General features: G+C 64.5%; 58 protein-coding genes and 2 tRNA genes (2 of these 60 running past the window's edge). 28 read left to right on the forward strand and 32 right to left on the reverse strand.

Annotated elements, in window-relative coordinates; genetic code table 11:
• The 9 genes from trpA to aroA form a co-directional block, all read right to left on the reverse strand.
• Positions 1 to 151, reverse strand: partial view of a tryptophan synthase subunit alpha gene (gene trpA / locus ACVWYQ_RS22620; RefSeq protein WP_404654464.1) — the 5' end (the start) only. Its footprint begins 686 nt before the window's first position; 151 of the gene's 837 nt are visible here — the first part of the coding sequence; the start codon lies at positions 149 to 151; the stop codon falls past the left edge of the window.
• Complete coding sequence (gene trpB, locus ACVWYQ_RS22625; protein WP_157285989.1) at positions 148 to 1362, reverse strand: tryptophan synthase subunit beta; 1215 nt, start codon at positions 1360 to 1362, stop codon at positions 148 to 150. Before trpB ends, trpA begins: the two co-directional genes overlap by 4 nt.
• Positions 1359 to 2018, reverse strand: coding sequence for a phosphoribosylanthranilate isomerase (locus ACVWYQ_RS22630; RefSeq protein WP_275500484.1), 660 nt, complete (start codon positions 2016 to 2018; stop codon positions 1359 to 1361). Before ACVWYQ_RS22630 ends, trpB begins: the two co-directional genes overlap by 4 nt.
• A gap of 68 nt (positions 2019 to 2086) precedes the next feature.
• Complete coding sequence (locus ACVWYQ_RS22635; protein ID WP_157285991.1) at positions 2087 to 2479, reverse strand: lipopolysaccharide assembly protein LapA domain-containing protein; 393 nt, start codon at positions 2477 to 2479, stop codon at positions 2087 to 2089.
• An 82-nt stretch (positions 2480 to 2561) separates the two neighbouring features.
• Complete coding sequence (locus ACVWYQ_RS22640) at positions 2562 to 2867, reverse strand: integration host factor subunit beta (RefSeq protein ID WP_124162406.1); 306 nt, start codon at positions 2865 to 2867, stop codon at positions 2562 to 2564.
• Positions 2868 to 3039: 172 nt separating this feature from the next.
• Entirely contained in the window at positions 3040 to 4020 is a 981-nt protein-coding gene (gene sppA / locus ACVWYQ_RS22645) for a signal peptide peptidase SppA (protein ID WP_157285992.1), read from the reverse strand.
• A 374-nt stretch (positions 4021 to 4394) separates the two neighbouring features.
• Entirely contained in the window at positions 4395 to 6101 is a 1707-nt protein-coding gene (gene rpsA / locus ACVWYQ_RS22650) for a 30S ribosomal protein S1 (RefSeq protein WP_036009120.1), read from the reverse strand.
• A gap of 266 nt (positions 6102 to 6367) precedes the next feature.
• Entirely contained in the window at positions 6368 to 7006 is a 639-nt protein-coding gene (cmk, locus tag ACVWYQ_RS22655) for a (d)CMP kinase (protein ID WP_271543432.1), read from the reverse strand.
• On the reverse strand, positions 7003 to 8340 hold the full coding sequence (aroA, locus tag ACVWYQ_RS22660; protein WP_404544856.1) for a 3-phosphoshikimate 1-carboxyvinyltransferase: 1338 nt from the start codon (positions 8338 to 8340) through the stop codon (positions 7003 to 7005). The genes cmk and aroA overlap by 4 nt, the downstream gene beginning before the upstream one ends.
• 158 nt (positions 8341 to 8498) lie before the next feature.
• On the opposite strand from aroA, the gene ACVWYQ_RS22665 reads away from it, so the two are divergent.
• From ACVWYQ_RS22665 to ACVWYQ_RS22675, 3 genes are all read left to right on the forward strand, one after another.
• A complete protein-coding gene (locus tag ACVWYQ_RS22665; RefSeq protein ID WP_036024433.1) occupies positions 8499 to 8906 on the forward strand; it encodes a TIGR02300 family protein in 408 nt (135 codons plus the stop codon).
• A 97-nt stretch (positions 8907 to 9003) separates the two neighbouring features.
• Positions 9004 to 9079 (forward strand) — tRNA-Ala (locus ACVWYQ_RS22670).
• A 157-nt stretch (positions 9080 to 9236) separates the two neighbouring features.
• Positions 9237 to 9473, forward strand: a complete 237-nt coding sequence (locus ACVWYQ_RS22675) for a GIY-YIG nuclease family protein (RefSeq protein ID WP_271543430.1) — start codon at positions 9237 to 9239, stop codon at positions 9471 to 9473.
• 4 nt (positions 9474 to 9477) lie between these two features.
• On the opposite strand, the gene ACVWYQ_RS22680 is transcribed toward ACVWYQ_RS22675, so the two are convergent.
• Entirely contained in the window at positions 9478 to 9936 is a 459-nt protein-coding gene (locus tag ACVWYQ_RS22680; RefSeq protein ID WP_157285996.1) for a MarR family winged helix-turn-helix transcriptional regulator, read from the reverse strand.
• Between the two features lie 155 nt (positions 9937 to 10091).
• On the opposite strand from ACVWYQ_RS22680, the gene ACVWYQ_RS22685 reads away from it, so the two are divergent.
• The 11 genes from ACVWYQ_RS22685 (at position 10092) to ACVWYQ_RS22735 (ending at position 22233) form a co-directional block, all read left to right on the forward strand.
• Entirely contained in the window at positions 10092 to 10517 is a 426-nt protein-coding gene (locus tag ACVWYQ_RS22685) for an organic hydroperoxide resistance protein (protein ID WP_036009140.1), read from the forward strand.
• Between the two features lie 177 nt (positions 10518 to 10694).
• Positions 10695 to 11897, forward strand: a complete 1203-nt coding sequence (locus ACVWYQ_RS22690) for a CaiB/BaiF CoA transferase family protein (RefSeq protein WP_036009143.1) — start codon at positions 10695 to 10697, stop codon at positions 11895 to 11897.
• Between the two features lie 327 nt (positions 11898 to 12224).
• Positions 12225 to 13541 carry a sn-glycerol-3-phosphate ABC transporter substrate-binding protein UgpB gene (ugpB, locus tag ACVWYQ_RS22695; protein WP_404544859.1) on the forward strand — a complete coding sequence of 439 codons (1317 nt, stop codon included), beginning with the start codon at positions 12225 to 12227 and terminating at the stop codon, positions 13539 to 13541.
• A 49-nt stretch (positions 13542 to 13590) separates the two neighbouring features.
• Positions 13591 to 14472: a sn-glycerol-3-phosphate ABC transporter permease UgpA gene (gene ugpA, locus ACVWYQ_RS22700; protein ID WP_157285998.1), complete on the forward strand. Its 882-nt coding sequence runs from the start codon at positions 13591 to 13593 to the stop codon at positions 14470 to 14472.
• Positions 14472 to 15320: a sn-glycerol-3-phosphate ABC transporter permease UgpE gene (ugpE, locus tag ACVWYQ_RS22705; protein ID WP_157285999.1), complete on the forward strand. Its 849-nt coding sequence runs from the start codon at positions 14472 to 14474 to the stop codon at positions 15318 to 15320. Before ugpA ends, ugpE begins: the two co-directional genes overlap by 1 nt.
• A 108-nt stretch (positions 15321 to 15428) precedes the next feature.
• Positions 15429 to 16517 carry a sn-glycerol-3-phosphate import ATP-binding protein UgpC gene (locus ACVWYQ_RS22710; protein WP_404544864.1) on the forward strand — a complete coding sequence of 363 codons (1089 nt, stop codon included), beginning with the start codon at positions 15429 to 15431 and terminating at the stop codon, positions 16515 to 16517.
• A gap of 338 nt (positions 16518 to 16855) precedes the next feature.
• A complete protein-coding gene (locus ACVWYQ_RS22715) occupies positions 16856 to 17281 on the forward strand; it encodes an Hsp20 family protein (protein ID WP_025032962.1) in 426 nt (141 codons plus the stop codon).
• A gap of 50 nt (positions 17282 to 17331) precedes the next feature.
• Positions 17332 to 17604: a BQ00720 family protein gene (locus ACVWYQ_RS22720; protein WP_007598581.1), complete on the forward strand. Its 273-nt coding sequence runs from the start codon at positions 17332 to 17334 to the stop codon at positions 17602 to 17604.
• Between the two features lie 365 nt (positions 17605 to 17969).
• On the forward strand, positions 17970 to 18632 hold the full coding sequence (locus tag ACVWYQ_RS22725) for a TetR/AcrR family transcriptional regulator (protein ID WP_404544866.1): 663 nt from the start codon (positions 17970 to 17972) through the stop codon (positions 18630 to 18632).
• The gene (locus ACVWYQ_RS22730; RefSeq protein WP_404544868.1) at positions 18629 to 21316 is read left to right on the forward strand and encodes a molybdopterin-dependent oxidoreductase; all 2688 of its coding nucleotides are present in this window, start codon (positions 18629 to 18631) and stop codon (positions 21314 to 21316) included. The genes ACVWYQ_RS22725 and ACVWYQ_RS22730 overlap by 4 nt, the downstream gene beginning before the upstream one ends.
• Positions 21313 to 22233 (forward strand): FAD binding domain-containing protein, encoded by a 921-nt coding sequence (locus ACVWYQ_RS22735; protein WP_404544870.1) that lies wholly within the window; start codon positions 21313 to 21315, stop codon positions 22231 to 22233. Before ACVWYQ_RS22730 ends, ACVWYQ_RS22735 begins: the two co-directional genes overlap by 4 nt.
• A gap of 208 nt (positions 22234 to 22441) precedes the next feature.
• Here the strand turns inward: ACVWYQ_RS22735 and ACVWYQ_RS22740 are convergent, their stop codons facing one another.
• The 3 genes from ACVWYQ_RS22740 to ACVWYQ_RS22750 are packed head-to-tail and all read right to left on the reverse strand — an operon-like array spanning position 22442 to position 26010.
• Complete coding sequence (locus tag ACVWYQ_RS22740) at positions 22442 to 23980, reverse strand: AMP-binding protein (protein WP_404544873.1); 1539 nt, start codon at positions 23978 to 23980, stop codon at positions 22442 to 22444.
• A gap of 57 nt (positions 23981 to 24037) precedes the next feature.
• Positions 24038 to 25168: a DUF5938 domain-containing protein gene (locus tag ACVWYQ_RS22745; RefSeq protein ID WP_404544875.1), complete on the reverse strand. Its 1131-nt coding sequence runs from the start codon at positions 25166 to 25168 to the stop codon at positions 24038 to 24040.
• A 38-nt stretch (positions 25169 to 25206) separates the two neighbouring features.
• Positions 25207 to 26010, reverse strand: a complete 804-nt coding sequence (locus ACVWYQ_RS22750; protein ID WP_271543413.1) for an SDR family NAD(P)-dependent oxidoreductase — start codon at positions 26008 to 26010, stop codon at positions 25207 to 25209.
• A 318-nt stretch (positions 26011 to 26328) separates the two neighbouring features.
• Here ACVWYQ_RS22750 and ACVWYQ_RS22755 point away from each other — a divergent pair, with 318 nt between their 5' ends.
• Both ACVWYQ_RS22755 and ACVWYQ_RS22760 read left to right on the forward strand, forming a co-directional pair.
• Entirely contained in the window at positions 26329 to 26964 is a 636-nt protein-coding gene (locus ACVWYQ_RS22755; RefSeq protein WP_271543411.1) for a TetR/AcrR family transcriptional regulator, read from the forward strand.
• A 96-nt stretch (positions 26965 to 27060) separates the two neighbouring features.
• Positions 27061 to 27687, forward strand: a complete 627-nt coding sequence (locus tag ACVWYQ_RS22760) for a GNAT family N-acetyltransferase (RefSeq protein ID WP_157286008.1) — start codon at positions 27061 to 27063, stop codon at positions 27685 to 27687.
• Between the two features lie 36 nt (positions 27688 to 27723).
• Here ACVWYQ_RS22760 and ACVWYQ_RS22765 read toward each other — a convergent pair whose 3' ends face one another.
• From ACVWYQ_RS22765 to ACVWYQ_RS22815, 11 genes are all read right to left on the reverse strand, one after another.
• On the reverse strand, positions 27724 to 28563 hold the full coding sequence (locus tag ACVWYQ_RS22765) for an outer membrane protein (RefSeq protein WP_275500466.1): 840 nt from the start codon (positions 28561 to 28563) through the stop codon (positions 27724 to 27726).
• A gap of 225 nt (positions 28564 to 28788) precedes the next feature.
• A complete protein-coding gene (locus ACVWYQ_RS22770) occupies positions 28789 to 29811 on the reverse strand; it encodes a glycoside hydrolase family 5 protein (protein ID WP_271543407.1) in 1023 nt (340 codons plus the stop codon).
• A 13-nt stretch (positions 29812 to 29824) separates the two neighbouring features.
• Positions 29825 to 31108, reverse strand: coding sequence for an O-antigen ligase family protein (locus ACVWYQ_RS22775; protein ID WP_404544878.1), 1284 nt, complete (start codon positions 31106 to 31108; stop codon positions 29825 to 29827).
• Between the two features lie 347 nt (positions 31109 to 31455).
• Positions 31456 to 31917 carry a PTS IIA-like nitrogen regulatory protein PtsN gene (ptsN, locus tag ACVWYQ_RS22780; RefSeq protein ID WP_008141251.1) on the reverse strand — a complete coding sequence of 154 codons (462 nt, stop codon included), beginning with the start codon at positions 31915 to 31917 and terminating at the stop codon, positions 31456 to 31458.
• A gap of 229 nt (positions 31918 to 32146) precedes the next feature.
• Positions 32147 to 32752 (reverse strand): ribosome hibernation-promoting factor, HPF/YfiA family, encoded by a 606-nt coding sequence (gene hpf, locus ACVWYQ_RS22785; protein WP_404544881.1) that lies wholly within the window; start codon positions 32750 to 32752, stop codon positions 32147 to 32149.
• Between the two features lie 81 nt (positions 32753 to 32833).
• Complete coding sequence (rpoN, locus tag ACVWYQ_RS22790) at positions 32834 to 34471, reverse strand: RNA polymerase factor sigma-54 (RefSeq protein ID WP_271543401.1); 1638 nt, start codon at positions 34469 to 34471, stop codon at positions 32834 to 32836.
• A gap of 90 nt (positions 34472 to 34561) precedes the next feature.
• Positions 34562 to 35563: an LPS export ABC transporter ATP-binding protein gene (gene lptB / locus ACVWYQ_RS22795; RefSeq protein ID WP_157287273.1), complete on the reverse strand. Its 1002-nt coding sequence runs from the start codon at positions 35561 to 35563 to the stop codon at positions 34562 to 34564.
• 223 nt (positions 35564 to 35786) lie between these two features.
• Positions 35787 to 36488 carry an LptA/OstA family protein gene (locus ACVWYQ_RS22800; protein ID WP_271543398.1) on the reverse strand — a complete coding sequence of 234 codons (702 nt, stop codon included), beginning with the start codon at positions 36486 to 36488 and terminating at the stop codon, positions 35787 to 35789.
• A gap of 5 nt (positions 36489 to 36493) precedes the next feature.
• Positions 36494 to 37225: an LPS export ABC transporter periplasmic protein LptC gene (lptC, locus tag ACVWYQ_RS22805; protein WP_271543396.1), complete on the reverse strand. Its 732-nt coding sequence runs from the start codon at positions 37223 to 37225 to the stop codon at positions 36494 to 36496.
• Between the two features lie 270 nt (positions 37226 to 37495).
• Positions 37496 to 38110 carry a ribonuclease D gene (locus ACVWYQ_RS22810; protein WP_271543393.1) on the reverse strand — a complete coding sequence of 205 codons (615 nt, stop codon included), beginning with the start codon at positions 38108 to 38110 and terminating at the stop codon, positions 37496 to 37498.
• A gap of 207 nt (positions 38111 to 38317) precedes the next feature.
• Positions 38318 to 39628: a UbiA family prenyltransferase gene (locus ACVWYQ_RS22815; RefSeq protein ID WP_404544884.1), complete on the reverse strand. Its 1311-nt coding sequence runs from the start codon at positions 39626 to 39628 to the stop codon at positions 38318 to 38320.
• 185 nt (positions 39629 to 39813) lie between these two features.
• On the opposite strand from ACVWYQ_RS22815, the gene ACVWYQ_RS22820 reads away from it, so the two are divergent.
• The 4 genes from ACVWYQ_RS22820 (at position 39814) to ACVWYQ_RS22835 (ending at position 42300) form a co-directional block, all read left to right on the forward strand.
• Complete coding sequence (locus ACVWYQ_RS22820; RefSeq protein ID WP_271543389.1) at positions 39814 to 40071, forward strand: type II toxin-antitoxin system ParD family antitoxin; 258 nt, start codon at positions 39814 to 39816, stop codon at positions 40069 to 40071.
• Positions 40068 to 40367 (forward strand): type II toxin-antitoxin system RelE/ParE family toxin, encoded by a 300-nt coding sequence (locus tag ACVWYQ_RS22825; RefSeq protein WP_271543387.1) that lies wholly within the window; start codon positions 40068 to 40070, stop codon positions 40365 to 40367. The genes ACVWYQ_RS22820 and ACVWYQ_RS22825 overlap by 4 nt, the downstream gene beginning before the upstream one ends.
• 80 nt (positions 40368 to 40447) lie before the next feature.
• On the forward strand, positions 40448 to 41713 hold the full coding sequence (locus ACVWYQ_RS22830; protein WP_404544888.1) for an MFS transporter: 1266 nt from the start codon (positions 40448 to 40450) through the stop codon (positions 41711 to 41713).
• On the forward strand, positions 41710 to 42300 hold the full coding sequence (locus ACVWYQ_RS22835) for a DUF1311 domain-containing protein (RefSeq protein ID WP_404544890.1): 591 nt from the start codon (positions 41710 to 41712) through the stop codon (positions 42298 to 42300). The genes ACVWYQ_RS22830 and ACVWYQ_RS22835 overlap by 4 nt, the downstream gene beginning before the upstream one ends.
• A 158-nt stretch (positions 42301 to 42458) precedes the next feature.
• Here ACVWYQ_RS22835 and ACVWYQ_RS22840 read toward each other — a convergent pair.
• Positions 42459 to 42545 (reverse strand) — tRNA-Leu (locus ACVWYQ_RS22840).
• Positions 42546 to 42696: 151 nt separating this feature from the next.
• Between ACVWYQ_RS22840 and ACVWYQ_RS22845 the strand changes: the two genes are divergently transcribed.
• Positions 42697 to 43662 carry a complex I NDUFA9 subunit family protein gene (locus tag ACVWYQ_RS22845; RefSeq protein WP_404544893.1) on the forward strand — a complete coding sequence of 322 codons (966 nt, stop codon included), beginning with the start codon at positions 42697 to 42699 and terminating at the stop codon, positions 43660 to 43662.
• 170 nt (positions 43663 to 43832) lie between these two features.
• Here ACVWYQ_RS22845 and ACVWYQ_RS22850 read toward each other — a convergent pair whose 3' ends face one another.
• From ACVWYQ_RS22850 to ACVWYQ_RS22860, 3 genes are all read right to left on the reverse strand, one after another.
• On the reverse strand, positions 43833 to 44573 hold the full coding sequence (locus ACVWYQ_RS22850) for an SDR family oxidoreductase (RefSeq protein ID WP_404544895.1): 741 nt from the start codon (positions 44571 to 44573) through the stop codon (positions 43833 to 43835).
• Between the two features lie 3 nt (positions 44574 to 44576).
• Positions 44577 to 45902 (reverse strand): FAD-binding protein, encoded by a 1326-nt coding sequence (locus ACVWYQ_RS22855; protein WP_404544897.1) that lies wholly within the window; start codon positions 45900 to 45902, stop codon positions 44577 to 44579.
• A gap of 263 nt (positions 45903 to 46165) precedes the next feature.
• Entirely contained in the window at positions 46166 to 46972 is an 807-nt protein-coding gene (locus ACVWYQ_RS22860) for an undecaprenyl-diphosphate phosphatase (RefSeq protein WP_404544900.1), read from the reverse strand.
• Between the two features lie 169 nt (positions 46973 to 47141).
• Here ACVWYQ_RS22860 and ACVWYQ_RS22865 point away from each other — a divergent pair, with 169 nt between their 5' ends.
• The 3 genes from ACVWYQ_RS22865 to ACVWYQ_RS22875 all read left to right on the forward strand — a co-directional run bounded on the left by ACVWYQ_RS22865 (position 47142) and on the right by ACVWYQ_RS22875 (position 49926).
• Positions 47142 to 47834 (forward strand): glutathione S-transferase family protein, encoded by a 693-nt coding sequence (locus ACVWYQ_RS22865; protein WP_036024387.1) that lies wholly within the window; start codon positions 47142 to 47144, stop codon positions 47832 to 47834.
• A 120-nt stretch (positions 47835 to 47954) separates the two neighbouring features.
• Positions 47955 to 49091, forward strand: a complete 1137-nt coding sequence (gene queG, locus ACVWYQ_RS22870) for a tRNA epoxyqueuosine(34) reductase QueG (protein ID WP_404544902.1) — start codon at positions 47955 to 47957, stop codon at positions 49089 to 49091.
• 37 nt (positions 49092 to 49128) lie between these two features.
• Entirely contained in the window at positions 49129 to 49926 is a 798-nt protein-coding gene (locus tag ACVWYQ_RS22875; protein WP_404544905.1) for an acyl-CoA thioesterase domain-containing protein, read from the forward strand.
• A 122-nt stretch (positions 49927 to 50048) separates the two neighbouring features.
• Here the strand turns inward: ACVWYQ_RS22875 and ACVWYQ_RS22880 are convergent, their stop codons facing one another.
• Entirely contained in the window at positions 50049 to 50516 is a 468-nt protein-coding gene (locus ACVWYQ_RS22880) for a nuclear transport factor 2 family protein (RefSeq protein ID WP_404544907.1), read from the reverse strand.
• Positions 50517 to 50545: 29 nt separating this feature from the next.
• Entirely contained in the window at positions 50546 to 51334 is a 789-nt protein-coding gene (locus tag ACVWYQ_RS22885) for an alpha/beta hydrolase (RefSeq protein WP_456726399.1), read from the reverse strand.
• Positions 51335 to 51584: 250 nt separating this feature from the next.
• Here ACVWYQ_RS22885 and infC point away from each other — a divergent pair, with 250 nt between their 5' ends.
• The gene (infC, locus tag ACVWYQ_RS22890) at positions 51585 to 52124 is read left to right on the forward strand and encodes a translation initiation factor IF-3 (RefSeq protein ID WP_074447655.1); all 540 of its coding nucleotides are present in this window, start codon (positions 51585 to 51587) and stop codon (positions 52122 to 52124) included.
• A gap of 238 nt (positions 52125 to 52362) precedes the next feature.
• Here infC and ACVWYQ_RS22895 read toward each other — a convergent pair whose 3' ends face one another.
• Positions 52363 to 52758, reverse strand: coding sequence for a hypothetical protein (locus ACVWYQ_RS22895; protein WP_036024380.1), 396 nt, complete (start codon positions 52756 to 52758; stop codon positions 52363 to 52365).
• A 274-nt stretch (positions 52759 to 53032) separates the two neighbouring features.
• Here ACVWYQ_RS22895 and rpmI point away from each other — a divergent pair, with 274 nt between their 5' ends.
• Both rpmI and rplT read left to right on the forward strand, forming a co-directional pair.
• Entirely contained in the window at positions 53033 to 53233 is a 201-nt protein-coding gene (gene rpmI / locus ACVWYQ_RS22900) for a 50S ribosomal protein L35 (RefSeq protein ID WP_008539890.1), read from the forward strand.
• Between the two features lie 80 nt (positions 53234 to 53313).
• Positions 53314 to 53673, forward strand: a complete 360-nt coding sequence (rplT, locus tag ACVWYQ_RS22905; protein WP_028179126.1) for a 50S ribosomal protein L20 — start codon at positions 53314 to 53316, stop codon at positions 53671 to 53673.
• A gap of 8 nt (positions 53674 to 53681) precedes the next feature.
• Here rplT and ACVWYQ_RS22910 read toward each other — a convergent pair whose 3' ends face one another.
• Positions 53682 to 54101: a hypothetical protein gene (locus tag ACVWYQ_RS22910; RefSeq protein WP_404544913.1), complete on the reverse strand. Its 420-nt coding sequence runs from the start codon at positions 54099 to 54101 to the stop codon at positions 53682 to 53684.
• A gap of 152 nt (positions 54102 to 54253) precedes the next feature.
• Between ACVWYQ_RS22910 and pheS the strand changes: the two genes are divergently transcribed.
• Positions 54254 to 54752, forward strand: the start of a protein-coding gene (gene pheS, locus ACVWYQ_RS22915; protein ID WP_271543350.1) for a phenylalanine--tRNA ligase subunit alpha. The gene runs 584 nt beyond the window's last position; only the first 499 of its 1083 coding nucleotides appear in the window; it begins with the start codon at positions 54254 to 54256; the stop codon falls past the right edge of the window.

Here is a 54752-nt window from a genome sequence, read left to right on the forward strand (position 1 = left end):
GTTCGATGACGTCGGCGCCGGACTTCGGCAGCGCCTTGACGATCGCGAGCGAGGTCGCGGGATCGGGATCGCCGGCCATCACGTAGGTAACGAAGGCCGCGCGGCCTTGGCTTTTCAGCTCGGCAAAACGGGTGTCGATACGCGTGGTCACTTCTTGCCCCTCAGGATGTCGCCGACCTGCGGGACGTCCTTGTCGCCGCGGCCGGAGAGATTGACGACCATCAGGTGGTCCCTCGGCCGCTTCGGCGCGAGCTCCATCACCTTGGCGATGGCATGCGCGGGCTCGAGCGCAGGAATGATGCCTTCGAGCTTTGACAGCAGCTGGAACGCGGCGAGCGCCTCGTCATCGGTCGCGGAGAGATAATTCACGCGGCCGACCTCGTGCAGCCAGGAATGCTCGGGGCCGATGCCGGGATAATCGAGACCGGCCGAGATCGAATGCGCGTCCTGGATCTGGCCGTCGGCATCCATCAAGAGATAGGTGCGGTTGCCGTGGAGAACGCCGGGACGGCCCCCCGCAATCGAGGCCGCATGCAGCTGCGTCAGGCCATGGCCGGCGGCTTCGACGCCGAAGATCTCGACGGAGGGATCATCGAGGAACGGATGGAACAGGCCCATCGCATTCGAGCCGCCGCCGATGCAGGCCACCAGCGAATCCGGCAGGCGCCCCTCGATCTCCTGCATCTGTGCCTTGGTCTCGTTGCCGATGATCGACTGGAAATCGCGCACCAAGGTCGGATAGGGATGCGGACCCGCCACCGTGCCGATGCAATAGAACGTGTTATGCACGTTGGTGACCCAGTCGCGCAGCGCCTCGTTCATGGCATCCTTCAGCGTGCGCGTGCCCGACTGCACCGGCATCACCTTGGCACCCAGCATCTCCATGCGGATGACGTTGGGCTGCTGCCGCTCGACGTCGACAGCGCCCATATAGACCACGCATTCGAGGCCAAAGCGCGCGCACAGCGTCGCGGTGGCAACGCCGTGCTGGCCCGCGCCGGTCTCGGCGATGATGCGCTTCTTGCCCATGCGCCGTGCCAGCATGATCTGGCCGAGCACGTTGTTCACCTTGTGCGAGCCGGTGTGGTTGAGCTCTTCACGCTTGAGGTAGATCTTGGCGCCGCCGAGATGTTCGGTCAGGCGCTCGGCGAAATAGAGCGGCGAGGGCCGGCCGACATAGTTCTTGAGATAGCCGTTCATCTCGGCCTGAAACGCCGGATCGGCCTTGGCCGCGGTGTAGGCCTTCTCCAGGTCGAGGATCAGCGGCATCAAGGTTTCGGCGACGAAGCGTCCGCCGAAAATGCCGAAATGGCCGCGATCGTCGGGGCCGCTGCGGTAGGAGTTTGGTTTGGCGATGTTCATCGTACGCTCAACTCTTGGGTGCCGCGCGCGGCGCGGATGAAGGCCTTGATCATGTCAGGATCCTTGACGCCGGGCGCGCTCTCGACGCCCGAGGACACGTCGACGCCGCCGGCGCGGGTGACGCGGAGTGCCTCGGCCAGATTGTCGGCGTGCAGCCCCCCCGAAACCATATAGGGCAGTTTCAGATCGAGCTTTTCGAGCAGGTGCCAGTCGAAGGGCTCCCCGAGACCGCCGGGCCGCGTCGCGTCCTTCGGCGCGCGCGCATCGAACAGGATGCGGTCGGCGACCGCGGCATAGCCGGGCAGCACCGCGAGATCGGCCGCTGTCGCGACCGGCACCGCCTTCATCACCGGGCGGCCGAAGCGTTGCTTGATGTCGCGCAGCCGCGCCACGCTCTCCCCGCCGTGGAGCTGGAAGATGTCCGGCGACAGCGCGTCCATGATGTTGTCGAGCGTCGCGTCATCGGCATCGACCGTGAGCGCCACCTTGAGCGCGCGCCGCTTGACCTGACGGCCGAGGTCACGGCCGAGCTCCAGGGACAGGTGCCGGGGCGACGGCGGGAAGAACACGAACCCGACCATGTCGGCGCCTGCCTCGAGCGCCGTTTCGAGCGTCTCGCGCGTGGACAGGCCACAGATCTTGACGAGCAGGGACATGGTCTCAAAGCGGGTAGAGGCCGCGGGGTCCGCGGCCGGAAAACGGGGCTTTTCGGTCGGGGCCGCTTCTACAACGTCGCGCGCTGCTTGTCTCGCCCGACGGGCCCGTACAGGCCCATCCCGGAGGGAACGGGAAGGCGCTGGGACTCCGCCTTCGCTGCCGTCGCCTGGGCCCGCAGATCGGCCAGTTCGGCCCTGACGGCCCGGGCCTCCGCGTCATTCCGGCGCGCCGCGCGCCGCCAGCGCCGCTGGCCGAACCAGACGGCGGAGCCGCCCGCGACAACGCCCAGGGCCGCCGCCAGGATCAGCAACAGGAACAGCGGCAGGGTGATCGACAGCGAGGGGTCGTCGGCAATGAAGGGGTCGAAGGAGACCGTGACGAAATGCCTGTTGGCGACGGCGAACGCCACCAGGATGAGGCCCAGCGGAAGTACGATCAGCGCGGTCAGGAACTTTCGCATCTGGCTTCGCTCGCCTTGAATCAAGCTTGCGGCCGCATCCTGTGCGACCGCGAAAAACCCCAAAGCGCGCTCACATCGCGCTTCAGTCTGCGCCGCCGGGATCCGGATGGTCGCGGTTCAGCCGCTCGCGCATCTCCTTGCCGGTCTTGAAGAACGGAACGCTCTTCTGATCGACGGGCACATGGGCGCCGGTGCGTGGATTGCGCCCTGCGCGCGCAGGGCGGTGCTTGACCGAGAAGGCACCGAAGCCGCGCAGCTCCACGCGATCACCGCGTGCAAGCGCCGCTACGATCTCTTCGAGAATCGCATTCACAATGTTCTCGACATCCCGCTGGTACAGATGCGGGTTGTGCTCGGCGATACGCTGAACAAGTTCGGATTTGATCATCGAGAGATAGGACCCGGGAGCGTGCGGATGACCATTTCCGTGAAAATACCGTGATCTGTCAAGACGCTAAATCAAGGATGGGCGTCGTGAAAATGCGTGACAAATGCCGAAAAAGCAGGCTTCACCAGCACGCGTCAGACGCGAAAAAGCTCTGGAACTCGCCTGCCGACGGTCAGTTGGACGCAGCCGGCTGCCACAAGGCCAGCATTCCATCCATTCCGAGCCGATCCACAGCCTGCGCGACGCCGGTTTGCCCGATCTGGTGCGCGATCGAGCCCAAACCGAGCGCTTCCAGCGTCAATGCGGCCGCGGTCTTCAGGAACGGCAGGTCGCCGAAGCGCGGCTGAAGCTTGTAATCGCGCACCGGTAGCCCCTTCTTGACGCCCTTCTGCTCGACCAGCCAGGTCACGGCCGTCTTCTCGTCGCCGATCTGGTCGATCAGCTTCAGATCAATCGCCTGGCGCCCGGTGAAGACACGGCCGTCGGCGACTTTTTCGAGCTGCGTGTCATCCATGCCACGCCGCTCCTTCACCATTCCCTTGAACCAGGCATAGGAATCCTTCACCAGCGCATCGAGCGCGGCGCGCGCCTCGGGACTGGTCGGCTCAAAACCGTTGGGCGCCGCCTTCAGCGGCGAGGACTTCACCTCCTCGACCTTGACGCCGATGGTCTTCATGAGTTCGGAGAGGTTGGGGTACTGGAACAGCACGCCGATGGAGCCGACCAGGGAGCTTTGCTGGGCGACGATGTGGTCGCTCGCAATCGCGGTGATGTAGCCCCCGGAGGCGGCCAGCCCCTCCACCACCACCACCAGCGGCTTTTTCGCCTTGAGACGGACCAGCGAGTCATAGAGCTGCTCGGAGCCGGCGGTGGTGCCGCCGGGCGAGTTGATGTGAACGATGACGGCGGCGGCCTGCGAATTCTCGAGCCGCTCCAGCGCCTGCGTGCGGTCGGAATCGCTGCGGATCAATCCCTCGATCTGGACGCGCGCGATCGAGCCGGCGGATGCGAGGGTGCCGCGTGCACCGGGCGTCGCAATCAGCGCGAAGCTTGCAATCGCCGCGATCGCGATCAGTGCCGCCGTCACCCGCCAGAACGTCAGCTTGCGGCGGATCCTGCGGCGATCGACGATGATGTCCGAATCCAGCGACATCGGAATATCTCCAAATGAAGGCGCGTTGTGCCGTCACGGCGTGACCATTGGCTTATCTCGATACATCAATTGCGGGCCAATTTGAAGAAAACAAGGCCTGGTGTGGGGCGAGCAAGTCGCCGCAGACTCAGTCGTCATCCCCGCCTAGTGCGCGCAATTGCGCACGGGGGCGGGGATCCATAACCTCAAGGAGGAGTCGTCGAGGCGAGCTGGCAACTCCAAGTCTTCGTCAAACTCCTCCCTGGGGTTATGGGTCCCGGATCGGCGCTCCGCCTCGCGTCGCTTGTCCGGGACGACAGCGGAGTTCGTGGAGACAGCAACAAAAAAGCCCCGGCTCGCGCCGGGGCCTTGATGCAGCAAAACTTGCGTTTCGCTTACTTGCTGTCGCGGTTCTTCAGCGCGGTGCCGAGGATGTCGCCCAGCGTCGCACCCGAATCCGAGGAGCCGTACTGCGCGATGGCTTCCTTCTCTTCGGCGACTTCGAGCGCCTTGATCGACACCTGGACCTTGCGGGCCTTCTTGTCGAACTGGATCACGCGGGCATCGACCTTCTCGCCGACGGCGAAGCGTTCGGCGCGCTGGTCGTTGCGGTCACGGGCGAGCTCGGAGCGTTTGATGAAGGTGGTGAAGTCGGTACCGGCGATCTTCACCTCGATACCGCTTTCCTTCACTTCGAGCACTTCGCAGGTCACGACCGCACCCTTCTTGACATCGCCCGGCTCGGCGAAGGGGTCGCCTTCGAGCTGCTTGATGCCGAGCGAGATGCGCTCCTTCTCGACGTCCACATCGAGCACCACGGCCTTCACCATGTCGCCCTTCTTGTAGTTGTCGATCACCTGCTCGCCCGGAAGCTTCCAGTCGAGATCGGAGAGGTGGACCATGCCGTCGACGTCGCCCTCGAGGCCCAGGAACAGGCCGAACTCGGTCTTGTTCTTGACCTCGCCCTCGACCACCGAACCGGTCGGGTGCTTCTCGACGAAGACCTCCCAGGGGTTGCGCATGGTCTGCTTGAGGCCGAGCGAGATGCGGCGCTTGACGGAATCCACTTCCAGCACCTGCACGTCGACTTCCTGCGAGGTCGACACGATCTTGCCGGGGTGCATGTTCTTCTTGGTCCACGACATCTCGGAGACGTGGATCAGGCCTTCGATGCCCGGCTCGAGCTCGACGAACGCACCGTAGTCGGTGATGTTGGTGACGCGGCCGGTGAAGCGGGCACCCAGCGGGTACTTGGCTTCGATGCCCTGCCACGGATCGTCCAGCAGCTGCTTCATGCCCAGCGAGATGCGGTGCGTCTCGTGGTTGATCTTGATGATCTTGACCTTCACGGTCTGGCCGATCGAGAGCACCTCGGTCGGGTGGTTGACGCGGCGCCACGCGATGTCGGTGACGTGCAGGAGGCCGTCGATGCCGCCGAGGTCAACGAACGCACCGTAATCGGTGATGTTCTTGACCACGCCGTCGATGACCTGACCCTCTTCGAGGTTCTGCACCAGCTCCTGGCGCTGCTCGGCCCGGGTCTCTTCGAGCACCGTGCGGCGGGACACGACGATGTTGCCGCGGCGGCGGTCCATCTTCAGGATCTGGAACGGCTGCGAGTTGTTCATCAGCGGCGCAACGTCGCGGATCGGACGGATGTCGACCTGCGAGCGCGGCAGGAAGGCCACGGCACCGTCGAGGTCGACGGTGAAGCCGCCCTTGACCTGGTTGAAGATGACGCCGTTGACCTTCTCGTTGTTCTGGAACGCCTTCTCCAGCTTGCCCCAGCTCTCTTCGCGTCGCGCCTTGTCGCGCGACAGCACGGCTTCGCCGAGGGCGTTTTCGATGCGATCGAGGAACACTTCCACCTCGTCGCCGACCTTGAGGTCGCTCTCACGGCCGGGGCCGGAAAATTCGCGCAGCGCGACGCGGCCCTCGGTCTTCAGGCCGACGTCGATGACGGCCATGTCCTTTTCAATTGCAACCACCTTGCCCTTGACGACGGAGCTTTCCTGCAGGTTGCCGCCTGCAAAGGACTCGTCGAGCATCGCGGCGAAATCATCGCGCGACGGGCTATAGGTATCAGCAGAAGTCGAAGCCATTTGTTCTCCAGTTGCGGATGTCTTGCCGGCCGTTGGGTTCATGGGCGCATCGCGCGCGCAGTGTCGGAAGGTCCGCAAGACCTTCGAGCGACCGCTCGTTGCCCCGATCTAGCGACCAGAACAGCGGAAGCGGGCCGGCTGAGGCCCGCGCGTTCGATACGTTGAAAGCTTGTCCGGAACCTGGATCGCGCCGGTCCCGAAACCGGGACGAAGCGTATCGACCTCAAAGAGCGGGAGCGGGCACTTCCTCCAATGACGGCGGCGGCTTAACCCCGCGACCGGCCCGCTCGGACAGCCTCGATAATGTCGATGGCGGCCCGGACGCCGCCTTCTATATCCAGTTGGGAGTTATCTAGCAAGTAAGCATCCGGGGCCGGTTTCAAAGGCGCAATCGACCGATTCTTGTCACGTTCGTCACGCTGGAGGATGTCGGCGAGCACGGCCGCCTCGTCCGCCTCCTCGCCCCGCGCTTTGGCCTCCATGGTGCGGCGCCGCGCGCGGACCCTGGGGTCGGCGACCACGAAGATCTTCACGTCGGCATGGGGACAGATCACGGTTCCAATATCCCGGCCGTCGAGCACGGCGCCGGGCGGATCGGCCGCGAACTGGCGCTGGAAATTGACCAGAACCTCGCGAACCCGAGGGATTGCCGAGACGATCGAGGCACCCTCGCCGGCCTTCTGGGTCTTCAGCGCAGGATTGCCGAACTTTTCGGGATCGAGCTCCAGCGCGGCCTGCACCGCAGCCGCCTCGTCGTTGAGATCGTGCCCCGACTGCATCAGGGCATAGGCGACCGCGCGATAGATCACGCCGGTATCGAGATGACGATAGCCGTAATGGTGGGCGAGACGCTTGCCGAGCGTCCCCTTGCCCGAAGCCGCGGGCCCGTCGATGGCGATGATCATGAGAACTCGGCCCCTAGCGAACGCATCATCGGAATGAAATCCGGAAAGCTGGTGGCGATGAAGGCGGTGTCGTCGACGGTCACGGGCTGATCGGAGGCGCAGCCCATCACCAGCGCGGACATCGCGATGCGATGGTCCATATGGGTGGCGACAGTGCCGCCGCCCGGGACGTGGCCGCGACCCTCCACGATCAGATCGTCGCCGGAGACCTCGACCTTGACGCCGTTGACGCGCAGCATGGCGGCCGTGGCTTCAAGCCGGTCGGATTCCTTGACACGCAGCTCCTGCAGGCCGCGCATGATCGTGGTGCCTTCGGCGAACGACGCCGCCACCGCCAGCACCAGATATTCGTCGATCATCGACGGCGCGCGCTCGGGCGGCACCTCGACGCCGCGCAGCTTCGACGCCCGCACGCGCAAGCGCGCCATCGGCTCGCCGGCATCGCCGCGCACTTCGCTCTCCTCGATGGAGGCGCCCATTTCGCGCAGCGTGGTGAACAGCCCGGTGCGCAGCGGATTGGTCATGACGTCGGACAGCACGACATCGGAGCCCTCCGCGATCAGCGCCGCGACGATCGGGAAGGCGGCCGAAGAGGGATCGGCGGGCACCACGACATTGGCGCCATGCAGCTCGGGCTGGCCCACCAGCGTGATGCGGCGGCCGTGCCGGCCTTCCTGGACCGAGGTGATGTCGGCGCCGAAATGCTTCAGCATTAGCTCGGTGTGGTCGCGGCTGGCCTCGGTCTCGATGACCGTGGTGGTGCCGGGAGCGGCGAGGCCCGCCAGCAGCACGGCGGATTTGATCTGGGCCGAGGCGACAGGGGTCTTGTAGACGATCGGCAGGGGGTCGCGCGCGCCCTGGAGGGTCAGCGGCAGGCGCCCGCCCTCGCCGCCGGCGGTGACCCTGGCTCCCATCTTTTCCAGGGGATCGAGGATCCGGCGCATCGGACGACTGCGCAGCGAGGCGTCGCCGTCGAACACCGCCGAAATCGGGCAGCCGGCGACGGCGCCCATGACCAGCCGGCAGCCGGTGCCGGAATTGCCGAAATCCAGTGCTGCCTTGGGCTGGGCGAAGCCTCCGACCCCGACGCCGTTGACAGTCCAGGCGAAATCGCCGGTGCGCTCGACCCTGGTGCCCAGCGCCTGCATCGATTTGGCGGTGTTGAGGACGTCCTCGCCCTCGAGCAGGCCCGAAATCCTGGTCTCGCCGACCGCCAGCGCGCCCAGGATCAGGGCGCGGTGGGAGATCGACTTGTCGCCGGGCACCCGTACTTTCCCGGTCAGGGGACCGCTGGCGCGAGACTGGAGCGGCCTCGGTTGGTCGGAATGGGTCAAGATTGTGTCCTTGAATAGGCCCGGTGGGCTGGCGCGCAGGTACCACATGGTCCGCGCCCCGTCACGGGCATGTCGTTCTCCCGTAATGCGCTATTGACAGCGGGCCGCCAACTAGCCAAGTGAAGCACCGCTTTTCAGACATTCCCAGGATTCCTGCCGTGGCCAAGTCCGAACTCGGAACCAAACGTATTTGCCCGACCACGGGCAAGAAGTTCTATGACCTCAACAAGAATCCGGTGATCTCGCCCTATACCGGCGAAGTGGTGCCGATCGCCCCGGTCGCTCCTGCCCGCGGCCCCCGTGCCGCCGAGGCCCGCAACATGGCCCAGGACAACGCGCCGGAGCCGGCGGAGGCCGAGGAGTTGGTCTCGCTCGAGGAGGCCGATGCCGAGGAGAACACCGGCAAGGTCAAGGCGGTCGTGCCCGAATCGGAGGACGATATCGAGGTCGACGAGACCCTCGACGACGATGATGACGACGATTCGACCTTCATTGCCGACGAGGAAGAGGGCGATGAGGACGTGACCGACATCATTGGTGATGTCGGCGGTGATGAAGAGACTTGAGATCAGCCCTGATCTGTGAAAAAGGGTGCACCGCGCGAGTCGCCTAGAGCGCTCGCCGGCCGGGACGGGTCCCCCAGGATCCTCCCATCTGGACTAAGGGGCCATAGCTCAGCTGGGAGAGCGCTTGCATGGCATGCAAGAGGTCGGCGGTTCGATCCCGCCTGGCTCCACCAGCCTTCGCTGGCTTCGCCAGCTTCGGCTCGGCAAGCCAGCTCCGCTCCCTCGTGGCGAAGCTAGCGAAGGCTGCCGCGGCGTAGCCCGAAGGGCGAAGCCGGGCTTCAGCAAAACAAGGGCGGGTGTAAACTCTCTTCGACAACCGGGGGGAGTGCGATGAAGTACGTCTACATCTTGGAGAGCCTCGATTCCCTCCATTTCTACGTCGGGATCACCGACGACCTCCGCGCCCGACTGACAAAGCACAATGCTGGCGAGGTGCCCCACACTTCGAAATACGGACCTTGGCGGCTCAAGACTTACGTCGCATTCAGCGACGAGAAGCAGGCCGTCGCATTCGAAAAGTACTTGAAGTCGGCATCAGGCCGCGCCTTCGCCAAGAAGCGGCTTTAGCCCCCTACTCCCCGATCACCGCATTCAGCCGATCCCTCAGCGCCACGATCTCGTCCTTCATCGCGACCAGTTCTGACACCGAGCAGTCCGACGCCGCCAGGATCGATTGCGGCACGTTGCGCGCCTTCTCCTTCAGCGCATGGCCCTGCGCCGTCAGGGCGATCAGGACCTGGCGCTCGTCCTCGCGCGAGCGGGTGCGCCTGACGAGATGGGCAGCCTCGAGCCGTTTGAGCAGCGGCGTCAGCGTGCCCGAATCCAGGAACAGCTTCTCGCCGATCTCCTTGACCGGCACGTCGTCCCGCTCCCACAGCACCAGCATGACCAGATATTGCGGATAGGTCAGGCCGAGCCGATCGAGCAGCGGCTTGTAGACGCGGTTGAAGGCGTGCGTGGCGGAATAGACCGCAAAGCAGATCTGGTTGTCGAGGCGAAGCGGGTCTACCACCGTTGATTTCCGGGCCATGACGAATCTCGCGCGTTTCTCTCATTCTGGGCCCGGCCGGCGGCACATTCAATTGCGAACAATTAAATGTGAGGCGCGACGAATTAGATTGCGCGCAATCTAATTGTCTGCGATAAAGCTTGCACCCCAACCCGGAAAGACCCGAGGAGACGAAAATGTCTGTGAACGTCCTCTACAAGACCAGCGCCAAGGCCACCGGCGGCCGCGACGGCCATGCTGCGACCCTCGACGGCGCGCTCGACGTCAAGCTCACCACGCCGAAGGAGCTCGGCGGTGGCGGCGGCGCTGGCAACAATCCCGAGCAGCTGTTCGCGGCCGGCTATGCCGCCTGCTTCATCGGCGCGATGAAGTTCGTGGCCTCGCAGGGCGGCCCGAAGGTGCCTGCGGATGCCTCGGTCACCTCGACCGTCGGCATCGGCCCTCGCTCCGAGGGCGGCTTCGGCCTCGATATCGACCTTGCGGTCTCGCTGCCGGGCCTTGCCCGTGCAGATGCCGAGGCGCTGGTGGCGAAGGCGCACCAGGTGTGCCCGTACTCCAATGCCACGCGCGGCAACGTTGACGTTCGCCTGACGGTGGTCTGATCGGCAGCGCGGATCGGCTGGCCCGGGGCCTCCTCGGGCCGGCCACTTACGAGGAAATTTGCCACCCCGCGGCATGGCTGCACGGCGGCGCATACGGCTCCACGCTCGGCGCCATTGCTGGCGCAAACAAACCTCGCTAGGCCTGTGATCCAATGATCGACACAGGGAAGCGAAGGCATGACTGAAGCAGCAACGGGCGCCATGAGCGGACTGCGCGTCATCGATCTCACGCGCGTGCTCGGCGGTCCCTACTGCACCCAGATCCTCGCCGACCACGGCGCCGACGTGATCAAGGTCGAGCCGCCCGCGGGCGACGAGGTGCGCGAATGGGGCCCTCCGTTCCACGAAGAGGATGCGGCCTATTTCGTCGGCATCAACCGCAACAAGCGCTCGATCGGCCTCGACCTCGCCTCCGAGGGCGGCCGAATCGTGCTGCTCAAGATGCTGGAGACCGCCGACGTCCTGATCGAGAATTTCAAGCCGGGCACGCTGGAGAAATGGGGCATCGGCAACGACGTCCTCAGCAAGAAATATCCCCGCCTCGTGCATTGCCGGATCTGCGGCTTCGGCGCCGACGGCCCGCGCGGCGGCAACCCCGGCTATGATGCCATCATCCAGGCCATGACCGGCATGATCGCGGCGACCGGCTCGCCCGAGAGCGGGCCGATGCGGATCGGCGTGCCCTTGGTCGACATCACCACCGGACTTTATGCGGCGATCGGCATCCTGATGGCGCTGTCGGAGCGGCAGCGGTCGGGCAAGGGCCAGTTCCTGGAGACGACGCTGTACGAGACCGGCCTCGCCATCATGCATCCGCACACCGCGAATTATTTCATGCATGGCAAGCCGCCTGGTCTCACCGGCAACGAGCATCCGAACCTCGTCCCTTACGCGATCTTCCCGACCAAGACCGACAACATCTTCATCGGCGTCGGCAATGACGGCACCTTCCGCAAGCTGGCGAAAGAGATCGGCAAGCCCGAGCTCGGCACCGATCCACGCTTTGCCCGCAACAAGGACCGCATCGCCAATCGCGAGGCGCTGCGCGCCGAGCTTGCCGCCGTGTTCAGCCAGCACGAGGCCGAGCCGCTGTGCAACCGCCTGCTCGCGGCCGGCCTGCCCGCGGGGCCGGTGCAGAAGATCGACCAGGCGTTGACCAACCCGCACACGATCGCGCGTGGCGATATTATCGAGAAGGACTGGTACAAGGGCGTGGCTTCGCCGATCCGGCTCGACCGCAGCAAGCCGAGCCTGCGCCGCGTGCCGCCGAAATTCAGCCAGCACGCGGCCGAGGTGCTGGGCGAGTTCGGCTACTCCAAGGCCGAGATCGACGCGATGGTCGAAAAGGGCACGGTCTGCGGTCCCGAGCGGAAACGCTGAGCTAAGGCGAGCGTCAACGGTGGTGCGCTCCCTCTCCCGCTCGCGGGAGAGGGTTGGGGAGAGGGTGTCTCCGCACCGGGACAATCCCCTAGAGGATAGAACCCTCACCCGGCGCGATAGTGCCTCATCTCAATGCCGCACTGCGGCGCGCGCACGCATGTGCAGCGCGAACGGAGTCGGCTGACGGCTCCGTCTTGGCCTATTTGACGACTTCCCATTTGGCAGCGCTTGCTGCTTTCGTTTGTCCCGCTTACACAGTCATGTGAACGTCATGTGGCGCTGCTAGCGCAAGCGCTTCTTTAGTGACGGGCAAGGGAGGTTTTCTTGATGGCTCTTCGACATTTTGGCGCGGCGGCGGCCGTCGCACTCACAATTGGTCTCGGCGTCTCGCCGGCACTCGCAGTGACCGAAATCCAGTGGTGGCACGCGATGACCGGCGCCAACAACGACGTCATCGTCAGGCTCGCCAACGACTTCAACGCCACGCAGAGCGACTTCAAGGTGATCCCGACCTACAAGGGCAACTACGCCGACACGATGAACGCCGGCATCGCCGCGTTCCGCGCCGGCAACGCGCCGCACATCATGCAGGTGTTCGAGGTCGGCACCGCCACCATGATGGCCGCGACCGGCGCAGTGAAGCCGGTCTACAAGCTGATGGCCGAGACAGGCGAGAAGTTCGATCCGAAGGCTTACTTGCCCGCGATCACCGGCTACTACTCGACCTCGAAGGGCGAGATGCTGTCCTTCCCCTTCAACTCGTCCTCGACGGTGATGTGGGTCAACCTCGACGCGCTGAAGAAAGCGAATGTCGAGATCCCGAAGACCTGGCCCGAAGTGTTCGACGCCGCCAAGAAGCTGAAGGCGGCCGGCCACGCCACTTGCGGCTTCTCCAACTCCTGGGTCACCTGGGTCAATCTCGAGCAGCTCTCCGCCTGGCACAACGTGCCGCTCGCCAGCAAGGCAAACGGTCTCGACGGCTTCGACACCGTGCTGTCCTTCAACGGTCCGCTCCAGGTCAAGCATCTCGAAAATCTGGTCGAGCTCCAGAAGGACAAGACCTACGACTATGCCGGCCGCACCAACACCGGCGAAGGCCGCTTCACGTCGGGCGAATGCCCGCTCTACCTGACCTCGTCGGCGTTCTTCGGCAACGTGAAGGCGCAGGCCAAGTTCGCCTTCACTGCGGTGCCGATGCCCTATTATCCCGACGCCAAGGGCGCGCCGCAGAACTCGATCATCGGCGGTGCCTCGCTCTGGGTGATGGGCGGCAAACCGGCGGACGATTACAAGGGCGTCGCCAAATTCTTCTCCTTCCTCTCGGACACCGATCGCCAGGTCTACATCCACAAGGCCTCGGGCTATCTGCCGATCACCAAGGCGGCCTATGACAAGGCCAAGGCGGATGGCTTCTACAAGGACCAGCCCTATCTGGAAACGCCGCTGCTCGAGCTGACCAACAAGGAGCCGACCGAGAACTCGCGCGGCCTGCGCCTCGGCAACATGGTGCAGCTCCGTGACGTCTGGGCGGAAGAGATCGAGCAGGCGCTGGCCGGCAAGAAGACGGCCAAGCAGGCGCTGGACGCGGCCGTCGAGCGCGGCAACACCATGCTGCGCCAGTTCGAAAAGACCGCCGTGAAGTAAGGCGACAAGCGACAGGCCGGTCAACCGGCCTGCCGCCCCCGCAGGCATCATGCAAAAGCAAGCCATTTTCCAATCGAAGCTATTGCCCTATGCGCTGGTTGCGCCGCAGCTCGCGATCGTCCTGATATTCTTCTACTGGCCGGCCTTGCAGGCGGTGATCCAGTCCTTCCTGCTCCAGGACGCCTTCGGCCTGTCAACCAGCTTCGTCTGGTTCGAGAACTATATCGACCTGTTCAAGGAGCGCGCCTATTTCGAGGCGATCGTCCGCACCTTCTTCTTCTCGTTCGCCATCGCGATCTCGTCGCTGTCATTCGCGCTGCTGCTCGCGGTCATGGCCGACAAGCCGCTGCGTGGCGGCACGCTTTACCGCACGCTGCTGATCTGGCCCTATGCGGTGGCGCCGCCGGTCGTCGGTGTGCTCTGGATCTTCATGCTGCACCCTTCGCTCGGCGTGCTCGCGCGCTACTTGCGCACCCTAGGTATCGACTGGAATCCGCTGCTCGACGGCAATCAGGCAGCTGCCCTGATCATCATGGCGGCCGCCTGGAAGCAGATCTCCTACAACTTCCTGTTCTTCCTCGCCGGCCTCCAGAGCATCCCGCGCAGCGTGATCGAGGCGGCTGCGATCGACGGCGCCCGCCCGATGCGCAGGTTCTGGACCGTGATCTTCCCGCTGCTGTCGCCGACAATCTTCTTCCTGCTGGTCGTCAACATCGTCTACGCCTTCTTCGACACGTTCGGCATCATTGACACCATGACCCGCGGCGGTCCGGGCAAGTCGACGGAGACGCTGGTCTACAAGGTCTATACCGACGGCCTGCTCGGCGGCAACCTCGGCAGCTCCGCGGCGCAATCGGTGATCCTGATGATCATGGTCATCGTGCTGACGGGCATCCAGTTCCGCTTCGTCGAACGCAAGGTGACCTACTGATGGTCGAGGAAGAAGGCTTTCGGCGCTACATTGCCCATATCATCCTCTGGATCGGGATCGCGATCGTCGCGTTCCCGGTCTATCTCGCTTTCGTGGCCTCAACCCAGGACAACGCGGTGATCGCCAACGGGCAGATGTCGCTGCTGCCGGGTGGCCATTTTCTCGAAACCTACTATAAGACGATCTTCATCGGCACGAGCGGCTCCACCCGCGAGCCGGTCGGCAACATGATGCTGAACTCGCTGGTGATGGCGATGCTGATCGCGCTCGGCAAGATCGCGGTCTCGATCATCTCCGCCTATGCGATCGTCTATTTCCGCTTTCCGTTCCGGATGGCGATCTTCTGGATCATCTTCATCACTTTGATGCTGCCCGTCGAGGTGCGCATCTATCCGACCTACAAGATCGTCGCCGACCTGCACATGCTCGACAGCTATGCCGGCCTGTCGCTGCCGCTGATCGCATCGGCCACCGCGACGCTGCTGTTCCGCCAATTCTTCATGACGGTGCCGGACGAATTGCTGGAAGCCTCGCGCATCGACGGCGCCGGCCCCTTCCGCTTCTTCTGGGATACGCTCTTGCCGCTGTCGCGCACCAACATGGCGGCGCTGTTCGTGATCCTGTTCATCCTCGGCTGGAATCAGTATCTCTGGCCGCTGTTGATCACCACGCGCGACGACATGCAGACCATCCAGATCGGCATCCGCAAGATGATCACCACCACCGACGCGCTGACCGAATGGCCGATCGTGATGGCAACCGCCGTGCTGGCCATGCTGCCGCCGGTGGTCGTCGTCGTCGCCATGCAGAAATTGTTCGTGCGCGGCCTGGTCGAGACGGAAAAGTGAAGATGGCGAATAGTGAATGGCGAGTGGCGAATGGGGTCGCTGCGTCCGCCTTGCGTGCTAACAAGTCCCCATTCGCCATTCCCTACTCGCTATTCGCCGGTGCAACCCATGGCTAACGTCACCCTGCGCAGCGTCCGCAAGACCTATCCCGGCGGCTTCGAGGCCATCAAGGGCGTCGACGTCGATGTCGGCGACGGACAGTTCTGCGTGCTGGTCGGACCAAGCGGCTGCGGCAAGTCCACGCTGCTGCGCATGGTCGCGGGACTGGAGACGGTCACCGGCGGCGAGATCGACATCGGCGGCCGCGTCGTCAACCAGGTCGAGCCCGCCGATCGCGACATCGCGATGGTGTTCCAGAACTACGCGCTCTATCCGCATATGAGCGTCTACAACAACATGGCCTATGGCCTGCGTAACCGTGGCATGGCCGAGGCCGAGATCAAGACTCGCGTGGAAGAAGCCGCGCGCGTGCTCGAGCTCTCCGCCATGCTGGAGCGCAAGCCGCGCCAGCTCTCCGGCGGCCAGCGCCAGCGCGTCGCCATGGGCCGCGCCATCGTGCGCCAGCCGAAAGTGTTTTTGTTCGACGAGCCGCTCTCCAATCTCGACGCCAAGCTGCGCATCGCGATGCGGGTCGAGATCCGCAAATTGCAGCGCCGGCTCAACACGACGTCGATCTACGTCACCCATGACCAGCTCGAGGCGATGACGCTCGCCGACATTCTTGTCGTGATGAACGGCGGCCAGGTCGAGCAGGTCGGCAATCCGCTTGATATCTACGAGAAGCCGGCCACGACCTTCGTCGCCTCCTTCATCGGCGCACCGCCGATGAACCTGATGTCGACGCGGCCCGAGGAGATCCGGTCGCAGCTCGCCGGCAGCGCCGCAGCCGACGCCGGCATCGTCGGCATCCGCCCAGAGGATTTTGTCATCACCGACGAAGTCCCGGCCGGCGGCGTCGCCTTGCCGCTCACCGTCGAAGCGATCGAGCGCGTCGGCGCCGAGACCTTCGTCTACGGCTCCCGCGAGCAGGAGGACCAGCGCGTCGCCGCCACGCCCGGCGAGCTGCCACCCGGTGAGGTCATCGTCCGCATTCCCGGAACCCAGGCGCCCGCCATCGGCGCGAGGATCCGGGTCGCGGCGGTGCGGGCCAAGCTGCATCTGTTCAGTGACGACGGGCGGACGCGGCTTAAGAGCTGAGCGGCTCCGGGGCCCGACGACAAAAGTGCGAAAACAACCCCATGCACAGTAGAAGGGGGTTTGTTTTCGTTGGAGAATTCTCGCGGATCCGTCATGCCCGGGCTTGTCCCGGGCATCCACGCTCTCGGTGCTGCCAAGCAAGGTCGTGGATGGCCGGGACAAGCCCGGCCATGACGCAGCTGAGGCCATGTCGAGCCTATCGAAGGCGGAATCGGCCCGTCCACAGCCTCCCGGCTACCTGCTTGAACCCACAGGGGAACATGCCCATATTGCTGATCAAGGGGTGCCACGACGGGCCCCGACACACCAAAGTCGCTTCTGCGAGGACTTTGTAAACTATGTCTCGTGTTCCAACGCTCTCCAGTCCCTTCCTGCTGGGCTTTGACGAGATCGAGCGCGTGCTCGATCGGGTCGTCAAAGGCGCCGACGGTTATCCTCCCTACAATATCGAGAGGTGCGACCGCACGGACGGCCAGCCCGAGCGTTTGCGCATCACGCTGGCGGTCGCCGGATTTACGCGCGACCAACTCGATGTAACCATTGAGGAAAACCAGCTCGTGATCCGCGGACGGCAGCAGGACGACAAATCCCGGCAATACATCCATCGCGGCATCGCCGCGCGCCACTTCCAGCGCACCTTCGTGCTGGCGGAGGGGATGCTGGTGCTGGGTGCGGATCTGAAGAACGGGTTGTTGTCGATCGATCTGGCCCGGCCTGAACCGGAGCGGATCGTTAAGACAATCGCTATCAATGAGCACGAATAATGGAACGAGTAGCGGACTCGACCGCTTAGTGTTCCAGAGGAGTCGAGACCATGAGTGAAGGTCACGTTGCGTTCGAATACGAAGCCAAGAACGTCTCTCCGGAGACGCTGGCAACCCTGGGCGAAGGCCATATCGCCTATGTGAAGCAGATCCGCTCCGAGGACGTGCCGGGCCTGTTCCCCGAGGCGCCCAAGATCGCGCCGGGCCTCAAGCTTTTCGCGCTCCACGCCGCCGACGGCACGCCGATCATGCTGACCGACAGCCGCGAAGCCGCGATCGCCAACGCCTGGAGCAACGAGCTGCAGGCCGTGAGCGTGCACTAAAGCACGCGCGCATCGCAGGAAGAGAGTTTCAAACGGGCATGCCTTCGCAGGAAGGCGTGCCCGTTTTCAATTGGGCGGCGAGGTGTTCGCGTCGCCATCGGCAGCCAACCGGGATTCGGCGACGTCCCCGCCCGCGTGCGCAGGGCAATCGCATGTTAGTCGTGGCTGGGACACCGACTGTGTCCACAGCGTCATGGCCGGGCTTGTCCGGGCCATCCACGCCTTTCCACGTAGCGCAAAGAACGTGGATGCCCGAGACAAGCCCGGGCATGACGGCCTTTCGAAATTCAAATGCGATGTGCGGGGAAGCCTTGCCTTTTGCCGCGCACGAGACCGTCATCAATCCGTGATTTGACATTTCGTTCGTGTTTGTCAAATCTGACAAAATGCAGGCCAAGGCCCCTCCCCAGGACCGGATCCTCGACGCCGCCTTGCGCGTGTTCCGGCGCCACGGATTCCGCCGCTCCTCGATCGAGCAGGCGGCGGAGGAAGCCGGACTGACGCGGCAGGCGCTCTATCATCACTTCGCCTCCAAGGAGGCGCTGTTTCGCGCCGTGCTCGAGCGGATCTACGCGCAGGGGCTCGCTGCCGAAATCGCGGCCGCGAAGGCGGCGGAAGAATCCGGCCTCGAGCTTGCCGACATCCTGGTCGCCGAGATCGGCGCGCGGATGCAGTCGCTGCTCGCTTCGCTCAAGGATTCGCCCCACACCGAAGAGCTGTTTTCCGAGCACCTCGCGCAGGCGCGCGACCTCTACCAGAGCTATTCCAGCCGGTTCACCGAGGAGATCGCAACCACGATCACGCGGGTGTGCCGCAAGCGAAAGCTCAAGCTCGAAAGCGGCGTCAGCGTGCGCGAGCTCGCGCGCTGCGTCGAGATGGCGATCCACGGCACCAAATCCGCTTTCCCCGCCATGCAGCCGGTCGACGCGTTCCTGAAGCAGCTCGAGACCATGCTGCGCATGCTGATCGCCGGCGCGATGGCGCCGTCGGCAAAGAAGTCCCTCCGCAAAACGGGAGTTCGAAAATGACCAGCACGACCATCAATGGACGGCCTCTGGTGCTACCGGACGATCCGGATGCGCTCTTGATCGACGTGATCCGCGACGGCGGCCTCACCGGCACCAAGCTCGTCTGCGGCTCCGGCGTCTGCGGCGCCTGCACCGTGCTGCTCGACGGCACGCCGGTCGTGAGCTGCCTGTTGCCGGCGCAGGCGGCCGCCGGCAAATCGCTGACGACCATCGAGGGCATAGGTAGCGCCGGATTGCATCCGGTGCAGAAGGCGTTCATGGCGCACGACGCCCTGCAATGCGGCTTCTGCACGCCCGGCTTCGTCGTCGAAGCCGCCGCCTTCCATGACGGCTGGCGCGCGACCAAGGGCGCGGCGACACCCTCGCGCGAGGAGATCGCCGCCGCGCTCTCAGGGCATCTCTGCCGCTGCGGCGCCTATGAAGGCATTTTTCGCGCGGTAGCGGAGGCTTGTTCGGGTCGCTTCGACGGCAACGAACCCATTGCGCCGCGGCTGGAAGCCCGCGACAAGGTGACGGGCCTCGCCCGCTACACGGTCGACATCCACCATGACGGCCAGCTCGAAGGCGTCATCCTGCGCGCGCACGTCGCGCATGCGAGGATCACCGGGCTTGATCTGGCGCCGGCGCGCGCCATGGCCGGTGTTGCCGCGGTCGTTCCGCTGCTCGACGATGACAACATGGTCCGCTTCGTCGGTGCGCCGATTGCAGCCGTCGCGGCCAAGGATCGCCGCACCGCACTGAAGGCAATCGCCGCGATCACCTTCAAGCCCGAGCCTTTGCCCGCCGTGATCGGGCTCGATGCAGCGCGACGCGACGATGCGCCGGTCGTGTTCGAAAAGAAGGACCGCAAGCGTGCCGGCAACGTGTCCGAGGGCGCAGGCGGCGCTCCGGTGTCGTGGAAGGGCAATGTGCGCGGGCCTTCGGCGCCGTTCTCGCAAAAGGCCAAGCAGGCCAGGAGCTGGCTCGACGAGGCGCGCCAGCAACGCAATCCGCTGCTGGTCGAGGAAACCTTCCGCGTCTCGACGCAACAGCACGCAAGCCTCGAACCACATGCCGCCGTGGCCAGGTTCGATGGCGATCAGCTCATTGTGCACATCTCGACCCAGGCCATCCACGAGAGTATGGAGAAGATCGCCAAGCGCTATGGCCTTCCGCACGACAAGGTGCGTGTGATCGCCGATCATGTCGGCGGCGGATTCGGCTCCAAGGGCAGCCTGGGGCTGGAGACCATCGCCGCGATCGAGCTTGCGCGCGCCGCGAAGGCGCCGGTGCGTGTTGCCTTCGATCGTGAAGAGGAGCTTTCCGTCACCGGCTATCGTCCGGCCGCCGAGCTGAAGCTGTCCTTGCTGCCTTCGGCGGAAGGCCGCCTCAAGGCGCTGTCGCTCACCGCCCATGCCGACACCGGCGCCGCCGTGAACTCGCTGATCGCGGGTCTGGCGCGGCTGATCTATCCGGCCGAAGCCAAGGAGCTCGTCGACTTCGACGTGCTCAGCAATTTGCCGCCCGGCGCGCCGTTCCGCGGCCCCGGCGGTCCGCCGATGTCGTTTGCGCTAGAGCAGGCGGTCGACGAAGCGGCGCTGCGCATGAAGATGGATCCGATTCACCTCCGCAAGCTCTGGGACCCCGATCCCAACCGCCAGCGATTGTACGATTGGGCTGCCGGCCTCGACGTCTGGAAGAACCGCAAGCCGGCCGCCTCGCAAACCGGCCGCTACCGGCGCGGCGTCGGCGTCGCCACCGGCTACTGGCTGTATCTCTGGCAGACCGGCTCCTCGGTCGAACTCGCGATCAAGGGCGGCCGCATCGTCGCAAGCTGCGCGGTACAGGATATCGGCACGGGCACGCGCAGCGTGATCGCCAACACCGTCGCGAAGGCGTTCGATCTCGAGCCGCAGGATGTGGACGTTCGCATCGGCCGCTCCAGCCTGCCCCGGGGACCGGGCTCCGGCGGCAGCCGCGTCACCGCCTCGGTGGTGCCGCCGACCTTGCTCGCCATCGAGAAGCTGAAAGCGGAAATCAAGCGCACCGCGTCTCGCACACCTGCTCCGGGCTCGAACGCGCCGTGGCGCGAGATGATCGCGGCTTCCCCTGATATCGCCGTGTCGGCGAGACGCCAGGAGGACGGCAAGCCGCCGCCCGGCGTCAGGCCCGCGCTGCACGAGGCGGGCATCATGGGCCGGGTGTTCGGTTGGGTGCTGCGTCTGATGAGCCACATGGTGGTCGGCGCCGGCGTGCCGAGCTCGGTGCAGGTGATGGAAGTCGAGGTTGATACCTGGCTCGGCCATGTGCGCGTGCTCAACGCCTATACGGGCCTCGCGGTCGGCAAGCTCGCCGCGCCGGCGCTGGCCCGAAGCCAGGCCGCGGGCGCGGTGATCCAGGGCATCGGCTACGCACTCTATGAGTCGCGGGAGACCGATCTCTTGAGCGGCCACGTCCTGAGCGGCAGCATGGAGGATTACCGCATCCCAGGGATTGCCGACATGCCGAAACTGGAGGTGCATTTCGACGAAGCCGGTTTCGAGCATGTGCCGGGCGGCAGCGTCGGCATCGGCGAAGTCGCCACCGTGCCGACCTCGCCCGCGATCGCCAACGCCATCCGCGATGCGATCGGCGTGAGACTGACTGAAATTCCGTTCCGGCCCGATCGTCTTGTGGCCGCGCTGAAAGGGAGGGATGCAGCATGAGTGTCGCCGTCATGACCGCCAATCCCACGCCTGAATTCCGCGCCGGAGGCACCGACTTCAGCGAACGCCGCCGCAGCGGCGTGTCGCAGGGAATGCTGATCGATATCTCGGGCGCCGGCGACAAGACGATCAGCTGGGACGCCGACGGAGCAGCCCAGATCGGCGCGCTCACCACCATCGGCACGATCGCGGCCGACGCGCGCATCGCCGCCGCCTATCCCGGTATTGCGGCGAGCGCGCAAGGGCTGGCCACGCCACAGGTGCGCCAGGTTGCAACGCTCGGCGGCAATCTCGCGCAGCGTTCACGCTGCTGGTATTTCCGCCGGGCCGACATCGATTGCCTGAAGAAAGGCGGCAGCACCTGCCCTGCCCGGTCCGGCAATCATCTCTATGGCGTTGCCTTCGATCTCGGCGCCTGCGTCGCGCCGCATCCCTCGACCATGGCGGCGGCTCTGCTCGCCTATGATGCGACCATCACCACCGACCGGCGCAGCGGATTGACGATTGCCGGCCTGCTCGGCGACGGCTCGGTCGCGCACGCCGATCATACGCTCGCAGCAGGCGAGATGATCAAGAGCATTGCGCTTCCTGCTCCGCTTCAAGGCGAGCGCGCGTCCTACAAGCGGGCGATCAGCCGGACCTATGCGGAATGGCCGCTGGTGGAGCTCTGCGCCCGCGTCGTCATCGCCGGCGGCAAGTTCGAGCTCGTGCGTCTCGCTGCAGGCGGCGTCGCGCCCGTGCCGCTCCGCCTCACCGCCGTGGAGGTCCAGCTCAGCGGCAAGGTTGCCAATGCGGCATCGATCGCAGAAGCGGCGAAAGCGGCGAGCTCGGGTGCCAAGCCATTGCCGATGACGGCCTACAAGCTCGATCTCCTGCAAGGGCTGGTGCGCGACGTGCTGGAGCGGCTTTCGGGCTAGAGAGTGATGAGACCAGGTTTGATTGCTACAACATAAGTGCGCCCCCTCTCCCGCTTGCGGGAGAGGGTTGGGGAGAGGGTGTTTCCGCAGTGGGATAGCCCGCAAGAGGAGAAAGCCCTCACCCGCGCCTTCGGCGCGACCTCTCCCGCAAGCGGGAGAGGTTTGCACCGAGCACGTGGCGATCGATTCAACCTACACCCATCACGCTCTAACCGCCTGAGCGGCCGGCCAGCCGCGCGCGGATATCCGGCTTCAGCACCTTGCCGACCTTGGACCGCGGCAGATCGTCCCAGACTTCGATCTGCTTCGGTGTCTTGACGCTGCCGATCCGCTGCTTGACGAACGCCGCCAGCGCCGTCGCGTCGACGCTCTGGCCGGCACGGGGCTGCACCACGGCGACGATACGCTCACCCCATTTCGCGTCGGCGAGGCCGATCACGGCGCAATCCTGGACCGCCTCATGCGCCCGCAGCGCGTTCTCGACCTCGATCGAGTAGACGTTGAACCCGCCGGTGATGATCATGTCCTTGGCGCGATCGACGATGTAGAGGTAGCCATCGTCGTCGATGTAGCCGATGTCGCCGGTGTGGTGCCAGCCATGCGCGGAGGCCTCCGCCGTGGCTTCGGGATTCTTGTAATAGCCTTGCATCACCAGCGAGCCGCGAACCACGATCTCGCCGCGAGAACCGGTCGGCAGCAAATTGCCGTCGCCATCCATGATGCCGGCCTGCACCAACGGGCTGATCCGCCCCGCCGAGGCGAGGCGCTCCATCGCGATAGTTCCATCGGCATTATAATGCTCGTCAGGTGCCATCATCGAAATCATCATCGGCGCTTCAGTCTGACCGAACAACTGCGCCATGGGCCCGATGCGCCGCAGCGCCTCCGCAAGCCGTGCGGCCGAGATCGGTGCCGCGCCGTACCAGAAGCATTGCAGAGACCCGAGCTTCGCGGAGTGGAGCTTGGGATGATCGAGCAGCATGTAGATCAATGTCGGCGGCAGGAAGGTGTGCGTGACATGGTAGCACTCGATCAAATCGAGAAATTCGGCGATGTCAGGGCGATGCATGATCACGATGCGGCCGCCGAGCGCCATGATCGGGAAACACAGCACACCGGCCGCATGAGTCAACGGCGCGAGCGCGAGATAGACCGGACGACCCTTGAAGGGATAGCCCATCAGCGTCAGTGCCGTCATGGCCTCGATGTTGCGACCCGACAGCATGACCCCCTTCGGCTTTCCGGTGGTGCCGCCGGTGCCGGGAATCATCGCGAGATCGTCGACCGTCTCGCGTTGATATTGGTCGATCGGAAGGCTAGCGAGCCAGCTGTCGAACGAGGGCGCGAAGGGCAGTTCGCGATCGAGGCAGACGAGGACACGCAGCTTCGGCAGCTCCGCCCGCACCGCCTCGACCATCGGCGCGAAGCTTGAATGAAACAGCAGCAGGCTGCAGTCGAATTGGTCGAGGACGAGCCGGTTTTCGGCCGCCTCGTTGCGCGGATTGATCGGGCACCAAACCGAGCCCGCCCGGGAAATGCCGAACACGCATGCAAACGCGACCGGATCGTTGCCGGAAAGGATTGCGACCTTCTCGCCGGCAGCAATACCCGATCGCGCGAGCCCGCGCGCGACGCGGTAGCTCAGCTGCTGCACCTCGCGATAGCTGAGATCGCGACCGTCCATGGTCAGGCACGGCGCATCAGCGCCCAGCGAGGCACCTTTGTCGAGGTAATCGATGAAGCGCATGATCAATCCCGGAAGCAGCTGGCGGGTGGCGCGCGGCCGCGCCACCCGTGATCTTGCTCAGTCGTTCACGGTGAGGATCGGTCTGCTGACCAGCCCGAAGCTGCGCAGCTGCCCGAGGAGCTCGTGGTGACCGAACGCCTGGCAACCGGAGGCGAAGCCCACGCGCTTGGGCGGCTGCTGCAGCAGGTGCGCCGCGGCATAGGCCTGCAACAAGCCGGTCTGCTTGTAATTGCTGTTGCCGCTGATGACGCAGTGCGCGCGCCCCAATGGGCCGGAGGCATGCACCGAATCCAGCGACTTGTTGACGCGCGGGTTTTCGCGGGGCGGCATGGTGTTCATCACGCCGGCGGCGGTCTGCGCCAATGCGGCGTAGCGGTCGTCGGGGTTCATGTCCTTGGTCGCCTCCAGCGCGGCGGCGACGATCTGCGGCACGCCCAGCATTAGCGCGCGGTTGAACACGCCGCCCAGCACCTTCACGTTGGCGACACGCGGATCGCGCTTGAACCACACCGGGTGCGAGGTGCCGCCCCAGGGCAGCGCCAGTGCGAGCTCATGCTGGCCGGGGATGGCGAGGTTGTAGAGGCCGGCATCCACCTGATGCTCGACATACTTGTTCTGCTCCAGATAGTAGGCCTTTGCCATCGCGGCGTTGACCAGGATGGTCTGTGTCGAGGCGATGGTCGGGCTGCCGCCCCAGAACACGGCGATATCGAGCGTGTCGAGGCCGGGCGTCTCCAGGCACAGCTGCGCGGCAATCTCGCCGGTGGTGTACATCTGCGCGATGCCCGGCGCGAGCAGCAGGCCGGCATTGGCGAACTTCGTACCCCATTCCTGCTCGAGCGTGATCAGCCAGTCCTGCTCGCCGGTGGTGTCGGTGTAGTGGCATCGGGACGCCCAGCAGGCCTGCACCACCTCGCCGCCGAACCTGGCGAAGGGGCCCACGGTGTTGAGCACCACCGAGGCGCCGTTGAACAACTCCGTCAGTGCGCTCACGGTGTGCGGCACTTCCACCACCTCGTAGTCGGCGGTCTCGATGCCGGCCACATTCGCTTTCATTGCGGCGTTGAGCTTCTCCGCGCTGCGTCCGGCGGCGATGAAGGGGATGTTGTACTCGCGTAAGTATTCGCAGACCAGCCGGCCGGTGTAGCCGGACGCGCCATAGACGATGACGGGCTTCTTCGCGCTCATTGTCGTTCCTCCGAAATGTTCGTTGTCGGGTTTGCAGCTCACATTCCCATGCCGCCATCGACCGGCAGTCCGATGCCGGTGATGAAGCGGGCTTCGTTCGAGCACAGGAACACCGCAGCATTGGCGATGTCGCCGACCTCCGCGAGCTTGCCGAGCGGCGTCTGCTCCACGACCGAGCCGACCGCGGCGTTGACGTCGGGCGCGAGACCGATCTTGACGATGTCGTTGGCCAGCTGCAGGCCCATGTCGGTCGGGATCAAGCCGGGATAGATGCAGTTGACGCGCACGCCATAACCGAGCTTGCCGGCCTCCATCGCAGCGACCCGTGTCATGCGATCGACCGCGGATTTCGTACCGGAATAGACCGAGATGCTCGGGAAGGCGATCGTCGCCGCGACAGACGCGATATTGACGATCGCGCCGCCTTTGCCCGCCGCTCCGCCCGGCCGCATCGCGCGGAAGGCGTGCTTCATGCCGAGCACGGTGCCGACGATGTTGACGTCGCACATCCGCCGCGCATCCTCGGCCCTGATCTCGCTGACCAGCGACGTGATCTCGATGCCGGCATTGTTGACGAGGATGTCGTAGCCGCCGAGGGTGGCGACCGTCGCAGCAGTCGCTTTCTCCCACTGCGCATCGTCGGCGACATCGAGATGCACGAAGCCGGTCTTCACACCGAGCCTGGCGATCTGGCCGGCGCTGTCCTTGCCGACGTCATCGAGAATGTCGCCGATCATGACCGCCGCACCGGAGCGCGCCAGTGCTTCTGCAATCGCCGCTCCTATCCCGCGGGCTCCGCCGGTGACCAGGGCTTTGCGGCCATCAAGGCTCTTCTCACTCATCGCACGTCCTCCCTTTGCTTGGACTGATCTTTTGGACTGATCTGTTCGCTGATGATCGGTGCGTGCTGGCATTGGCAGCACGGTGCCGGCGCGGTTTGCGCAACGGCATGCGAGTCCGTTCCGGCGGCGCGGCGCCGGTGGGTGCATTTCCTCCATTTGCTGGCGTCTTGACGACTGTCCAAATTTCTTGGCGCGCACACTCCTCCCGGAACTTGACAGTTGTCAAGGAAAAAATTTGACAGTTGTCAAAGAGGATGGTCTGTAGACGATGACCGACGACGTGATCGTGGTGACCAAGAGACGGGAGACAGCGCGACGATGGCGCGGCAAGCGACAGGAGCGGCGAAGCGAGAGGCCGTGGCGGAGATCGTGCGGGACGACAAGTTCAACGCGCGACGCATCGAGCTTGCCGAGGCAGCGCTCGAAACGCTTGGAGAGCTCGGCTTCGCCCGGACCAGCCTGCGGGAGATCGCGCAGAACTCGGCGTTCACGCACGGCGTGTTCCACTATTATTTCAGCGACAAGCTCGACCTGATCTGCTGCTGCGTTCGCCACTACAAGGCCAAGTGCGTGACGCGCTATGACGAGGTCGTCGCGACAGCAACGAGCCGCGACGAATTGACGGAGGGCTTCCTCGCCAAGCTCGCAGCAACGCTGCAGAACGAAGCCCGCATGCACCGGCTTTGGTACGATTTGCGCTCGCAGGCGATGTTCGAGGCGGCGTTTCGCAAGGATGTCCTCGAGATCGACAAGAGCCTGGAAGCGATGATCTGGCGCATTGCCTCTCGCTATGCCGAGCTCGGCGGCAAGCGGCCGGCGTCGTCGCCAGGCGCGCTCTACGCGCTGTTCGACGGTCTATTCCAGAGTGCGCTGCTCAAGCACCTCTCGGGTGACAAGAGGGCGGTCCCCGAACTGCTCGACGAAGTCCGGCGCCTGCTGCCGACGGTCTGCTGAAGCGCGGAAGCGGCGCCCACGACGGCGTCGCCGCTCGAGAGCTGCACGTTGCGCCATCCAAATTGATCGTCCGACTCGAAACTGCTTAGATGCGGCATGCCGCCGAAAGTCGAACGTCTGCCCAAGCAGCAATTGTGGTTTCCGGCCGGGCGCTATTTTCTGCGCACCATAAAGCGCGATGACGCCTCGCAGCGCTGGGCGGACTGGTTGTCCGATCCCTGGACGGTGCATGTCCTCAACACGTCACCGCGTGCGATGACCAAGGCGGAGATCGCCGACTACATCAAATCCTTCGATCAGCGCGAACGGCTCCTGCTCGGGATATTCGAGCGTGGCAGCCGCATCCATGTCGGCTTCATCCGCCTCGACATCAACGCGGCGGCGAGCGAGGCGCTCGTCAGCGCCGTGATCGGAGAAAAGGAGCACCGCAATTCCGGAGCGACGGTGAACACCTTCATTCCGCTGCTCAGGTTCGTATTCGACGATCTCAAGCTGAGCCGCATCCGCGCCTTCGTGCTGGAGCGCAATCAGACGACCATTCAATATCTGTCGAAGCTCGGATGGACGCTCGAGCCCGAACCCGAAAAACCGGTGCGATCGCACACAGATGGATCGCTTCTGGCGCTGCGTCGGATGACCTGGGACCGGCCCGGTTTCCAGGCCTGGTTGAAGAGCCCGATCGGACAGCGGATCGTGAATCGCATGGAAGCGGCGCGAGGTTGAGCCCCGGCCGCTCCCTTTGTCTGCTTAAGCGGTCAATCAGTACTTCGCGACGACGGGTGACCCGCCGAACCGATAGTTGATGCCCACCTTCACGATATCGATGTCCTGACGAATATCGATCAACGCGGTGGTGGCGGCGACTGGATTGGCGAACCCCACGCGCTTGCTGTCGAAGCCGTAGTGAGTGTACTCGATCAAGGCCGACCAGTTCGGGGCGAAGGCCCACTCGACACCGGCACCTGCCACCCAACCGACACGATCGGTGCTGGCGCTGGAATTACAGGGCTCAAAAACGAGGAATCCCACACCGGGACAAACGAAGCCGCCAATCGTCGCGAAATTGTTCAGATTGTACCGGTCATGCGCAAACCCGACGCCGCCCTTGCCGTAAACGAGCAAGCGATCCCATGTGTAGCCGATCCGACCCGTGACGCTGGCGACCCAGTCGGTGCGGCTCGACAGAGTGGCGGGCGCACCGGTCTTTCCGGCAAAGAAGGGATCGTTGGCGGTGCCGTGAAGATCGGTGGCCGTGAAATCGCCGGCAATCCCGATCACCCAGTTGCTGGCAAATTGGTAGTCGCAACCAGCCTGAATGCCTCCGACAACTCCGACGTCTCCGTTTACCCCAATGCGATCACCAGGCACATTGCCTATGGTCATTGCAGGCGCGATGACCGCCCCCGTTCCGATGCCGGGATCCGTGAAGCCCGTTCGGCTCGCACCGCCGCCGACGTGACCTCCGATATAGCAGCCGGTCCAACTGAAAGGCACGGCCGCCGCAACCGGCGCTTTCGTGTAGGGACGAGCTCCCAGATCGGCACCTTGAGCAGAGCCTGCGAGAATCAGAGCCGACGTCGCCAGCAGCAGTCGTTTCATTCATCACCCCAAAGCAATCAGCATAGAAATCTTCGGCAAGGTACATCGGCCGACTTCCGCGCGCTGTATTCGGACAGCAACACTCCGACACATTTGGTAACTCAGTACTGTCTGAACACAACGCGACACGGCGCCTTAAGCTTGATGACGGCGCTCCAGGCTGAACTATCCGATCGTCGGATGGCTTCACGCCGGCGCGGCTGAGTTCAGGTCACGCCCGCCGCCTCAGCGCCCCGCCGGAATCAGCGCCCGCATGATCTCCGGCTTCCAGCTTTGACGCGCGCTGTCGAAGGCTGCGAAATCATGATCGAATTGCCAATAGGCCCAGGCCCAGCCGAGCCGCTCCGCGCTTCGCGCCACGAACGACAGATATCTCGTCCGTGCTTCGGCTGGCGCGGCCTCGTACACGCCGAACTCACCGAGATAGATCGGACGCTTTTCCCGTTCGGACCAGGACCGGATCTTGTCGAAATCGGCGCGCGCCTTCCGTTCGTCCTCCGGCGTGCCCCAATCAAGCGGGCCTATTTGCGAGAACGTCGGCGACCACGGTGCGCCCTGATGGGTGAAGCGGATCGGCGCGTAATAGTGAAACGTGACGATGATGTTTCGGTCATCCGGCGGCAGGACCAGGTCCTCGACGGGCATCTCGTCGACGTTGAGGACCGCGGCGATCACCGGCCGCCGGGGGTTGGTGGCGCGGATGATGCCGAGACATTCGTTCAGGAGGGCGTTCCAGGCGGCGGACGTCATCTGCCCGCCCGGCTCATTGAGCACCTCGAAGACGAGCCTCGGATATTTTCCGGCATAGCGCGCGGCGATTTGCGTCCAGAACGCTTTCAGCTTCCCGGCGCACTCGGAGACGTCGCGCTGACAGATATGGGTATCGTGCTCGTCCAGGATGGGGATGAGATTTCGGGCGAGCACCTCCTCGATCACCGCATCGAGCCGCCTCAAGACGATCTCGTCCAGCGCATTCTCCGGGTCCATGAACTTGAAGCCGAAGAAATTGATCCGGACGTGCGAGAAGCCGGCGCGCCTGATCGCGGTGAGGTTGTCCAGACGAAATGGCGCGTTCCGGCCTCCCTCCCAAATGCCGTCATAGCCGAGGATGTTGATGCCGCGACCCAATTTCGGGGGAGCGGGCGCGTGGCCTTGCGCTTTTGCCTCGGCCGGAAAGCGGATCCCAAGCACGGACAGCGCCAAGGCGAGGCCGAAAGCTACCGACCAGCGGACGCAGATGGCATTCATCCTGCCTGCCCCATCATTGCTGCAGGCCTTGCTGTGGCACCGGCCTGCACACCGCGAAGAAGAATGCGACGAGCAGCACCGAGGTGAACATCGTCGAGCGAAGGAACATCGTCTCCGTGAAATTCGATTGAAAGCTGAGGACGACGAATCCGATGATGAGAGCGCAGTGGCGACGGTCGATCGACCGCGTGGCGATCAGGTACAGGACCTTTTCCGAGAACAGATAGACGCTCGCCACGAACAGCACGTATCCCAGGAATCCCGTTTCCATCGCCACCGCGATGTAGCCGCTATGATAATTGTCCAGCACCCAGCCGTGGTTCTGGTTGAAATAGTCGTAAATCGCAGGGCGCGTCCAGAACCCGTTGATGCCGAAGCCCAGCAGCGGCGCATCGTCGAAATGGCTGATGGCGTACTGCCAGATGAAGGTTCGCTCGGTCAGATTGATGGTCGATTCGCCGAGGTGGATGGAATCGTAGCCCGTGACATAGAAATACAGGATCAGGAGCGCAGCCAGGATGCACATGACGACCGGCAGCACCGCGTAAATCCTCATGCAGCGGATCGACCATAGCGAGGTCATGAGCAGTGCACCGGCGGCGATTGCAACGGCACCGGCACCACGGGATTCCGAGGCGATGACGCATGTCGATGCCAGGAGAAACGTCAGCAGAAAAACTGTCCAGCCCTGGCCCGTCATCTTCTGATAGCAGGCAAAGAACATCAGATAGGCGCTGATGAAGCCGAGGGTCTGCTTCGATTCGTAGATTCCCTGCCACTGGCCGTTGTGCATCCAGCTCTGATCGACGCCGATCTCGGGCACGAAAACCGCACACAGGGCCGAGGCGGCGACCAAGATAAAGAGCCCCAGCGACGTCGCTCCGACGATCTCGTCGATGTCGATCCGCGTGATCAGGCAGTACGCACCGAAAGTCGTCATCACGAGGGCCGCGCTCTTCATGATCGCCGCGGTGGCGAGGCCGGTCCAGAGCACGGAGACAGCGGCGAGAGCATAGAATGCGACCAGCGCGATGAAATCGGGATTTGGCTGCACGCGCAGGCAGGGTCGCACGAAGGCACTGGCGTAGATCAGGATGACCCACATCAGAAGCGCAACGGCCTGTTGCACGAAGCTCCATTCTGCGGGAAGCAGCGCGGGCTGGAGGACTCCCATCGACGCGATCACGTTGACGGTGATCGAGCCACGCATCACGATTCTGGCAAGCTTTTCCACGCCGACGCCGGGCGCTTGCCAGATCGCGCTGTCGTCCTCCTCGGAATCGTGCAGGCTGGTCATGAGCTGACCGCCTGATGGACGGCGAATCTTGCCTCACCGCGCACCACGGGCGCCTTCGCACGCGCGCCTGCCGCGGGCATCGGCCGGTCGAGGCCTGATTCCCAGGGCCGTTCTCCCGCCGCGGCCGCGAGGCGCAACGGCGTCATTCCATTCCCAGTCACGTCCGCTCAGTCCACGGCTTCGAACGGCTCTCAGCGGATGTTGGCGCCGCCCAATGTGCCGTGCGTCTCAAGCGGGAAGATTGTCCTACCTTCTACCTTTGAGATCAAGGTGGCATGACGGGACGCTGCCCTCACAATCAGGTGCAAGGGACGATCGGACCCTTGCCGGGCGAGAGGGACGGAAGGTTACGCCGCCGTTGCCGGCGGCAGCGCCAGCACGGAATAGATCGCCTGCGCATCGCGCGAGGCGCGGAGCTTCTTGGCGATGTCCTGGTCGCGCAGCAGGCGGGCGATGCGGGCGAGCGCCTTGAGGTGATCGGCGCCGGCGCCTTCGGGGGCCAGCAGCAGGAAGACGAGATCGACCGGCTGGCCGTCCATCGCCTCGAAGTCGATCGGACGATCGAGCCGCGCGAACAGGCCGAAGATCTTCTCCAGCTTGGGCAGCTTGCCGTGCGGAATGGCGACGCCATAGCCGACCGCGGTGGTGCCGAGCTTCTCCCGCTGCAGCAGCACCTCGAACACCGAGCGCTCGTTCTGCCCGGTCAGCTCAGCGGCCTTGGCCGCCAGCTCCTGCAAGGCCTGCTTCTTGCTGTTGACTTTCAATGCCGGGAGAATCGCCTCGGGTGCGACCAGATCGGTAATCGGCATGGAAGCTTTCCGAGGTGAATTAAACCGTCAGGTTCCGATTTGGCCGGCTTGATAGACCAAGCCCGGCCGGCGTCCATAACATGAAGCAGGAGGGGGACTTAGCCCGAAACCCCGCCAGGCCCAGATGTGGGGGGCTTCTACTCCAACGCAATCCCGGTGCCAACTCCCGCGTGCAGCTTTGCCCCCGTCATTGTTAAGGGCGGGATGGTACGGGCGCCGGCTGACGGGCCTAGCCACCGGCCTGGCCGTCCACCTTGGCTTCCGGCGGGTCGATCCAGCCCACATTGCCGTCCGCCCTGCGGTAAATGATGTTCACCCGACCGGACGAGCCATGCTGGAATACCAGGCAGGGTGCCCCGCTGAGGTCGAGTTCCATGACGGCTTCGCTGACCGAGAGCCGCTTCAGCGACGTGGTTTGCTCCGCGATGATGACGGGGCTGTAGCCGGCGACGTCCTCTTCGCCCTCTCCGGGCGCTTCCAGCACATAGCTGGTGGCGTCGAGCGCAGCCATCGCCTCGGAGGCGGCATGGGCCTTGCGCGCGGAGCGGTCCTTGAGCCGGTTCTTGTAGCGCCGCAGCCGCTTCTCGATCATCACCAGCGCCTGGTCGGCACTGGCATAGGCATCCGGTGCGTTCGAATCGGCTTCCAGCGTGATTCCCGAATCGAGATGCAGGGCGCAATCGGTGCGAAAGCCGAAGCCGTCCTTGCTCAGCGTGATGTGGCCGGAATAATTGCCGTCGAAATATTTGCGCAGCACCTCGTCGGTACGGTCGGCAACGCGGCCGCGCAGCGCCTCGCCGACGCTGATGCTCTTTCCCGAGATTCTGAGAGTCATGTGATGCCTCGCTTGGTTGGTGCCCAGCTTGGATCGGTCTCGATGGGGCATCGAGAGTAGCGCGATTTGGCGCCAGCGCAATCAGGCCGGTTCGGGATTGCGGGAGCGATCGGACAAGGCGGTAGAGAGGACGTTACCAAGAGCGCTCTGCTTGTCGCGGCGGCGTTGCACCGAGGAAGGTATGCGCATGGCTTCGCGGTACTTCGCGACCGTGCGGCGGGCAATATCAATGCCCGAGGCGCGCAAGCGTTCCACGATGGTGTCGTCCGACAGAATCGCGGAGGGCTCCTCCGAATCGATCAGCTGCTTGATGTGGTGACGCACCGCTTCCGCCGAATGCGCTTCGCCCCCGTCGGCCGAGGCGATCGAGGCCGTGAAGAAATATTTCAGCTCGAACGTGCCGCGGTTGGTCGCCATGTATTTGTTGGCGGTGACACGTGACACCGTGGATTCGTGCATCTGGATGGCGTCGGCGACGGCCTTCAGATTGAGCGGGCGCAAATGCGCGACGCCATGGGTAAAGAACCCGTCCTGCTGGCGCACGATCTCGGTCGCCACTTTCAGGATGGTGCGGGCGCGCTGGTCGAGCGCGCGCACTAGCCAGGTCGCGTTCTGCAACGCATCCGTGAAATAGGACTTGTCGCCGTCCTTGCCGACCTTCTTCGACAGCTCGGAATAATAGGTCTGGTTGACCAGCACGCGCGGCAAGGTGTCGCTGTTGAGCTCGACATGCCAGCCGCCGTCGGGGCCCGGGCGGACATAGACGTCGGGCACCATGGTCTGCAGGCGCGCCGAGCCGAACTTCATGCCGGGCTTGGGATTGAGGCGGCGGATCTCGCCGATCATGTCGGCGATGTCCTCGTCGTCGACGCCGCAGATCTTGCGAAGAGCCGCGATGTCGCGCTTGGCGAGCAGATCGAGATGCTCGACCAGCGCCTGCATCGCGGGGTCGTAGCGGTCGAGCTCGCGCAGCTGGATCGCCAGGCATTCGCTTAAGGAACGCGCGCAGACCCCGGGCGGATCGAATTTTTGCAGCACGGCGAGGACGCTTTCGACCTCGGCTTGCGATGCGCCGAGACGCTCGGCGGCTTGGCCGAGATCGGGCGGCAGATAGCCGGCCTCGTCGACGAGGTCGATCAGGTACTGGCCGATCATGCGTTGCGCGGGCGCGGTGAAGGCAACCGAGAGCTGCTCGGCGAGATGGCCCGACAACGTCGTCTCGGCCGCGACAAAAGCTTCGAGATTGTAGTCTTCGTCACCGGAGGCGCCGCCGCCCCATTCGGTATAGGTGGTCGGCGCGGCATCCTGAGCGTTGCGCGCGGCTGCCTCGGCCGGCTCCTCGGAGAAGACGTTGTCCAGGCCGGTGTCCAGGGTCTGCTCGATCTCGGCGCGGGTGCCGAGATCCTTGCTCATCCACTCTTCCTGGCCCGGCTCGAAGCCTTCCGCGCTACCGCCGAAGCCGTCCTCGCCCTGGCCATCGCCATGACCGTCATCTTGGCCGCCCCCGGAATCGCCGTAACTGCCGGCCTCGGCCGAAGCTTCGCCCGCGGGGGCCTCGTCACTGGCCCGTTCCAGCAGCGGGTTTCGCTCGAGCTCCTCTTCCACGAAGGTCGTGAGATCGAGATTGGACAATTGCAGCAGCTTGATTGCCTGCATCAGCTGCGGCGTCATGACCAGCGACTGCGATTGCCGGAACTCTAATCTCTGCGTAAGCGCCATGAAGCAAGAACCGATCCCAAAAGTTGGTCCGATTTTTGCTTATCCTAGTCTCAGCCCGATGTACACGTCTTGACGAATTGGAAAATAGGGCTAGAGGCGGAATTCCTCGCCAAGGTAAAGGCGGCGCACGTCCGGATCGGCAACGATCTCATCCGGAGTTCCCTCCGTCAAGATTTCCCCGGCATAGACGATATAGGCACGGTCGGTGAGGCCGAGCGTCTCGCGGACATTGTGGTCGGTGATCAGCACGCCGATGCCGCGGTTGGTGAGATGGCGGACGAGATCCTGGATGTCGCCGACCGCGATCGGGTCGATGCCGGCGAAGGGCTCGTCGAGCAGCATGTAATTCGGCCGCGTCGCCAGCGCGCGTGCGATCTCGACGCGGCGGCGCTCACCGCCGGACAGCGCGATCGACGGTGATTTCCGTAAGCGCGTGATGTTGAACTCGTCGAGCAGGGAGTCGAGCTGCTGCTCGCGCTTCTTGCGCGAGGGCTCGACCACTTCGAGCACGGCGCGGATGTTCTGCTCGACGGTGAGGCCGCGGAAGATCGAGGCTTCCTGCGGCAGATAACCGATGCCGAGCCGCGCGCGCTGATACATCGGCAGCTTGGTGACGTCGTGGCCGTCGAGCTCGATCGCGCCGCGATCGGCCTTGATCAGGCCGGTGATCATGTAGAACACGGTGGTCTTGCCGGCGCCGTTCGGGCCGAGCAGGCCGACGGCCTCGCCGCGGCGCACATAGATGCTGACGCCGCGCACCACTTGCCGGCTGCCGAAGGCCTTTTCCACACTATGCACAGCCAGGAATCCGGGCCGCTTCAGCAGCTGCGGCGCGCCGGCACCGTTGGACCTGGCGGCCGTTCGGACGGGATGAACCGCCTGCGGACGCGGCTCGGCCGGATAGTCGCCCGTGTAGTCACCTTGGAACTGGTCGGGCCCGCGGGGCTGGTCGCGGGCAATCGGCGTGTCCCTGACAGGACTGGGCACGAGGCCGCCGACGCTGTCCCCGAGCGCAGTGATGTCCTGACGCGCAAATCCTGGCCGGCCGCGCTTGGCGGGGCGCCGACGGAACATGCTGAAGAGATCGACCATCCCCGCCTTTTAGCCTTTGGCGTCGTCTTGCGCGAAATCCGCGCGATCTGTCGCGCCAGCCTGAGCGATTGGCCGACGCAGCATGGGTGAAGGAATGTCTCATGCCCAGTGAAACACGCCCGAAAAGCGGCGGACCCCGCTTCGAAAGCCCTGCGCGCTAGATACAGGCTCGCTCGCCAAGCTTCAACCTCGGATCGGGAGCACCCGATCCAAGTTGTTGAATTCATTTTTGTTTACTTGCGCCGGGCAATTGCAAGGGCGGCGCCGCGCCGGGTTTGGCGCCCTGGCTGCAATCATTGCTGCCGCCCTGCGGCAGCAGCGCCTGCACCCGCCCGTTGTCGGATTCCACGCGGGACACGCCGGTGGTCATGTCGACCATCAAGCGATCACCGCGCAGCACGTTCTTACACTGCGTCAGGACCACCTGGCCCGAGCCGCCGAGCATGGTGATGAGGTTGGTCTTGGTGTCGAACACGGCGGTCTCGCCCGTCACCACCTGGTCCTTCTGGGTGACCACGACGTTGCCGCGCGCCTCCAGCCGCTTGATCGAGGAGCTGCCGCCCGGACCGGGCTGCGCCGACTGCATCGGCGCCGATTTCGCGCCTTTCGCCGCGGGCTGCGGCGCGGCCGGCTTGTCGCCGCCGGACTCGTAGAACACCACCAGCGTCTTCGAGGTCATGGTGGTGTCGCCCTGCACGACCTTCACATTGCCGGCGAAGGTCGCCTCCTTCTTCTTGTCGCGCATCTCGAGCGAGGCGGCTTCGATCTGGATCGGCTGATCGCGGTTCTGCGAAAAGCCCTGCATCGCATTGGGCACACCCTGCATCGTGCTCTGAGCAAGGGCCGCACCCGTGACGAGCAGCGCCAGGCCGATAGCGAGCGCGGCCTTGCTGACAAAAACGTCACGCGGAAAACAGGTCATCATGAAAATCACTTCGAATTGGCAGACTTGTTCTGAGGCGTGCGTGTCTTCGTCGGCGCCGCCTCGGGTGGTGCAGGCTGCGTCGCGGCGGGCTCGTCGAGCTTGTCGAGGTGCATCACCACATTGCCCTCGAAGCGGATGACTTCGCCGCCTTCGGTAATTCGCAGGCGATCCGCACTCAGCGTGCCGTTGGTCAGCTTGACGTCGACGCGCTCGTCCGAGGAGACCGTGCCCTTGCCCATGTCGACGAAGGCCGAGTTCAGCCGGGCCTCGTAGCCGGTCGAGGTGCGCAGCAAGATATCCTTGCGCAGATCGAGCTGCTGCTGCTTGTTGTCGAAACGGCCGGTGCGGGCATCGAGGAATAGGGTCGACTTATCCTCCATCAGCACTTTCGCTCGCAGGTCATTGAGATCGACGTGATCGGGATCGGTGATGTCCTGAGTCGCGGTCTTGGCCCAGAGCTCGTAGGGCCGCTGGTCCGGCGTGTATCCGGCGAGGTGCGGCGATTCCATCGTGATCTTGGTGCCCGACACCACTAGATTTCCGGAGTCGAGCGGCAGCTTCGGCATCAGCATGCGGAACGGATTGAAGATCGAGACGCCGATGATGATAGCCATGGACAGCACTACAGCACCCGGGACCGCGATGCGCAGAATCCGCACCAGGCGGCTGTGGCGCGCCGCGCTGGCAAACTTCGCCGCAAGCGCGGCGTCGTAGGTGGGGTTCTGGGCCGAATTCACCGGGGTTCCTGCTTACCTGTCTCCTGACGTATCGCTCGCCTTGTCCGGTCGAGGGGGCGCACCCCATTCTATCCGGCGCCGCCGAAATATGCAGCCGGCGACAGGCCGTTACGAAAGTGTCCGAAACGGGGCGGTCGTCTCTCCCTCTCCCGCTTGCGGGAGAGGGCCGGGGAGAGGGTGTCACCGCAATGGGACAGTCTCCTGGAGGAGAGAACCCTCACCCGCGCCTTCGGCGCGACCTCTCCCGCAGGCGGGAGAGGTTAAAGCACCTCAGGAGTGCGCGAAAATGTCCTCCTCCGCCCAGCCCTGGAGGTCCAGCAGGGCGCGGGTCGGCAGGAAGTCGAAACAGGCCTGCGCCAGCTGGCTGCGGCCTTCCCGCACCAGCATGGCGTCCAGCCGCTCGCGCAAGGCATGCAGATGCAGCACGTCGGAGGCGGCGTAGGCGAGCTGCGGCTCGCTCAGGCTGTCGGAACCCCAGTCGCTGGACTGCTGCTGCTTGGAGAGGTCGATGTTGAGCACCTCGCGGACGAGGTCCTTGAGGCCGTGGCGGTCGGTGTAGGTGCGGGTCAGGCGGGACGCAATCTTGGTGCAATAAATCGGCCCGGTCATGACGCCGAAGGTCTGGTACAGCACCGCGATATCGAACCGCGCGAAGTGGAAGATCTTCGTGACCGCCGGATTGGCGAGCAGCGCCTTCAGGTTCGGCGCGTCGGTGTGGCCCTTGGGGATCTGCACCACGTCGGCGCTGCCGTCGCCGGGCGAGAGCTGCACCACACAGAGACGGTCGCGGTGCGGGTTCAGCCCCATGGTCTCGGTGTCGATCGCCACCGCTCCGGTGTAGCGGGACAGGTCGGGCAGGTCGCCGCGGTGCAGGCGTACGGTCATGAAACCCTCGGGTCGAATCGGTGCGTCGATATCATAGGCTAGAGCATGATCCGGAAAAGTGTGCAGCGGTTTTCCGAAAAGATCATGCTCAATCAATAACCTAAAGCGCGATGACGATTCATCTTAATCGCATCGCGCTTTAGTCGAATGGATCGCGATGTAGCCAGTCGCAACAGGTCACGCAAGCGGCCGTGACCTTACGGCCGGTCAGATCGCAGCGAGCATGATGCAGATCATCGCCGCGACTGCGGTGCGGCTGGGGCCGTCCCGGAACGCGTACAGGATCGGATCGTCCGGCATCTCGCGGCGATGCGCCATCATCAGCGCACGGCCGAACCAGTACAGCAGCAGCGGCGTGAGCAGCCACAGCATCCAGGGGCGGCTGTAGAGCGGCGTCACCGCCGAGGACGAGACGTAGAGCGAGAACACGGTCACCGCGTTCATGGCGCTTGCCGCCGCCATCGCGGCGATGACGTTAAGGTCGGTGACGCGATAGTCGCGGTTCGAGGGATCGGCGAGGCCCACGCTCTCGCGCATGCTGAGCTCGCTGAAGCGCTTGATCAGGGCGAGCGAGGTGAACACGAACAGCGAGAAGATCAACAGCCATTCCGACAGCACCACGCCGACGCCGACAGCGCCGGCGACGATGCGAAGCGTGTAGAGGCCGGCGAGCGTGACGATGTCGACCAGCATCTTGCGCTTGAGCGCGAGCGAATAGGCGATCGTGGTGACGAGATAGAGGCCGAGCACGCCGAGAAACAGCGGCGAGATGCAGAGGCTGGCGGCAAGCGCGAACAACCACAACGCAGGGATCGCCGACAGCGCTGACGAGATCGGCAAATCGCCGGCCGCGAGCGCGCGGTGGCGCTTGGTCGGATGCTGCCGGTCGGCGGCGAGATCGAGCAGATCGTTCATCAGATAGGCGCCCGAGGCGCAGGCCGAGAACGCCAGGAATGCGAGCAGCGCGTGGCCGAGCGTCGAAAGGTTCAGCTGATGCGCCGTGAGCGCGGGCACGAACACCAGCGTGTTCTTGGCGTATTGATGAACGCGCAGCGCCTTCACCCAGGTGGCGAGGCCGGCTCTGCGGACCTCGCGATTTTCGATGCGCGCGATGGAGGCACGATCGAACGGGACGCTGCCCGCCGCAAGATCGGCCGTCGTAACGACGCCATCGAAGCCGAGATGCGCCGCGATCGCCGCGGCATGAGCCGCGAGCCGATCCGCGACGAGATAGATCTTCTCGCCGCGCGCCCGTGCCGCCAGCGCCCGGTTCATCACATCGGAATCATAGGGCAGATGGGCGTAATCGATCTCGGCTCGCGCCAGGATCGCCGTGAGCGCCGCCATGCCCGCCCGTCCGCCCGCGCCGAAGCGCGCCAGCATGCGGCCGGGGCTGGAGAACAGCGCCTCCATCAGCAGCTCGGAATGCAGCAGCGCGCCTTCGAGGTCGATGACGAGGGTCCGGGGCGCCGACGGCTCGGACACGCCAGGATCATACTGCGGGGCACGCTGCTCCATCGAAAAACGCTCTGACTTGCCGCGACATGACCGGCATTCGGCCGGGGAGCAGGAAATGGGTCGCCAACCCTATGGGAACATTCACTAAAGGCGGCTTAATCAGGGGCGGCGGGGGCAGGACACCGCTTGATACGCGGAGGGTTCAATAATAGTTATTAAAGCATGAGTCGTCGGAGAGGCGCGGTATGGCGGTAAGTGCAGACCTCGGCGAAGCCCTTGAAAGCTTTATAACAAAGCTCGTCGCGTCGGGACGCTATCACTCCAAGAGCGAGGTGCTCAGAGAGGGCGTGCGGCTCATTCAGGAGCGCGAGGCGCGGCTCGCTGCGTTGGATGCCGCGATCGCGCGCGGGCTCGACGATGCGGACGCGGGACGGACCAAGCCGATGTCAGACGTTTTTGACCGGCTCGAAGCGAGATTGGCCGATAAGGCCGATCGCACGTGATCGTCGTCCTCACCGCGGAAGCCGAGGCCGACCTCGAAGACATCGCATCATACGTTGCCGCGCAAAGCCCGCAAAGCGCACTCACGCTCATCCGTGGACTGCGGGAGAAGTGCGAAACACTCGCCGATGCACCGCGCGGCTACCCCTTGGTGCCGCGCTATGAGCAGAAAGGCATTCGCCGGCGCCCATTCGGGAACTATCTGATTTTCTATCGTGTCGGTCGCGACGCCATCGAGGTGATCCATATCCTCCATGGCGCGCGAGACTATGAGCCACTGCTCTTCCCGGCGGACTAGCGCCCACTGCAATTCGTCCCGCCGCACCCCATCTATTGCCGACCCCGCACTGTCTTGCCCCTCACTGCGACTGAGATCTGATGACCGAACCAACGCCCGCTGCGCCGATCGACGACCAGCGTCCGCGCGGATTTTCGCGCTACCAGGCGCTCCTCATCGCGCTGCTGGCGCTGACGCAGTTCACGATCATCCTCGATTTCATCATCATGTCGCCGCTCGGCGCCATCCTGATGCCCGCGCTCGGCATCACGGCGGGGCAGTTCGGCGTTGCCGTATCGGCTTACGCGTTCAGTGCGGGACTATCGGGCATCCTCGCCGCCGGCTTTGCCGATCGTTTCGATCGCAAGCGCCTCCTGCTGTTCTTCTATGTCGGCTTCACGCTCGGCACGCTGCTGTGCGCGGTGGCGCCGAACTACCATGTGCTGCTGATCGGCCGGATCGTGACCGGATTATTCGGCGGCGTGATCGGCGCGGTCGTGCTCGCCATCATCACCGACCTGTTCTCGTTGCAGATGCGCGGCCGCGTGATGGGAATCATCCAGACGGCGTTCGCCGCCAGCCAGGTGCTCGGCATTCCCGCCGGCCTGTTTCTCGCCAATCACTGGAGCTGGCATGTCTGCTTCGTCGCCATCGTCGTGCTGTCGATCGTGACGATCGCCATCATCGCCTTCGCCATGGAGCCGGTCGACGCGCATCTGAAGCTGAAACAGGACAGAAACCCGTTCCGCCATCTGGTCGCGACGGTCAGTGAGCCGCGCTACACCCTCGCCTTCGCCGTCACGACGCTGCTGGCGACCGGCGGCTACATGCTCATGCCGTTCTCCAGCGCCTACACCGTGCACAATCTCGGCATCGACATCACGCATCTGCCGACGATCTATCTCGTTTCCGGCCTGTTCAGCATCGTCACGGGACCGCTGGTCGGCCGCGCCAGCGACGCGTTCGGCAAATATCCGACCTTCGTGTTCGGCTGCGCCATGACCGTCCTCATGGTGCTGATCTACACCCATCTCGGCCACGTCTCGCTCGCGACCGCGATTCTGGTCAACGTGCTGATGTTCGTCGGCATCTTCTCGCGCATGATCCCGTCGCAGGCGCTAATGTCGGCGATTCCCGATGCGAGCCAGCGCGGCTCGTTCAGCGCGGTGAGCGCCTCGCTGCAGCAGCTCTCCGGCGGCCTCGGCTCGGTGCTCGCCAGCGCGATCATCGCGCAAGGCGCGGACGGCGCGCTGCTCCATTTCGACCGGATCGGCTACGTCGTCGTGACCACGACGATCGTCACGCTGGTGATGATGTATTTCGTGCAGAGGGCGGTGGCGGAGCGGACGGGGAAGCAGGTGGTGTGAGGGAGCGGCTCCTGCTCCACATTCGGGTGAACCCACGCCGGATCTTCGGTGACCAAGGTTTGCATCGATGCGCCGAACGGAGATCTCCAGTGAAAGTCAAACTTGCCGCCGCGATCCTCGCCGCAGGCCTCCCGCTGGCATCGATGGCTTTCGCCCAAGACACCATCCAAAGCACCGCGCCAGCCGACCTTGCCGTGATCGATGCCTGCCTGAAGAAGGTGGAGAAAACCGGCGGTTTCGGCGGCGCCTGCGTCGGGCTCGTCGCCGACCCCTGCATCAAGGCGGCAGAGGGCGCGAACGACGATGTCGCCAGATGGAAGGCCTGCGCGGCGCGCGAACTCGCCGTCTGGACGCAGAAAACCAGTGAGGCGCTGAAGAAGGTTCAGGCCGGCGGGTTCGCCGACGCCATCAAGGCGGTCAATGACTCGCAGAAAGTTTTCGCCGCGTCGCGTGATCGCCTCTGCGCGGTCTTCGACAACGTCGACCCCGGCATGTACCGGGGCGGCGCGAGCTACTGCCGCCTGCGCGAGACCGCGAACCGCTCGCTGAGCCTGATCAAGCTCGACGCTGCGGTCAACGAGCACTGAGGCCTCCTAGCGGGGCTCGGGTCACCAGCCTTGCCGGCATCTTCCGACGTGGCGACGACGGCTATTCGGCGCGCCATGAGCGCTGTGCTTCGGTGTCGTGGACCGGTCAGCAGCTCGATGTCCTGCGGATGAGCGATTTCAATCGCTTGAGCAGGGGATGGTGCCCAGGAAAGGACTCGAACCTTCACGGCCGTTAAGCCACTGGCACCTGAAGCCAGCGCGTCTACCAATTCCACCACCTGGGCATGCCGTTTGGGGCACGGAGGCGGTTACTACGGTTCGGTGACGCCGTTGTCAATTCATGCGTGAGGCCGGGGTCGGGATGCCGATTGCGCATCGCAAACCGGCCCGATACAAGCCTGACAAGACGCACTCTTTTCCGCAGGAACGGCTCCCATGGCATCGAATCTGGACACGCTGGTCACGGTTTTCGGCGGATCGGGGTTCTTGGGCCGCAGCGTCGTCCGGGCCCTGTGCAAGCGGGATTACCGGGTCCGGGTCGCGGTGCGGCGGCCGGAACTCGCCGGATACCTCCAGCCGCTCGGCCGGGTCGGGCAGATCCACACCGTGCAGGCGAATCTGCGCTATCCGGCCTCGGTCGAGGCGGCGCTGCGTGATTCGCATGTCGTGATCAATCTGGTCGGCGTGCTCACCGAGAGCGGCAAGCAGACTTTTGACGCCGTCCAGGCCAGGGGCGCCGAGACCGTCGCCAAGGCGGCGGCCGCCGCAGGTGGCGCGCTGGTGCATGTCTCGGCGATCGGGGCCGATGCGCAGTCGCCCTCACGCTATGCCAGGGCCAAGGCGGCCGGCGAAGCCGCGGTCCTGGCCGCGGTTCCCTCCGCCACGATCTTCCGCCCCTCCGTGATGTTCGGCCCCGAGGACCAGTTCACCAACCGCTTTGCCGCGCTGGCCCGGATGTCGCCGGTGCTGCCACTGATCGGTGGCGAGACGAAGATGCAGCCGGTCTATGTCGGCGACGTCGCCAGTGCTATCGCGGATGCGGCCGACGGCAAGGCCAAGGCGGGCGCCACTTACGAGCTCGGTGGGCCGGAAGTGCTGACCATGCGCGAGATCATCGAGGCGATCCTCGAAATCACCGACCGCAAGCGCATGCTGGTGCCGCTGACGTTCGGCCTCGCCCGCTTCCAGGCCAACTTCCTGCAATTCGCGCCGGGCGCGTTCAAGCTGACGCCGGACCAGGTCACGCTGCTCGAGCGCGACAATATCGTGTCGGATGCGGCGAAGGCGGCCGGGCTGACGCTGGAAGGTCTCGGCATCACGCCCGATTCGCTGGAGGCGATCGCCCCGCAATATCTCTGGCGCTTCCGCCCGCAGGGCCAGTTCCAGCGGATGAGTGTGTGAAGCGCCTCTCTATCCGTCGTCATGCCCGGGCTTGACCCGGGCATCCACGTCTCGCTGCAGTCTCGGATACGCGTGGATGGCCGGGTCAAGCCCGGCCATGACGAGCTGGTGGGGCGAACGGGGCGAGGGGGCGCACCGCCGCTGGGGCGAGGATCCGCCCGTCACGACTTTCAAAACCTCAGCTTCTTGAACACCGCTTCCGGCAGCGTCTTGATGATCAGCATCACGAGGCGCCATTTGCCGCTGACATAGACGATGTCGCTCTTGTTCTCGACGGCGCGAAGGATCGCAGCGCCGACGACGGGGGCTTCGATGGTGAGCGGGCCGATCAGCTTCATGCCTTCCGTCATCTTGGTGCGGACGAAGCCGGGCTTGACCGTGACGACGTGGACGCCGCCACGGCTGGCGCGGGCGCGCAGGCCGGACAGGAAGGCGGAGAAGCCGGCCTTGGCCGAGCCATAGACATAGTTGGAGGCGCGGCCGCGATCGCCGGCGACCGAGGACACGCCGACCAGCGTGCCGCTGCCGCGACCTAGAAACTTTTCCGCGAACAGGCCGAGAATCAGCGCCGGACCCTCGTAGTTGGAGCGCATGATCGCGGTGGCATGGGCGAGATCGCTCTGCGCGCTCTCTTGCACACCAAGCAGGCCGACGATCGAGATGGCGACATCGGGCAGCGCGGGCAGGCCGGCGACGAAGCCCTCGAACGAGGCGGTGTCGAGCACGTCGAATGTGTGAACACCGACCTCGACATTGTAGCGCGCGCGAAGATCGGCGGCGTCAGGCTCCAGCGCGGCGACGTCGCGGCCGGCGAGCGCCACATCGTATCCCGCATTGGCAAAGGCGTGCGCCGTGGCGCGGCCGATGTCGGATGAGCCGCCCAGCACCAGTACAGACTTGCGCGACGTCACGGCCTAGACCTCATCGAACAGACGTTGTGAAAGCTTGGAGCGGATGTTGCTGGCAGGGTCGAGCGCTTTGCGGATCGCGTTGAAGCGCGGCAGGGCGGGATAGCCGGCTTTGAGCGTCTCGCGCGACTGGCGCGCATCCTTGGCGAGATAGAGCCGGCCACCGGCCGCGACAACGAGACGGTCGATCTCGTCGAGAAAATTCAGGATGTCGCCGCGCACGGGGAAATCCAGCGCCAGCGTGTAGCCGGGCAGCGGAAACGACAGGATGCCCTCGCCCTGGCCGAGCTTCTTCAGCACCGCGAGGAAGGAGGCATCGCCGCGCCGCGCGACGCGCCCCAGAATCTCGCCGAGCACGTCGCGCGCGCCGTTCTCCGGGATCACGCATTGATGCTGCAGGAAGCCGCGCTTGCCGTAGATGCGATTCCAGTCGGCAATGCTGTCGAGCGGAAAGAAATAGGGATAGAGCGAGACCACATGGCTGCCGCCGGCGCGGCGCGCGCCCATGCGGTAGTACAGCTCGTTGAAGGCGCGGATGCCAAAGCGGTTCAGCGTCATCGAGGGCAAATCGATGGGCACGCCAAGACCGGGATGCTTGCCGGCGGGAAACGCCGCGGCGCCGGCAGGAAGCTCGTCCTTGCCGGCGTGCTCGCCGAGATAGATCAGCGAGCGGCCGAGATCCTTGCCGCGGGCGGCGCAATCGATCCACGCCACCGAATAGGTTGCGGCATCGCCTGCATCGAGCGCGCGCATCGCGGCATCGAGATCGGATGCCGAGATCACGCGCTCGCGGATCCATCCCGTTTCGACTTTGCGCAGCCGCAAGGTCGCTTCGAGGATGACCCCGGTCAGGCCCATGCCGCCGATTGTCGCAAAGAATGCGTCGGAGTTCTGCTCGCGCGAGGCTTCGATCAATTCGCCCTCGCCCGTGCGCAGCAGGATGCTGTCGACATAGCGGCCGAAGCCGCCTTCGCAATGGTGGTTCTTGCCGTGCACGTCGGCGGCGATGGCGCCGCCGATCGACACGAAACGCGTGCCGGGCAGTACGAAGGGCAGGAAGCCGCGCGGGCCGAAGGTCTCGATCAGGTCCGAGAGCAGCACGCCGGCCTCGAGGCAGATTCGGCCGGTCGCCGGATCGAACCACCTGATGCGGTCGAAGCCCGTCATCGCGACGGTCCTGACGGCCCCGATCGCGGCATCGCCATAGGCACGGCCATTGCCGCGCGCCACGGTGCCGGACACGACGGCGTCGGCAACCGCCGCGAACGCGCGCGGACGCAGCATCTCGGTATCGACGACCGGGAAGCGCCCCCAGCCGCTGACGAGGGTCATTGCTCAGCTCCTGCGCCGGGCGCGCCGCCCAGCATGGCAAACTGAGTACCGATCAAAAGCTTATATTGCGTTGAGGGCAGGGCTGTCCGCCCACCTCTCCCCGACGGGGAGAGGTCGGATTGCGCAGCAATCCGGGTGAGGGGCCGCGGCCCTCAGTGAGACTGTAACCCCTCACCCGGACCGCATCTTGCGATGCGATCCGACCTCTCCCTACGGGAGAGGTGAACCGAGAACCTCGGTCAGCATTATCCGATCAGAGATGTCTACCGTCCCAGCGCCAGCGCGATCAGGCCGAGGGTGCCGACGATGACGCGCCACCAGGCGAACAGCAGGAAACCGTGCCGGGTGACATAGGTCAAAAACGTCTTCACCACGATGATCGCGGTGATAAAGGACACCACGAAGCCGATCGCGACGATGTTGATGTGGTCCATCGTCATCTCGGCGCGGCTCTTGTAGAAGTCGTAGGCGAACGCGCCGATCATGGTGGGGATCGCCAGAAAGAACGAGAATTCCGCCGCCGCGCGCTTGTCGGCTCCGAGCAACATCGCGGCGACGATGCTGGCGCCGGAGCGCGACACGCCCGGGATCATGGCCACGCACTGCGCGATGCCGATATAGAGATACATCAAGAGCGGAAATCTGGTGGCATCATGCTCGCGCGGCTTGAGCTCGAGCTTGTCGACCCAGAGCAGGATGGCGCCGCCGACGATCAGTGTGAAGCAGATGACCCACGGATTGAACAGCAGGAGCTTGATGTACTTACCGGCGACGAGGCCGACGATGACAGCGGGCAGGAATGCGACCAGCACGCCGATCATGAAGCGGCGAGCATAGGCATCGCCCGTGAACAGGCCGATCACGACGTCCCACAGCTTGCGAAAGTACAGCCCCACGATCGCGAGAATCGCGCCCAGCTGGATCAGAACCGTAAACGAATCCCAGAACGCGCCTTCGCCGAGATGAAAGAAGCGCTCGGCTATCAGGAGGTGGCCGGTCGAGGATACGGGAAGGAACTCGGTCACGCCCTCGATGATGCCGAGGATCACTGCCCGTACTGCGTCTGACATATTTACGGTCCATTTCGGCTGGAAAAGCGGGGCTCTTCTCGCCTATTCGACCCCATGCCGCAATCGCAAAATGCCAAATCACGCCCTTGCTTCGAGGTTTTGAAGGACTAGTGTGGCGCCGCACAAACATTGATGGATTCTTAAGCACCATCACATAGTCAAAGGCTTCATGTTTACGCTGTTTCATCATCCGTTCTGTCCGCATTCGCGCTTCATTCGCCTGATCGCGGGTGAATACGGGCTTGACCTGAAGCTGATCGAGGAGCGCAGCTGGGAGCGGCGCGAGGCGTTTCTGCTGCTCAATGCAGCGGGCACCACGCCCGTGCTGGTGGACGACGAGCAGCCGCCGATTCCGGGCGCGGCCATCATCGCCGAATATGTCGATGAGGCCTATGGCGCCGGGATGGGCCCCAAGCGCCTGATGCCGGAGACGCTTGCCGAGCGTGTCGAGGTGCGCCGGCTGATGGCCTGGTTCAACGAAAAATTCTTCGAGGAGGTCTCGCATCCACTCGTCACCGAGCGCATCTACAAGCGCTTCATGAGCGAGGAGAACGGCGGCGGGCCGCCTTCGGCCGACGTGATGCGCGCAGCGAAGGCCAATGTGCGCTATCATCTGGCCTATATCGGCTGGCTGGCGCAGACCCGCAACTTCCTCGCCGGCGACCGGCTCACCTACGCGGATCTCGCCGCCGCGGCGCATCTTTCGGCGATCGACTATCTGGGCGACGTGCCATGGAGCGAGGACGACGCAGCAAAGGCGTGGTACGCGCGGGTGAAATCCCGCCCGTCGTTCCGTCCGCTCCTCAGCGAATGGCTGGCCGGCGTGCCGGCCTCGCGGACCTACGTGGACCTGGATTTCTGATGAGGGCCGTCATGCCCGGGCTTGTCCCGGGCATCCACGTGCTTCCTGTCTCGGTGAGGATTACACAAGAACGTGGATGGCCGGGACAAGCCCGGCCATGACGACGTCGAGTGTGGATGCATGAACAACATCGACACAGACACGGATCGGTTGCGCAGCGCGCTCGAAGAGCAGGCGCACGCGCTCGGCTTCGACTGCATCGGCGTCACCGCGCCGGGCTCGATCGATGCAGCCGGACAACACTTCCTCGAATTCATCGCCTCGGGCGGCCATGGCGACATGGATTGGCTCGCGAACCAGCCGGAGCGCCGCGTCGACCCGCGCGGGCTGTGGGCCGACGTGCGCAGCGTGATCATGCTCGGCGTCAATTACGGTCCCGATTCCGATCCGCTTGCCGTCCTGAAGCAGCGCACGCGCGCGGCGATCTCGGTCTATGCGCAAGGCGACGACTATCATGACCTGATCAAGAAGCGGCTGAAGGCGCTGGCGCGCTGGCTGGTCGCGACCGCGCCGAGCGAGGTGAAGGTGTTCGTTGACACAGCGGCGGTGATGGAGAAGCCCTTGGCGCAGGCCGCGCATCTGGGCTGGCAGGGCAAGCACACCAACCTCGTCTCGCGCGAGTTCGGCTCGTGGCTGTTTCTCGGGGCGATCTACACCACGCTGGAGCTGCCGCGCGACGAACCCGAGATCGATCATTGCGGCTCATGCCGGGCCTGTCTCGACATCTGCCCGACCGCGGCGTTCCCCGCGCCCTACAAGCTGGATGCGCGGCGCTGCATCTCGTATCTGACCATCGAGAACAAGGGCCCGATCCCGCACGAGTTTCGCAAGAGCATCGGCAACCGCATCTACGGCTGCGATGATTGCCTTGCCGCCTGCCCCTGGAACAAGTTTGCGCAAGAGGGACGTGAGGCAAAACTCGCCGCGCGCGACGAGTTGCGCGCGCCTTCGCTCGCTGAGCTGGCACGGCTGGACGACGCGGCATTCCGTGCGCTGTTCACGAAGTCGCCGGTGAAGCGCATCGGGCGCGACCGGTTCGTGCGGAATGTGCTGATTGCGATCGGCAATTCGGGCGAGGTGACGCTGGCGGACGAGGCGCGGCGATTGCTAGTTGATGCAAGCCCACTGGTGCGCGGGGCGGCGGTGTGGGCGCTGGGGCAGTTGCTGGCGCGCGAAGAGTTTGAGGCGATGAGATCTGCCGCTGAGAGCAACGAGCAGGACAATAGCGTGCGCGAGGAGTGGCGGGCCGCCTCCTGACTTGATTTCCCCGCCCATTCCCGCAATCTCGCGCGTCATGACAAACATGCCTTTCTTCAATCGCGACGGTGATACATTCCATCCGACGGAAGTCGCCAATGGTCCATGGGATCCGAAATCGCTGCACGGGCGCGTCGTCGTCGGCCTGCTCGGCTTCGTCGTCGAGGAGCGCCATTCCGGGCCGGAATTCGTGCCGGCGCGGCTCACGGTCGACATGTTCCGATTGCCAACCATCGACAGGCCGATCGAGGTGACGACGCGGCTGGTGCGCGACGGCATGCGCATCCGCGTAGTGGAAGCGGAGTTCTTTTCCGGCGGGGTCAGCATGGCGCGGGCTTCGTGCCAGCTGCTGCGCAAAACGCAAAATCCCGATGGCAATGTCTGGTCGCCGCCGAACTGGGACGCGCCGAAGCCGGCCGAGATCCCCAAGCCGACCGATCCCCGGCTCGGCATGAACGGCAAATGGGCGACGCGCCCCATCGTCGGTCATATGGGTTCGCTCGGCCCGCGCAGATTGTGGATGAGCGAGGTGCGCGAGCTCGTCGCGGGCGTTCCGATGACGCCGTTCGTCCGCGTCGCCACCGGCGCCGATTTCGCCAGCCCGTTTGCCAACGCCGGCGACCAGGGGCTCGGCTACATCAACAGCGACGTCACGATCTATCTGCACCGCCTGCCGGTGACGGAGTGGATCGGCTTCGAGGTGGTGAACCACCACGCCACCGACGGCGTCGCGATCGGCGAATGCTGGCTCCATGACGAACAGGGCCCGATCGGCACCGCGACCGTGGCCGCGCTGGCGCAGCGCAAGCCGATGGTGAATCCGTCGAAGCGGTAGGGACTTTTTCCACCTGTCATTCCGGGGCACGCGAAGCGTGAGCCCGGAATCCATACTCCCGATGGTGGTCATGGATTCCGGGCTCGTGCTTCGCACGCCCCGGAATGACGAGGAGGATGCAGCTACCCCAAATGCCGCTGCATCTCCGGCCGCGCCTTCAGTTCGGCGCCCTGCTTGGCGACGATCTTCGCGATCCGCTCCGGTACGAAGTTCAAATCCACGAACGCCGGCGCGGTGTTGGCGACCTCGTGATAGCTCGCGATCTTTCCGCCCTTCAGCGTCATGATCGCCACGCCCTCGAACATCGCCCGCGCGCCGTTCGCTTCCGGCAATGTCGATCTGTAGCTGAACGTGTAGCGCGCATAGAGCGTGGTGCCGTCGGTGACGGGATCGTGCATGTCCCAGCGGAAATCGGTCGCCGTGCGGTAGAACCAGTCGTCGATCATTGCGGCGATCTTCGCACGGCCGGCGAAGGCGCCGTAGAAGACGTCGTGATAGACGCCGTCCTCGGTGAACAGCTCGGCGAAGGCTTTGCCGTTGCGCTGCTCGACGGCGTCGCAGAAGGCGCGCAGCATGGCGGTGGTCGTCATTGGATTGCCTCCTGAAGGAAGAAGGCACTTCACCCGATCTCAGCCACCGCCGCAAGAATGCGCGCGATGTCCTGCGGGCGGGAGAGGCGGTGATCGCCGTCCTGGATCATGGTCAGCACGACGTCATCGGCCGGCAGGCGGTGGGTCAGCGCAAACGCATGCTGCCACGGCACATCAGGGTCCTTCGCGCCTTGCAGGATGCGGACGGGGCAGCCGAGATCGATGGCGCTGCCGAGCACGAGGTGATTGCGCCCCTCCTCGATCAGGTTCCGCGTGATCGGATAGGGCGAGCCGTCGCCATATTCCGACGGGCGCAGCCAGAAGCCCTTGGTCTCGATCTCCTTCTTCACCGCGGGCGAAAAATTCTTCCACATCAGCTCTTCGGTGAAATCGGGCGCCGGCGCGATCAGCACCAGGCCCGCAATCGACGCTTTGCCGGCACGCTTCTTGATCTCGCGCGTGAGCAGCAGCGCCATCCAGCCGCCCATCGAGGAGCCGATCAGGATTTGCGGGCCGTCGCAAAAGCGCTCGAACACCGCAACACTGTCCTCGAGCCAGCTGCCGATGGTCCCATTGGCAAAATCGCCGCCGGATTCGCCGTGGCCGGAATAGTCGAACCGGACGATTGCGCGGCCGCGCTCATAGGCCCAGCCATCCAGCGCCACGGCCTTGCCGCCCTGCATGTCCGACTTGAATCCGCCCAGCCAGACCAGCCCGGGGCCCTTTCCGGGGCGGCGGCGCACCGCGATCCTGCGTGCGGACGGCCCCTCGCCCACATCGATGAACTCAAGAACGGCATCGGGAATTGCGTCGGTCATGGAACGTTTACTCTGGCTATGCGGTTTGAGCTGTCGGGACCTGTTCCGAAAGCGCGACCGGCATCGGTATTGGTCTTTGGGACGCTTGCGGAACAGAGGCAAGGTGTCTATGTCGGTCAGCGTGCCGAGGGCCGTGACCAAAATGCCTCGCATTTGAGGGTTTTTCGCGCCTCGCACCAGCGACTTGCTTGCCGGCAAACGCATCTTCCTTCAAGATAGCCGCTTCTTTCACAACTTTGGAGAACCACCCATTCGCCGTCCTAATAAAGCTCCGCCCGCTGCCAGCAAAGACGGGCCGCGCATCAATGATGATATCCGCAATGCGCAGATCCAGCTGATCGACCAGACCGGTGACAACAAAGGTACGGTCGAGACCGTCGTCGCCATCCGCATGGCGCAGGAAGTCGGGATGGATCTGGTCGAGATTTCACCGAATACCAGCCCTCCCGTCTGCAAGATCATGGACTACGGGAAGTACAAGTATTCCGCTCAGAAGAAAGCCGCGGAAGCCCGCAAGCGGCAGAAGACCGTCGAGATCAAGGAGATCAAGCTCCGCCCGATGATCGACGACCACGATTACGACGTGAAAATGCGCGCGATGCAGCGCTTCTTCGAAGAGGGCGACAAGGTCAAGATCACGCTGCGCTATCGCGGCCGCGAAATGGCGCACCAGGAGATCGGCACCAAGCTGCTCGACAAGATCAAGACCGATGTCGCCGAGCTCGCCAAGGTCGAGCAGGACGCGCGGTTCGAAGGTCGCCAGGTGGTGATGGTGCTGGCGCCGCGCTGACGCGCAACGCTTTTAGGACTGAGTTCAACGGCCCGTCCGGATCCCCGGCGGGCCGTTTGTTTTTTTGGTCGAGGTGCAGCCGCGGACGCCGCTGCACCTCTCCCGCTTGCGGGAGAGGTCGACGCGCGTAGCGCGGCGGGTGAGGGCTTTCGCCTCTTGGGGGCTCTCGCTGGTGGAGACAGCCCTCTCCCCGATCCTCCCCCGCAAGCGGGGAGGGAGCGCACCAGCGTCTTTGGTGCTACGTCCTGGTCGCCTGCCAGGTTCCGCTGCACTGGTCGCCGGAAATGATGCCCTTCCACGACCCGGCGCCGTTCACGCCGGCGAGCCGGCCGCCGCCGCTGGCGTGGGAGGCGCCGACCGAGACCTGCACGGCGACAGCGCCGGAACGGTTGACCCGGCCCGAGACCCGGCCGCCGCCGGCGGAGGAGACGCGGGTGCCGGTCACGGTGAAGGGAACGCTGTAGCCCGAGCTGCAATTGCCGCGGGTGGTGGCGAAGGTGACGTTCCAGATGCCGTCATAGCCGCCGGCGCGGGCGTCAGCCGCCTGTGGCAGCGCAGCCGCGGCGAGCACAGCGAACAGCGCCAGAGGGCGCGGGCGGGCGAATGAAATCAGAAGTTGCGGGAAATGAGCCATTTTGGACCTGCTTCAGACGAGAAGGCTTGGACATGAGGGGTGGCAGCGTTCAATAGTCGGCGGGCGGGTTGCGGCGGTTCATCGTTGCCAACTGGCCTCTCCTCTGTCATAAGCCCAGCCTTCACCGCCCGGCTGATTTACGGGCTGCCGTGGCGGTGTCTCGTGCGGGTTTCGCGCCTGTCGCAAAACTTGAGCACAATCAACGCTCTAACGAGCATTTTTGACGGTCCAGCCGCCTTCGCGGGCGGATCTCTGTGGCCATTAGGAGAGCCAAATGCCCAAGCTGAAGACCAAATCGGGCGCTAAAAAGCGCTTCAAGGTGACTGCCACCGGCAAAGTGATGCACGCCCAGCGCGGCAAGCGTCACGGCATGATCAAGCGGACGAAGAAGCAGATCCGTCAGCTCCGCGGCACCCGCGTGCTGTTCAAGACCGACGGCGACAACGTCAAGAAGTACTTCTTGCCGAACGCCTGATCGCGTCCACGATCATTGCCATCCGTGCCGCGCATCCCGCGGCGATCCGATAACCAAAGTCATCTCTGAAGGATTTCGTCATGTCTCGCGTCAAACGCGGTGTGACCGCCCACGCCAAGCACAAGAAAGTCTACAAGGCCGCCAAGGGCTTCTACGGCCGCCGCAAGAACACTATCCGTGCCGCCAAGCCGGCGGTCGAGAAGGCGATGCAATACGCCTTCCGCGACCGCAAGCGCAAGAAGCGGACGTTCCGCGCGCTCTGGATCCAGCGCATCAACGCAGCCGTCCGTCCGTTCGGCCTGACCTACAGCCGATTTATCGACGGCATGGCCAAGTCCGGGATCACCGTGGACCGCAAGGTGCTGTCGGATCTCGCGATCAGCGAGCCCGCCGCGTTCCAGGCGATCGCCGAGAAGGCCAAGGCCGCGCTGGCTGCCTGAGACCAGCGCTAGCGGGCCTTTTGGCCCGTAGCCTTCAACGCGCGCTGCGAGTAATGCTGGGCGACCTGCGCCCGGCAAAAGGCTGTGAACGAGAGATACATGGTGCCGGACTTGTTCCGGTACTTGCGATCGCACGCCTGCAACTCGCGCTGATAGCCGAGCTTCTGCGGCAGCTTCAGTTGGCCGCCGAAATCAGCTTCGCATTTCTTCTCGACAACTTCGCCGAACTGCACGTCGCCGCTGGCGCCATATGCGCAGGCCTCGAACAGCTTCATGGCACGGCTGCAGCCAGGCGCCGCATTGAGGACTGCGATGACGTCGTCCATCGACGTCGATTTGGCCGGGCACTCCTCGGCGTAGGCCGCGCCACCCAAAACACCTTGCAAAAGAAGCAGGACCAGGCCGACCAGGCAGGATCTCGAAAGCATCGCAAAACTCTCCTCGTACCCCCCGTTGGTGCCGGGTCCCCGCGCAGGGTTCAACCCAGCCGGCCATGTGCCCGAAATGACCGGCTTTTCGCTTGACGTTACGGCCTTCGGGCGGCGACAACCCAGCCGAATTTAGAGCCAAGGATTTGACTGTGTCCGACCTCGCAACGCTCGAAACATCCATCCTCGACCAGATCGCTACCGCCGGCGATGAAGCCGCGCTCGAAGCCGTGCGCGTCGCAGCCCTCGGCAAGAAGGGCTCGATCTCCGCGCTGCTCGCCACGCTCGGCAAGATGTCACCCGACGAGCGCAAGACCCAAGGTGCGGCCATCAACCAGGCCAAGGACAAGGTCACCGAGGCGCTCGCGGCAAGGCGCGACGTTCTGAAATCGGCCGCGCTCGATGCGCGGCTCGCCGCCGAGACCGTCGACGTCACCTTGCCGCTGCGCGATGCGGCGGCGGAAGCCGGCCGCATCCATCCGCTCAGCCAGGTCTGGGACGAACTGACCACCATCTTCGCCGACATGGGCTTCTCGGTGGCCGAAGGCCCCGACATCGAGACCGACGACTACAACTTCACCAAGCTGAATTTCCCGGAAGGCCATCCGGCGCGCGAGATGCACGACACGTTCTTCTTCCATCCGAAGCAGG

It is taken from the genome of Bradyrhizobium sp. USDA 3397, from assembly GCF_054060965.1.

What these genes read in the sequence shown, in the direction of transcription:
- ACVWYQ_RS22640 (WP_124162406.1), bottom strand. Translation starts at nt 2,867, where the DNA reads ATGATCAAATCCGAACTTGTTCAGCGTATCGCCGAGCACAACCCGCAT.
- rplT (WP_028179126.1), top strand. Translation starts at nt 53,314, where the DNA reads ATGTCTCGCGTCAAACGCGGTGTGACCGCCCACGCCAAGCACAAGAAA.
- ACVWYQ_RS22730 (WP_404544868.1), top strand. Translation starts at nt 18,629, where the DNA reads ATGACCAGCACGACCATCAATGGACGGCCTCTGGTGCTACCGGACGAT.
- sppA (WP_157285992.1), bottom strand. Translation starts at nt 4,020, where the DNA reads ATGTCGCTGGATTCGGACATCATCGTCGATCGCCGCAGGATCCGCCGC.
- ACVWYQ_RS22680 (WP_157285996.1), bottom strand. Translation starts at nt 9,936, where the DNA reads ATGGCCCGGAAATCAACGGTGGTAGACCCGCTTCGCCTCGACAACCAG.
- ACVWYQ_RS22675 (WP_271543430.1), top strand. Translation starts at nt 9,237, where the DNA reads ATGAAGTACGTCTACATCTTGGAGAGCCTCGATTCCCTCCATTTCTAC.
- ACVWYQ_RS22775 (WP_404544878.1), bottom strand. Translation starts at nt 31,108, where the DNA reads ATGACCAGCCTGCACGATTCCGAGGAGGACGACAGCGCGATCTGGCAA.
- ACVWYQ_RS22810 (WP_271543393.1), bottom strand. Translation starts at nt 38,110, where the DNA reads ATGACCGTACGCCTGCACCGCGGCGACCTGCCCGACCTGTCCCGCTAC.
- ugpE (WP_157285999.1), top strand. Translation starts at nt 14,472, where the DNA reads ATGGTCGAGGAAGAAGGCTTTCGGCGCTACATTGCCCATATCATCCTC.
- hpf (WP_404544881.1), bottom strand. Translation starts at nt 32,752, where the DNA reads ATGACTCTCAGAATCTCGGGAAAGAGCATCAGCGTCGGCGAGGCGCTG.
- ACVWYQ_RS22745 (WP_404544875.1), bottom strand. Translation starts at nt 25,168, where the DNA reads ATGAGCGCGAAGAAGCCCGTCATCGTCTATGGCGCGTCCGGCTACACC.
- ACVWYQ_RS22830 (WP_404544888.1), top strand. Translation starts at nt 40,448, where the DNA reads ATGACCGAACCAACGCCCGCTGCGCCGATCGACGACCAGCGTCCGCGC.
- ACVWYQ_RS22630 (WP_275500484.1), bottom strand. Translation starts at nt 2,018, where the DNA reads ATGTCCCTGCTCGTCAAGATCTGTGGCCTGTCCACGCGCGAGACGCTC.
- ACVWYQ_RS22720 (WP_007598581.1), top strand. Translation starts at nt 17,332, where the DNA reads ATGAGTGAAGGTCACGTTGCGTTCGAATACGAAGCCAAGAACGTCTCT.
- ACVWYQ_RS22895 (WP_036024380.1), bottom strand. Translation starts at nt 52,758, where the DNA reads ATGGCTCATTTCCCGCAACTTCTGATTTCATTCGCCCGCCCGCGCCCT.
- ACVWYQ_RS22860 (WP_404544900.1), bottom strand. Translation starts at nt 46,972, where the DNA reads ATGTCAGACGCAGTACGGGCAGTGATCCTCGGCATCATCGAGGGCGTG.
- ACVWYQ_RS22910 (WP_404544913.1), bottom strand. Translation starts at nt 54,101, where the DNA reads ATGCTTTCGAGATCCTGCCTGGTCGGCCTGGTCCTGCTTCTTTTGCAA.
- ACVWYQ_RS22815 (WP_404544884.1), bottom strand. Translation starts at nt 39,628, where the DNA reads ATGGAGCAGCGTGCCCCGCAGTATGATCCTGGCGTGTCCGAGCCGTCG.
- ACVWYQ_RS22715 (WP_025032962.1), top strand. Translation starts at nt 16,856, where the DNA reads ATGTCTCGTGTTCCAACGCTCTCCAGTCCCTTCCTGCTGGGCTTTGAC.
- ptsN (WP_008141251.1), bottom strand. Translation starts at nt 31,917, where the DNA reads ATGCCGATTACCGATCTGGTCGCACCCGAGGCGATTCTCCCGGCATTG.
- rpoN (WP_271543401.1), bottom strand. Translation starts at nt 34,471, where the DNA reads ATGGCGCTTACGCAGAGATTAGAGTTCCGGCAATCGCAGTCGCTGGTC.
- ACVWYQ_RS22760 (WP_157286008.1), top strand. Translation starts at nt 27,061, where the DNA reads ATGCCGCCGAAAGTCGAACGTCTGCCCAAGCAGCAATTGTGGTTTCCG.
- rpsA (WP_036009120.1), bottom strand. Translation starts at nt 6,101, where the DNA reads ATGGCTTCGACTTCTGCTGATACCTATAGCCCGTCGCGCGATGATTTC.
- ACVWYQ_RS22845 (WP_404544893.1), top strand. Translation starts at nt 42,697, where the DNA reads ATGGCATCGAATCTGGACACGCTGGTCACGGTTTTCGGCGGATCGGGG.
- cmk (WP_271543432.1), bottom strand. Translation starts at nt 7,006, where the DNA reads ATGATCATCGCCATCGACGGGCCCGCGGCTTCGGGCAAGGGGACGCTC.
- ACVWYQ_RS22855 (WP_404544897.1), bottom strand. Translation starts at nt 45,902, where the DNA reads ATGACCCTCGTCAGCGGCTGGGGGCGCTTCCCGGTCGTCGATACCGAG.
- ugpA (WP_157285998.1), top strand. Translation starts at nt 13,591, where the DNA reads ATGCAAAAGCAAGCCATTTTCCAATCGAAGCTATTGCCCTATGCGCTG.
- ACVWYQ_RS22635 (WP_157285991.1), bottom strand. Translation starts at nt 2,479, where the DNA reads ATGCGAAAGTTCCTGACCGCGCTGATCGTACTTCCGCTGGGCCTCATC.
- ACVWYQ_RS22685 (WP_036009140.1), top strand. Translation starts at nt 10,092, where the DNA reads ATGTCTGTGAACGTCCTCTACAAGACCAGCGCCAAGGCCACCGGCGGC.
- ACVWYQ_RS22690 (WP_036009143.1), top strand. Translation starts at nt 10,695, where the DNA reads ATGACTGAAGCAGCAACGGGCGCCATGAGCGGACTGCGCGTCATCGAT.
- ACVWYQ_RS22735 (WP_404544870.1), top strand. Translation starts at nt 21,313, where the DNA reads ATGAGTGTCGCCGTCATGACCGCCAATCCCACGCCTGAATTCCGCGCC.
- lptB (WP_157287273.1), bottom strand. Translation starts at nt 35,563, where the DNA reads ATGGTCGATCTCTTCAGCATGTTCCGTCGGCGCCCCGCCAAGCGCGGC.
- ACVWYQ_RS22750 (WP_271543413.1), bottom strand. Translation starts at nt 26,010, where the DNA reads ATGAGTGAGAAGAGCCTTGATGGCCGCAAAGCCCTGGTCACCGGCGGA.
- ACVWYQ_RS22875 (WP_404544905.1), top strand. Translation starts at nt 49,129, where the DNA reads ATGACAAACATGCCTTTCTTCAATCGCGACGGTGATACATTCCATCCG.
- ACVWYQ_RS22820 (WP_271543389.1), top strand. Translation starts at nt 39,814, where the DNA reads ATGGCGGTAAGTGCAGACCTCGGCGAAGCCCTTGAAAGCTTTATAACA.
- ACVWYQ_RS22755 (WP_271543411.1), top strand. Translation starts at nt 26,329, where the DNA reads ATGGCGCGGCAAGCGACAGGAGCGGCGAAGCGAGAGGCCGTGGCGGAG.
- ACVWYQ_RS22800 (WP_271543398.1), bottom strand. Translation starts at nt 36,488, where the DNA reads ATGATGACCTGTTTTCCGCGTGACGTTTTTGTCAGCAAGGCCGCGCTC.
- rpmI (WP_008539890.1), top strand. Translation starts at nt 53,033, where the DNA reads ATGCCCAAGCTGAAGACCAAATCGGGCGCTAAAAAGCGCTTCAAGGTG.
- ACVWYQ_RS22710 (WP_404544864.1), top strand. Translation starts at nt 15,429, where the DNA reads ATGGCTAACGTCACCCTGCGCAGCGTCCGCAAGACCTATCCCGGCGGC.
- ACVWYQ_RS22740 (WP_404544873.1), bottom strand. Translation starts at nt 23,980, where the DNA reads ATGCGCTTCATCGATTACCTCGACAAAGGTGCCTCGCTGGGCGCTGAT.
- ACVWYQ_RS22885 (WP_456726399.1), bottom strand. Translation starts at nt 51,334, where the DNA reads ATGACCGACGCAATTCCCGATGCCGTTCTTGAGTTCATCGATGTGGGC.
- ACVWYQ_RS22880 (WP_404544907.1), bottom strand. Translation starts at nt 50,516, where the DNA reads ATGACGACCACCGCCATGCTGCGCGCCTTCTGCGACGCCGTCGAGCAG.
- queG (WP_404544902.1), top strand. Translation starts at nt 47,955, where the DNA reads ATGAACAACATCGACACAGACACGGATCGGTTGCGCAGCGCGCTCGAA.
- ACVWYQ_RS22765 (WP_275500466.1), bottom strand. Translation starts at nt 28,563, where the DNA reads ATGAAACGACTGCTGCTGGCGACGTCGGCTCTGATTCTCGCAGGCTCT.
- ACVWYQ_RS22770 (WP_271543407.1), bottom strand. Translation starts at nt 29,811, where the DNA reads ATGAATGCCATCTGCGTCCGCTGGTCGGTAGCTTTCGGCCTCGCCTTG.
- ugpB (WP_404544859.1), top strand. Translation starts at nt 12,225, where the DNA reads ATGGCTCTTCGACATTTTGGCGCGGCGGCGGCCGTCGCACTCACAATT.
- ACVWYQ_RS22865 (WP_036024387.1), top strand. Translation starts at nt 47,142, where the DNA reads ATGTTTACGCTGTTTCATCATCCGTTCTGTCCGCATTCGCGCTTCATT.
- trpB (WP_157285989.1), bottom strand. Translation starts at nt 1,362, where the DNA reads ATGAACATCGCCAAACCAAACTCCTACCGCAGCGGCCCCGACGATCGC.